Here is a 53586-nt window from a genome sequence, read left to right as displayed (position 1 = left end):
TCCGCGAGCGGGTGTGGGTCGTCGATCGGCCAGACGAGCGAAATCCCCGTGTCAGGCCCGCCAGCGAGGATGCGTGCGACGACGTCCTTGCGCGACTGCGCCCGCGCGACCGACTGCGGCATGACGGCGACGCCGACGTTCGCGGCGACGAGCGCGACGGCATCCTCGCCAGTGCCGTCGAGGAGGTCGACGGGGAGAACCGTCTCGTCCGCGAGATCCTCGAGCGTGGGCGCGGCCCGATCAGCGACGGGCGAGTCCTTGGGGGCGACGACGACCGCGGCCTCGCGGTACAGGGGGATGGCGTGCCAGTCGTCGGTCGCCGAGGTGTCGCGCAAGAGCGCCATGTGCGCGGTGCCGTCGCGGAGGGCGGTGAGAGCATCCGCCTGCGTCATGGGGGTGAGATCGATGCGACCGCGGGGGCGGCGCTCGCGCCAGATGCGCTCCCACTTGGTCGGCGTGACGCCGGGCACGAAGGCGACGCGCAGGGGCTCGGGGCGCGGTTCGGGCATGGGGTCAGGCTACCGGCGAGGCGGGCGGGCGCCGGGGTCGCCTACGCTCGGGGTATGACCGATGCGCCCCGCGAAGACCGCCGCCAGCAGCCGAAGCCCCCGAAGGAGCAGCTGCTCAGCCCGAAGACGGCCGCGAAGAAGCTCGGCGTGTTCCTGCCGGCGACGCCCGCGGAGTTCCAGGAGGCGCAGATCTCGCGCACCGCGCTGATGGAGCTGCAGGAGAACCCGCCCGAGTGGCTGACGTCGCTGCGCCGCGAGGGCCCGCACCCGCGGGATGAGGTCGCCCGCCGCCTGGGCGTGTCGAACTCGGCGCTCGCGCGCGGGGGAGTGAGCGACTCGATGACGACCGCCGAGATCAAGGCCCTGCTCGAGGAGATGCCCGAGTGGCTCGTCGTCGAGCGCGACAAGCACGCGCCGGGGACGGGCGTGAAGCCCGGCACGGCCGTCGGCGAGCGGCCCGCGTCGTCGACCTCGCGGTCGAACGATGACGTCGACGACGAGGACGACGAGCTGCTGTAGCGCCGACTTCGGGACCAACATCGCGCGGTGTGTCCTCCCGGCCCGCCCTTCTTCGTCGTCCTGGTGTAATCGACCTCGACTGCGACAGAAGGAGACGACCATGGAATACCTGCTGCTCATCATCAGCGATCCCGAAGCGCCCACGTACATCCCCGAGGAGGACAACATCGAGGAGTGGAGCGCCGACATCGAGCGCCGCGGCATCGCCCGCACCGGCAACCGCCTGCGCCCGCCGTCGGACGCCACCACGGTGACGGTCCGCGACGGCGCGACCATCCTCACCGACGGCCCCTTCGTCGAGACCAAGGAGTGGATCGCCGGCTTCGACCTCATCGACGTCGACAACCTCGACGAGGCCCTCGAGATCGCCGCCGCGCACCCGATGGCCCGCTTCGGCCGGGTCGAGGTCCGGCCCATCTGGCCGTTCGAGGGCTGAGCATCGAGACGACGGATGCCCGCATCTCGTGACGCGGCGACCGAGGCGAGCGCAGCCCTCGCCGAGGTCATCGCGTCCGAGCGCCTGCGCATCGTCGCAGCCCTGATCCGCCGCACCGGCGACTGGGATCTCGCCGAGGACTCCTTCCACGACGCCGTCACCCGAGCGCTGACGACGTGGCCCGAGCGCGGCATCCCCGACAGCCCCGGCGCCTGGCTCACGACGGTCGCGAGGAACGCGGCCACTGACGCGATCCGCAAGGAACAGACCGAGCGCCGAGCCACCGAGCGGCACGCCCGAGAGCTTGAGCCGCCGGCAGAGGAGGAGCCGACGATGCCGATCGACGACGACCGACTCCGCCTGATCTTCACGTGCTGCCACCCGGCGCTCGCGATGGAGGCCCGCGTCGCCCTCACGCTCCGCACCGTCCTGGGTCTCACGGTCGCCGAGACCGCGGGCGTCTTCCTCGTGAGCGAGCAGACGATGCAGAAGCGGCTGGTGCGCGCGCGGGCGAAGATCCGTGCCGCGAACATCCCCTACCGCGTCCCGCCGCTCCGGTTGCTGCCCGAGCGGACGGCGGGGGTTCTGGCGGTGCTGTACCTGCTCTTCTCCGAGGGCTACGCGTCCGGGAGCGGCGACGACATCGTGCGCCCGGCCCTCGCCGATGAGGCCATCCGGCTCACGCGCCTCGTGGCGTCGCTCATGCCGCAGCAGCCCGAGGTTCTCGCGCTGCTCGCCCTGCAGCTCTTCCAGCACTCGCGCACGTCGGCCCGGCTCGACGCGGATGGCGAGCTCGTGCTGCTCGACGAGCAGGACCGCACCCTCTGGGACGCGGCGGCCATCGCCGAGGCCGCCCGCATGCTCGCCGAAGCCGAGACGGCCCTCCAGGGGGTCGGCGCCGCCCCCGGCCCGTACCTGCTGCAGGCGCAGATCGCGGCCGAGCACGCGACGGCCCCGACGGCGCAGGCGACGAGGTTCGACCGCATCGCCGCCCTTTACGCGCGACTGAGCGAGGTCTCCCCGTCTCCCGTCATCGATCTGAACCGTGCGATCGCGGTGGCGCTCTCCGACGGCCCGGATGCTGGGCTCGCCCTGCTCGACACCCTCAACCTCGACGCCTTGCTCGCGGAGTACCACCTCCTCCACGCCACGCGCGCCGACCTCTGGCGCCGCCGGGGGGAGGACGCGGAGGCGCTGCCGCACTACCACCGCGCCCTGGCGCTCGCGCCGACCGCGGCCGAGCGCCGGTTCCTGCAGCGACGCATCGACGAGATCGAGGAGCGCGCAGCGCGGGCCTGAGCGGCGGTCGCTCAGTCGACCTCGGCGACCGCGACCTCGCCCTTCTCGAGCTCGGCGAACTTCGCCGCCATCGTCGGGTTGCCCCGCGTGAGCGACTTGATGGTGAGACCGTCGGCCTTGTCGTTCGCCAGCCGCAGGTTGTTCGCCGACTTCATGAGGGCATCCTTGACCCTCTCGAGGTCCTTGATCGCCTCGTCGATGCGCTTCACCGCCTCGCCGAACTGGTCCGATGCGAGCGAGTAGTTGCGGGCGAAGCCGGTCTTGAAGACCTTCAGGCGCTCCTCGAAGTTGGTGATGTCGACGTTCTGCTCGCGCACGCGGGCGAGCTCGCTCTTCACCTGCTCGGTGCTGAGGGCGGCGTTGCGCAGCAGCGTGATGATCGGCAGGAAGAACTGCGGGCGGACGACGTACATCTTCGGGTAGCGGTACGAGACGTCGACGATGCCCTCGTTGTAGAGCTCGCTGTCGGGCTCGAGCATCGAGACGAGGACGGCGTACTCGCAGCCCTTCGCCGTGCGGTCCTTGTCGAGCTTGTCGAAGAAGTCCTCGTTCTTCTTCTTCGACGCCGTCGCGTCGGCCTCGTTCTTCATCTCGAACATGATCGAGATGACCTCGACGCCCTCGTCGTTCGACTCGCGGAAGATGAAGTCGCCCTTCGTGCCGCCGCTCGCGTCGTTGTCCTTCTCGAAGTAGGCGCGCGGGAAGGCGCCGGAGCGGGCCCGGTTGAAGACGATCTCGCAGTGCTGCTCGAGCGTCTCGCCGAGCATCTTCGTCGACTGCTTGGCCTTGAAGTCCTTGTAGGTCTCGATCGTCTCCTGCAGCAGGGCGACTTCGGTGCTGTGCTGCTCCTTGAGGGAGGCCTCGAGCAGCTTCTGCTCGGTCGCCCGCAGCTCGAGGTCGCGCTTGAGGTCGTCGCGCTCCTTCTCGAGGGCGCTCGTTGCCTGGGCGAGGGCGAGCTGGCGGGCGACGTCGGCGGCCGACAGCTCGGCTTTGAGCTTCTCGACCTCGGCGTGGGTCTGCGCGACCTCCTTCTCGAGGGCGCTCTTGAGGGCATCGCGCTCGCGCTCGACGGCGGCGAGGGCCTCGCTCACGGCGAGCTTCTGCGTCGTCTCGGTCGACCGCAGCTCGGCCTTGAGGCGCTCGATCTCGGCCTGCCGCTCTGCGGCGGCGTGCTCGAGCTCGGTCTGCCTCTTGGCGGCGTCGCGCTCGAACTTCGCCGTGAGGGTCGCCTCGGCGAGGGCGATCTCGGTCTGCTTCTCTCGCGCGGCGAGCTCGAGCCGCTCGTGGAGCTCCTGCGCGAACTCGCGGTCGCGCACCTGCTTGAGGATGTCCGCGTAGCCGGCCTCGTCGACCGTGAAGGCCTTGCTGCAGTGCGGGCAGATGATCTCGTGCATCGGTGGATCCTCCGGGTCGGTCGAGCACACCCTACGTCGCTGCGGCGACGTTCATGAGGAGGGCGCGTGCTCGCCGAGCAGTCCGAAGCCGGCACGATCGACCGAGCGGGCGCACGCGGTGAGGATGGCGGCTCCGGTGCCCGAGGCGCGATCGACGCCGATCCAGCTCCGGAAGCCGCCCGTGCCGCCGTTGTGCCAGGTGAGGCTCCGCCCGTCGCGGCCGATCGTGATCCAGCCGGCGCCGATGCGTACCCCCGGCGCGTAGGCGGTGTCGGGGTCGAGCGCCGAGGTCCCGGGGGCGGAGCCGTCGAGGATGCCCTCCAGGAGCGCGCGCATGGTTCCGATGCCGGCGCGGATGCCCCCGGCCAGTGCGATCGCCTCTCCCGTCCACGCCTCCCGTGGCCGGCCGCGACGCGAGACCCCCCGAAGGCTCGAGGGTCGAAGCTCGTCTTCGGTTCGAGGCGCCCAGTCGCCCGGCCCGAACCGGCTCTGCAGCAGCTCGACGTAGCTCGTGCCCTCGGCCGCGGCGACCGCATGCCCGAGCAGCTGGAAGCCGAGATTCGAGTACCGGCCGCGCGCCGCGCCGAGCCGCACCCCGCGGCACTGCTCGAGCAGCTCGGCGAGCGAGTCGCCGTACGGGTTCTCGCCGCGCGTCCACAGGCGCCACGAGCGCCGCATCGGCTGCATGCCGGGAGGGAGGCGGGGGAGCCCCGAGCGGTGCGTCGCGAGCGCCTCGAGCGTCACGCGCTCGAGAGCGCCGTGCCCGTCGAGCGGGAGGAGCTCGGCGAGCACGGTGGTCGGGGTGACCCGGCCGCGGTCGATCGAGTCGCGGTAGAGCATCCCCGTCATCGCTTTCGAGATCGAGCCGATCTCGGAGTCGGCGCCTTCGGAGACGCCCCGCCACGCCGTCGCCGAGCCCTGCGGGGTCACGAGCGCGACGGCCGCGCGCGGGTGGCTGCTCCCGAGCAGTCGGTCGGCGGTCGCCAGGAGCGATGCGTCGCCCGACCAGCTCGTCATGGCCGCAAGGCTAGCGGGGGCGCCTAGCTCGCCGCCGCCTCGTCGCGCCGCGGCAGGGTCCAGCCCGGCCGCGGGTAGTGGCACGTGTAGCCGTTGGGGTGCTTGATCAGATAGTCCTGGTGCTCCTCCTCGGCCTGCCAGAACGGGCCGACCTTCTCGATCGTCGTGACGGCGGGGCCGGGCCAGCGGCGCGTGGCGTCGACGTCGGCGATGGTCTCGCGGGCGACGTGCTCCTGCTCGGGGGCGAGCGGGAAGATCGCCGAGCGGTAGCTCGAGCCGACGTCGTTGCCCTGGCGGTCCTTCGTCGACGGGTCGTGGATCTGGAAGAAGAACGCCAGGATGTCGCGGTAGGTCGTCGTGGTCGGGTCGAAGACGATCTCGACGGCCTCGGCGTGGCCGGGGTGGTTGCGGTAGGTGGCGTGGTCGTTGCGCCCGCCGGTGTAGCCGACGCGCGTGCTGATGACGCCCGGCTGCCTGCGGATCAGATCCTCCATGCCCCAGAAGCAGCCGCCGGCGAGAACGGCGGTCTCGGTGCCGGGGGTGCGGGTGATCTCGCCGATGCTGAGGTCGATGGACATGGCGTCTCCGTTCGAGGTGGTCGTGGTGCCGGCACCGCCGGTCGAGAAGTGGGCGACGAACTCGCCGTACCCCTCGGCCTCGAGCCGGTCGACGGGGATGAACCGCAGCGATGCCGAGTTCATGCAGTAGCGCAGGCCTCCGGCCTCGCGCGGGCCGTCATCGAAGACGTGCCCGAGATGGCTGTCGGCGCCCGAGGAGCGCACCTCGACGCGCTTCATCCAGAGCGTGCGATCGGTCTTCGTCGTCACGGCCTCGGCGCTGATCGGCTTCGTGAAGCTCGGCCAGCCGGTGCCGCTGTCGAACTTGTCGCGGCTCGAGAACAGCGGCTGCCCCGAGACGATGTCGACGTAGAGGCCGGCGGCCTTGCTGTCGTGGTACTCGTTGCGGAACGCCGGCTCGGTGCCGTCGTTCTGCGTGACCTTGCGCTGCATCGGGGTGAGGCGGGCGATCGCCTCGGGGGTGGCGCGGTACGGGTTGGTCATGGCGGGTCCTTCCGACGGGGCTGCGTTCGGCAGCCACTGGGGTCAACACTGCAGGGCCCGTCTGCGTTCCCGCCGCCGTGAGCCTGTGCGTGCGCCATGATGGCGGCACCGGTTCCCGACGAGAGGGGCGATCAGATGACGGATGCTGCGCCGATGCCGCCCGCGATCGAGCAGTTCCTCGGCTCTGTGCCGCAGCCCGAGGCCGCGCGGGCCCTCCGCACGCTGTGCGCGCTCATCCTCGCCGCGGAGCCGCGGCTCGGAGCCGCCATCAAGTGGAACGCCCCGAGCTTCACGCTCGACGGCCGCGATGTGGTGACCACCGGCGTGAACCGCGATGGGAGCATCCGCCTGGTTCTTCATCGGGGCGCCGCGAGAGCCGCACCCGGCACGCAGCGGCCGACGATGGACGACCCGGATGCCCTGCTCGAGTGGCGCGGTGTCGATCGTGCGATCGCGACGTTCGCCGACGACGGCGCGGTCCGGGGGAACGCGGATGCCGTGCGCGCCCTCGTCCGGCAGTGGGTCTCGACTGCGGAGCCGACGACGGCATGAGGCACGTCCTCCTCATCCGGAACGTCAATGTCGGCCAGCGCGGTCAGCCGAGCACGGCCGACCTGCTCGACGGCGTCGCCGCGGCGGGCGCGGTCGACGCGGTGAGCGTGCAGAGCAACGGCACGGTGGTGGTCGAGTCGGGCGACCCGTCGGCGCTCGCCGAGGCGGTGGAGGATGCGCTCGGGAGCGCGACGGGCATCCGCCGCGAGGTCTTCGCTCTGCCGATGGAGGTGATCGAGGCGATCGCCGACGACCACGGCGACCGGCCGGACGCCTCGCGCCGCGAGCTGACGGTGCACGCCGCGCCCGCCGTCGACCCCTCGACCGCGGCGGCGGAGTCCGCGCAGCGTCTCGGGGGCTGCTGCATCGTGGCGACGGGCGAGCATGCCGGGAGCGCCTGGGCGGTCGTGCTCAACGACGTCGAACGGCAGAGCAACGGCACCCCCGTGATCGAGAGGGTCGCAGTGACGCCGGCGACGTCCCGCAGCCTCGCGACTCTGCGGCGCGTCGTGGAGCGCTTCGGCGACGGCGGCTCCGTACTGTCACCGACATGACGAATGTTTATCTGCGGTGGCTCGGTGCCATCGCGATCGTGCTCCCGTCCATCGCGGCGTTCCTGTGGGTCGTGGGCATCGCGCGCGACGCCCAGGAGTTCGGCGCGGGGGCGCTCGACTTCGCGATCGCCGGCTCCCTGCTCCAGTGGGGTGTGCTGTCGCTTCTGCTCTGGCTGGTCGGCCGCGGCATCACTGCACATCTTCCGCCGTTGACCACCGGGGCCGGCGCGGAGGATATCCCCGACGTCGCATCGGCCCCGGAGCCGGCCTAGCGGACGATCGGCTCCGTCGGCGGCATCGCCTCGTCGAGCACCTCGTCGAGCGACGGATGCTCGGGCTGGGTCGCGGGGGAGGCCTCGGCATCAGCATCCATCGCCTGATCGCCGGTGCCGGCGGCCGCTCGCCCTCGAGGGTCGGGCCGCGTCACGAGCGCGCAGCCCGCGAGGATCGTGACGAAGCCCACGAGCGTCCAGATCGTGATCGCCTCGCCGAGGAAGAGCGCGCCCGCGAGCACCGCGACCGCCGGGTTCACGTAGGTGATCGCCGACATGCGAATGGGGCCGACCTCCGCGACGAGCGCGAACATCAGCAGGAAGGCGACGGCGCTGCACAGCACGGCGAGGACCACGACGGACACGATCGTCATCGTCGACGGCACTTCGGTCGGCCACCCGCCGGTGAGCGCCACGATCGGGAGGTAGGCGAGCGCGCTGAGTCCGAGCGCGACGGCGATGACGCCGACGCCGGGCAGGTCGTGCATCCAGCGGGCGAGGATGGCCGGGCCGATCGCGTAGCCGATGACGGCGACGGCGAGCTGGGCGACGGCTCCGAGGTCGGAGCCGCCCACGTCGAGGCCGACGATCGCGGCGACGCCGAGCATCCCGAGCGCGACCCCGACCCCGTTGACCGCCGTCAGCCGGTCGCGGCGGCCCATCACGAACGCGACGACGATCGCCACGAGGGGGATGCTCGCCAGCAGCAGCCCGACCGTCGAGCTCGGCAGCGTCTGCTCGGCGGCGTTGATGAAGTACCAGGCGAGAACGATCTCGAACAGGGTGAAGGCGAGGAGCGGCCTCCAGCGGCGCAGCACGGGGCGGATCGCGCGGTGGCGGGCCGCGATGGGCAGCAGCAGGGCGGCGGCGAGGGTCGTGCGGGCGAGGACGAGGAACTCGGGGCTCAGCTCGGCGATCGCGATCTTGATGAACAGGTACGGGATGCCCCAGATGACGCCGAGGGAGGCGAAGAGGATGAGGCCGCGGCGTGTCATGTGCTCATTCTGGCGCGCCGCGCGGAGCGGACGGATCCTCGTCTTCAGCCCGCTCCTCGGCCATACTGGCGCCATGCCCCCAGCACTCTCCAGCGAAGCCCTGTCCACCGCGATCGGCATCGGAGCCGTCGTCCTCCTGCTCGCGATCGTCACGATCGTCCTCCTGCGCGGCATCAAGGTCGCCAAGCCCGACGAGGCGATCATCGTCACGTCGCGCCAGAAGGCGACCACCGAGCGCCCGCAGAACAACGAGTTCGACAACGTCGGCCAGAAGGTCGTCTTCGGCTCGCGCGTGTTCGTGAAGCCCATCATCGAGGCGTACTTCAAGCTCAGCCTCCGCAGCCGCCAGCTCAACGTGCAGGCGACCGCGCAGACGAAGGACGCCATCACGATCAAGGTCAACGCCGTCGCCGTCGTCAAGGTCGGCGGCAGCGAGACCATGGTCCGCGCCGCCGCGCAGCGATTCCTCAACCAGCAGGACCAGATCGAGTCGTCGACCGAGGAGGTCCTGAGCGGCTCGGTGCGCTCGATCGTCGGCCAGCTCACCGTGACCGAGATCATCACCAACCGCTCGGCCCTGCAGGAGCAGGTGCTCGAGGCCGTGCGCGAGGCGCTCGACATCCAGGGACTGCAGATCGACACTCTGCAGATCAAGGAGATCGACGACGACAACAACTACATCCGCGACCTCGGTCGCGCCGAGGCGGCGCGCGTCAAGCAGGTCGCCGAGGTCGCCGAGGCGATCGCGCAGCAGGCGTCGGAGGAGGCCCGCATCGCCGCGGCCCAGGCGATCGCCGAGCAGCAGCGCAAGCTCGATCTGCGGAACGCCGAGATCCAGAAGGAGACCGACAAGGCCCGCGCCGAGGCCTCGGCCGCGAAGCCGCTCGCCGAAGCGATCGCCCAGCAGGAGGTCGTCGCGCAGCAGGAGGTCACGGCCGCCAAGCGCGTCGGCCTGCGCAAGCAGGAGCTCGACGCCGAGGTGCGCGCCGTCGCCGACGCGCAGGCGTACGCCCTCGAGAAGGAGGCGAGCGCAGCCGCCGCGGCGGCCGTCGCGAGCGCCGGCGCCGACAGGGATGCCCGTCGTGCGGCCGCCGAAGCCATCGAGTCGGAGGGCGTGGCCGAGCGCAATCGCCGCCGCAGCGCCGCGGAGGCCGTCGAAGCCGAGGGTATCGCGGAGAAGAACCGCCGCATCGCCGCCGCCGAGGCGCTCGCCGCGGAGGGCGAGGCCGAGGCCGGAGCCATCCGTCTCAAGGGAACGGCCGAGGCCGACTCGACGCGGGCCCAGGCCGAGGCGCTCGCCGAGCGCGCCGAGGCGCTGCTGCGTCAGCGCATCATCGACCAGCTGCCCGCGATCGTGCGCGCGGCCTCCGAGCCGCTCTCGGCGATCTCGTCGATGACGGTCATCTCAAGCGACGGCAAGGGCGCCGGGCAGATCGGCGACTCGGTCGCCGGACAGCTCGCGACCTCCACGAAGCTCATCAAGGAGCTCGTCGGCATCGACATCGCCGAGATCATCCAGGGACGCGCCTCCGGCGAGGCCGCGGGCGAGGCCATCGGCGCGGCGCTCGCGGGCAGCGGCGCGCGCGGCTCGGGCTCGCGCGGCAAGCGCGCGAGCGGCTCCTCCACCCCGGCCGAGTAGCGAGGGGCGGATGCTCGGCGCTGGTCGAGCATCCGCCCCTCGTGCCGACGGGCCGAGACGGTCAGCTCGCGGGCTCGACCGGTAGCCACAGCTCGCCGCGCGCGCGTCCGTGTTCGAGGGGTTCGACCGACAGCAGCTCGGGGCCGGGGCGGAGCCGGTAGGGGTTCGCGGGGAGCCACTCGGCATACGCGCGCGCCCACAGCTGCTGGATCGCTTCGGGCGCCTGCCCCTCGCCCTCGATGACGAGCCAGGAGCCCGCGGCAACTGCGACGACGTCGTCCTCCGGCGACGGCTCGGCCATCGTCGCGACGCCGACGGTGTAGCGCAGCATCGAGCCCTCGACGCGCTCGTCGGCGAACTCGTCGCAGACCGACAGGACGCCCGTCGGCTCGCGGTCGGAGAGCGCGGCGAGGCGCGCCCGCTCCGTCGCGCTGACCGATCGCTCAAAGGACTCGATCGCCGGGTTCGGGCCCGAGAAGACGATCGGCGCGCGCGTGCTGCGCCCGACGATGCGGAACTCCTCGGTCGTGACGATGCGGTACTCCATGTCGGTGCTCCCTTCGATCGTGAGGTGGAATGACAATCGCGGCTGCGAGCGCAGCACCGCGCCGGGTCGACGGGCCTGCTCGGGCCCGATTCCATGCACTGCGCTGAACGCGCGCGAGAACGAGTCGGCGGAGCCGTAGCCGAAGCGCACGGCGATGTCGCTGAGGCTCTCGCGCCCGTCGCGTACCGCAGCGGCGGCGACGGTGAGCCGCCGTCGGCGGATGTACTCCGACAGCGGCATACCGGCGAGCGTCGAGAACATGCGCCGGAAGTGGTACTCGCTCGTGAGCGCGACGCGCGCGAGCTCGGCGGCGTCGATGTCGCCGCCGAGGCGCTCATCGATCAGCTCGATCGCGCGATTCCAGCCCTCCATGCGCACTCCTCACCTCGGTCGTCGACCGCGCGGTGTCGCGTCGGTCGTGATCCACGCTAGGCGCGCAGCGCGGCCCGTGCCCGATGATCGGTGCCCGGGTCGGCCGGGCCGCGCCGCCGCAGCGCCTGCGCCGAGCATCCGCCCCTTGTCGGCGGAGCGCGCCGGGCGTAGCGTCGCGCTCCATGAGTGTCGTGCCGTGCCTGTGGTTCGAGTCGGAGGCGGCGGAGGCCGCCGAGTTCTACGTCGGGCTGCTGCCCGGCTCGCGCCTCACCGGGCGCATGGACGGGCCGCCGGGGCAGCCGCCGGTGAGCGTCGACTTCGAGCTCCAGGGGCAGCGGATGCTCGCGCTCAACGGGCGCTCCGCCGGGCAGCCGGGCTTCACCGATGCGCTCTCGCTGCAGATCGAGGCGGACTCGCAGGAGGAGATCGATCGGCTGTGGGATGCCCTCATCGCCAACGGGGGAGCGCCCGGCCGCTGCGGCTGGCTCCGCGATCGCTTCGGGGTGTCGTGGCAGGTCGTGCCCGCCCGCTGGGCGGAGCTGCTCCAGCAGCCGGATCCGCAGGCGGCGAAGCGGGTCATGGAGGCGATGATGCGGATGGACCGGCTCGTGATCGCCGAGCTCGAGGCGGCGGCCGCGGGCTGACCCGTCGGCGAGCGAGCTGCCGCTCAGGCGTCGAAGTCGAGCCGCATGACGCGGCGGCGCTTCGTCGGCCGCGAGACCTCGGTGAAGCCCGCCGCGAGGAACGGCCCCACGGGGCCGACGCTCAGCTCGTCCCACGTGACCTCGGCGCCGCCCGTCACCATCGGGTAGCCCTCGACGGCGCGCGCTCCCTGCGTGCGGGCGTGCTCGGCGGCGGCCGCGACGAGCGGGTAGGTGAGCCCCTGGTGGCGGAACCCGCGGCGCACGACGAGGCACGCGATCGCCCACACTCCGTCGTCGTCCTTGTCCTCGAGGCGCCCGGCCCACGGCACGGGGGAGTTGCGCAGGCGGCGGTAGGCGGGGCGGGCATCCACCGCGACCCAGCCGGCCGGGTCGTCGTCGACCCACGCGACGAGGCCGACCGTGCGCGTCGCCCGCGGGTCATCGCAGCCGGTCGCCTCGCGCAGGATCGCGGCGCGCTGCTCGACCGGCGCGGCGTACCAGTCGTGGTCGCCGAGCCGCTGGCGCGTGCACTGGCAGCGGCCGGCGGTGCCCGTGAGGATCAGCTGCAGCTCGACCCAGCTCGCCTCGTTCGCCGGGGCGATGCGCAGCGGTGCGGTCATGCGCCGAGCGTACTCAGCCCGCCCCGCCGCCGTCGGTCAGTCGCGCGTCGCGCGGCGCCGGAACCAGCCCCACACCGCGGTCGCGACGAGCAGGACGAGGCCGAGGAACGCGAGCCAGAGCAGCCCCTCGATCACGAAGCCGATGACCGCGAAGGCGGCCCAGATGACGAGCAGGACGACGATGAGCTTGAGCATCCGAGCGACGATAGCCGAGGGCTGCGGATGCCCGCCAGCGGGCTGCACGGGCGATGCCCAGCCGCGCCCGCGCATCCGTCGCCCGCTCGTGCCGCACGGCGGCACCGGGCCGGCCCGGCCGCCGATAGAATCGGGGATCGTGTCCAAGGTCCTGACTTCCCTGCCCGTCGGCGAGCGCGTCGGCATCGCCTTCTCCGGGGGCCTCGACACCTCCGTCGCCGTCGCGTGGATGCGCGACAAGGGCGCCATCCCCTGCACCTACACGGGCGACCTCGGCCAGCCCGACGAGCCCGACGTCGAGGCCGTGCCCGGCCGCGCGAAGGAGTACGGCGCCGAGATCAGCCGCCTCGTCGACGCGAAGGCCGCCCTCGTCGAGGAGGGCCTCGTCGCCCTCGCGTGCGGCGCCTTCCACATCCGCAGCGGCGGCAAGGCCTACTTCAACACCACGCCCCTCGGGCGCGCCGTGACCGGCACCCTGCTCGTGCGCGCCATGAAGGACGACGGCGTCGAGATCTGGGGCGACGGCAGCACCTACAAGGGCAACGACATCGAGCGCTTCTACCGCTACGGCCTGCTCGCCAACCCCCGCCTGCGCATCTACAAGCCGTGGCTCGACGCCGACTTCGTCACCGAGCTCGGCGGCCGCCAGGAGATGAGCGAGTGGCTCGTCGCGCACGGGTTCCCGTACCGCGACTCGGCCGAGAAGGCCTACTCGACCGACGCCAACATCTGGGGCGCCACGCACGAGGCGAAGACGCTCGAGCACCTGGACGTCTCGCTCGAGACGGTCGAGCCGATCATGGGCGTGCGCTTCTGGGATGAGTCGGTGCAGATCGACACCGAGGATGTCCGCATCGCGTTCGTCGAGGGCCGCCCGACCGCGATCAACGGCGTCGAGTTCGCCGACGCGGTCGAGCTCGTGCTCGAGGCGAACCGCATCGGCGGCCGCCACGGCCTCGGCATGAGCGACCAGATCGAGAACCGCATCATCGAGGCCAAGAGCCGCGGCATCTACGAGGCGCCGGGCATGGCGCTGCTGCACATCGCGTACGAGCGGCTGCTCAACGGCGTCCACAACGAGGACACGATCGCGAACTACCACGCCGAGGGTCGCCGCCTGGGCCGCCTCATGTACGAGGGCCGGTGGCTCGACCCGCAGTCGCTCATGCTGCGCGAGAGCATCCAGAAGTGGGTCGGATCGGCCGTGACCGGCGAGGTGTCGCTGCGACTGCGCCGCGGCGACGACTACACGATCCTCGACACGACCGGCCCCGGCCTGTCGTACTCGCCCGAGAAGCTCTCGATGGAGCGCGTCGGCGACGCCGCCTTCGGCCCCACCGACCGCATCGGCCAGCTCACGATGCGCAACCTCGACATCGCCGACTCGCGCGCCCGCCTCGAGCAGTACGCGGCGCAGGGCATCATCGGCGGCGCGACCGCCCAGCTCGTGGGCCGCATCACGGCCGGCCACGCGGACGAGGTCACCGAGTCGGCCGCCCCGTCGTCGTCGGCGGATGCGGCGCTCGCTCACGCGGTCGACGCGGCGAACGAGGCCTCGGCTTTCGACTCCGGCACCGACTAGCTCGCGGTGAGCGCCTGCGGCTCCCGTCGAGTCAGTCGACCGGGAGGCTGACGGTTCCAAGGATGCGGCGACGCGCGCCGTCGGGCGCCTCCGAACGCTCGATGAGGGGGAGCAGGGCATCCCGGATCGTCGCGGCGACCGCCCGCCACTCGTCGTCCGTGGCGACCACGGCGACCTGTCGGAAGCCGACGAGATCCTCCTCCAGGGTGGACCGAGGCGCGGCGAGGTAGTCGTCGAAGGCCGCGGCGAGCGACGCCAGGTAGGCGAGGAAGCCGGCGCGTGCGCGTTCGTCGTCCGCGAGCCCCTCGTCGTGGGGGTCGACGCTCGCCCTCGAGAGGTTGAGTCTCAGGGCGCGCTCGCTGGCTCCGCGCACGCGCGTTTCGGAGACGACCTCGATCACGCCGCCGTCGACGAGCGCGGCGACATGACGGTAGAGGGTCGCCGGGGCGACATCGCCGAGCCGCTCGGCCAGCTCACGCGTCGTGATCTGCTCGCGACCGAGCATCGCCTGCACGATGCGCAGGCGGACGGGGTGCAGGAGGAGCGTCGAGGTGGTCACAGGGTCCTTCCCGCAGTGCGGAGGTCGAGTGCGGCCCACTGTATCAATTTCAGGAATGTTATCAACGCTGATAACATTGTGATCGACGACTCCCGAGGAGGATGCATGCCGACCACCATCCACGCCGACCCCAGCGGATTGACACTGAGACTGGGGTGGCTCGACCGCGTGCTCGCGCTCCGCGGCGATGTCAGGATCCATGCTTCCGACATCGACGTGATCGCTGTCGTCCCCGATGGGCTGGCCTCGGTCGCCGGCATCCGTGCTCCCGGGCTGGGGATCCCGGGGGCGCGGAAGATCGGCACCTGGCGCCGGCGTCAGGGGGCGACCGTCGCTGTCGTTCGCGGGCGGGGGCCTGCTCTGTCGATCACAGCGACCGGCGGTCCCGTGCGCAGGATCGTGCTCTCGGCTCCCGATGCCGCGGAGCGCGCAGCAGCTCTGCAGGCTGCGCTCGCAGGGGAGCGCTCGTGACGACGTCGGCCGTCGAGCAGCCGTTCGAGCATCACGGCGCCGTCCGGCTGGTCGGGGTGCGGCGACGGGTCGAGACGCCGAGCGCCGTCGCCGTGCTGCTTCCCGGCAGCGGACCGACCGATCGCGACGGCGATGCGCGCGGCCTCGCACTGGGCATCCAGCGTCAGCTCGCCGAAGGGCTCGCCGAGCGCGGCCTCGAGAGCGTCCGATGGGACAAGCGGGGCGTCGGCGAGTCGGAGGGGGAGTTCCTCACGACGGGCTTCGACGACCTCCTCGACGATGCACTCGCCATCGTCGACGATGTGCTCGAGAGCGAGCTCCCCGTGATCGTCATCGGCCACAGCGAGGGGGCATTCGTCGCGGCTCGCATCGCCGCGCGTCGGCCCGTCATCGCCGGATTCGTCATGCTGAGCGGCTCCGCGCGCTCGGGTCTCGAGGTCCTGCGGTGGCAGTCGCGCGCCATCGCGGCCGACGTGCCCGGTCTCGTGCGCGGCCTGCTGCGACTGCTGCGCACCGACGTCGAGCAACAGACCGAGAAGAACCGGCAGCGCCTGCTGCGCACGACCGGCGATGTCGCGCGTATCGGCGGGGCTCGCGTGAACGCGCGCTGGTTCCGCGAGTTCATGGCCTACGACCCGCGCGCCGACCTCGACGCGGCGCCCTCGCCGCTGCTCGCGATCACCGGCACGTTCGATCTGCAGTCGCCGCCGGAGGATCTCGCCGTGATCGCGGCCCGCACGGGAGGCCCGACCCGCACGATCGCGCTTGAGGGCGTCAGCCACATCCTGCGCACGCAGTCTCGGCCGACGCTGCGCACCTATCGAGCGGATGCCCGGCGCCCGATCGACGAGCGCGTCGTAGCCATCATCGCCGCGTGGTGGAACGAGCTCAGTGAGGCCGCTTCGCGATAGAGCGTCTCGAGACTCGGCCTTCGACTCCGGCGCCGACTAGACGTCGGGAGCCGTCGCGCGCGCGGCGCCTGCGCGCGCTGCATCGCGCCGGGCGCGTTCGCGCCTGGTGACGAGTCGCAGCACCACCGCGCCGATGGCCAGCACCGCGACGACTCCCGCGATGAGCGGCAGCCACGCATTGAGGGGCGAGTTGAGGATCTCCACCGTGTCGTCGCAGTACACGGTCGGATCGACGCACGAGGCGAGCAGCTCGGTCCACCGGCTCATGCGGTCAGGCTACGCGCGCGAGCGCGGATCGGGAGTGACGATCGCGTCACGATATCAGCGGCGGGAGCGGCGCCGCAGAACCCGCTCGATGAGCAACGTGAGCACGACGACCACGGCCACGAGGGCGGCGCCGATGAGGATCAGGTCGAGCTGATTGCCGAAGAGGTCGGCTGTGTCATCGCAGCGCGGGTCGCCCATGGCGCAGGCCTCGAGTATCGCTCGCATCCTCGCACTCTACGGCTCGGAGTAGCCGGTTGGCCGCGGCGCGTGCACCAACTCAGGAATCCCGGCGCGCCCGCCGCGCTGGGCCCCGTCTCGTGCGGGGAGCGCAGCCGGATCTCCGGAGAACGTGCACGCCGGGCTCCTGCGCAGACGTGGGCTGGACGAGCGACTCGCTCGTGAGCGCATTCGTGACGGCGTGCGGGTCACGCCGCGCGTCTATCGGTCACTCGTTGCGCCGCCCACTGGGCCTCACCCCAACAACTGACCGATAGACGAGCTCGCGTACGTGACGGGCGCACGCCTTACCGGCACCGCCGCCCACGGCTCGCGCAGCGGCGCGGCTCAGTGGCGCGGCTTGCGCGCCGGGCGGTCGTCGCGGTCGCCGCCTCGGCCACCGCCGCGCTCGTCGCGCGAGGCGCCGCGGCGCGGGCCGCGATCAGGCTTGAGCTCGATGAGCCGGCCGCTGATGCGGGTGGACTCGAGCTTGCGCAGCGTCGCCGGGGGCAGCTCTGCGGGCAGCTCGACGACCGAGAAGTCGGGCATGATCCTGATCGCTCCGAAGTCGTCGCGCGACAGCCCGCCCTCGTTCGCGAGGGCGCCGACGATCTGGCGCGGCTCGACGCGGTGGCGCTTGCCGACCTCGATCCGGTAGGGGGCGAGGGCCGGGCCGCCCTCGCGGCGCGGGCGACGCTCGCCGCGATCGGAGCCGGCACCGCCGCCGGACGCGCCGCCGGCCGAACCGCGAGCGTCGGCATCCCGGCTGAACTTGGGCGGGCGGATGTCCTCCTCCGTCAGCAGGAGCGGCGAACCGCCCTGCGCGACGACCGCGAGCGCGGCCGCGACGTCGGCTTCGGGCACGTCATGGTGCTCGACGTAGTGGCCGATGATGTCGCGGAAGACCTCCATGAGGGAGGAGTTCGAGAGCGCCTCGCTGATGGCGTCGTCGAAGCGCGCGAGGCGCGTGGCGTTGACGTCGTCGACGCTCGGCAGCTGCATCTGCGTGAGCGGCTGGCGCGTCGCGCGCTCGATCGCGTCGAGCAGGCGGCGCTCGCGCGGGGTGATGAAGCTGATCGCGGCGCCCGAGCGCCCGGCGCGGCCGGTGCGGCCGATGCGGTGCACGTACGACTCGGTGTCGACGGGGATGTCGAAGTTGACGACGTGGCTGATGCGCTCGACGTCGAGTCCGCGCGCGGCGACGTCGGTCGCGACGAGGATGTCGAGCTTGCCGGACTTCAGCTGCTCGACCGTGCGCTCGCGCTGCACCTGGGCGACGTCGCCGTTGATCGCCTGCGCCGAGTACCCGCGGGCGCGCAGCTTCTCGGCGAGCGTCTCGGTCTCGTTCTTGGTGCGGACGAACACGATCATGCCCTCGAAGTTCTCGACCTCGAGGATGCGCGTGAGGGCGTCGACCTTCTGCTGGTACGACACGACGAGGTACCGCTGCGAGATCGTCGAGGAGGTCGTGGTCTTCGTCTTGACCGTGATCTCCTCCGGGTCGCGGAGGTACTGCTGCGAGATGCGGCGGATCGACGCGGGCATCGTCGCCGAGAACAGCGCCACCTGCTTGTCGGTCGGAGTGTCGGCGAGGATCGTCTCGACGTCCTCCGCGAAGCCCATCTTGAGCATCTCGTCGGCCTCGTCGAGCACGAGGTACTTGAGCTCGGTGAGGTCGAGCGTGCCCTTCTCGAGGTGGTCCATGATGCGGCCGGGGGTTCCGACGACGATGTGCACGCCGCGGCGCAGCGCCGACAGCTGCACGCCGTAGCCCTGCCCGCCGTAGACGGGGAGGACGTGGACGCCCTTGAGGTGGGCGGCGTACTTCTCGAACGCCTCGCACACCTGCAGGGCGAGCTCGCGCGTGGGGGCGAGGACGAGGGCCTGGGGCGACTTCTGCGACAGGTCGAGTCGCGACAGGATCGGCAGGGCGAACGCCGCGGTCTTGCCGGTGCCGGTCTGGGCGAGGCCGACGACGTCGCGACCCTGAAGCAGCGGCGGGATGGTCGCCGCCTGGATCGCCGACGGGGTCTCGTACCCGACGTCGTGGAGGGCCTTCATGACGGCGTCGCTGAGACCCAGAGACGAGAAGGGGATGCTCGGGGGCGCGCTGTCGGCCTCGGTCGCGGTGGTCGAATCAGCAGAGGTCATGGCTTAACGGTATGCCCCGAACGCTTCGCACGCTCACCCGGGCCTTGACGGGGCGGGGGAGCGAGCGTAACGTGCAACCAAATGGTTGTAGATACGCTCTCTCCTGACGAGGTCGATCGCCTGTTCCAGGCGCTCGCCGACGGCACGCGCCGCGACATCCTCACGCGCGCGCTCACCGGCGAGCACTCGGTCACCGCGCTCGCCGCGCGCTACGAGATGAGCTTCGCGGCCGTGCAGAAGCACGTCGCGGTGCTCGAGCGGGCATCCCTCATCGCCAAGGCGCGGCACGGGCGCGAGCAGCTCGTGCGGGCGAACCCCGCCGCGATCGAGCGCGCCCGAGCCCTGCTGCAGTCGTACGAGGCGCTGTGGCGGCACCGCTCCGCCACGATGGACGCCATCCTCGCCGCCGATCGTCCCTGACCCGTCCGGAGGACAGACCCATGCCCGTGATCAGTGCTCGCACCGACCTCGACGCTCTCAGCATGACGTTCGTCACGGAGCACGACGCTCCCGTGGACCGCGTCTGGCAGCTGTGGGCGGACCCTCGGCAGCTCGAGCGCTGGTGGGGCCCGCCCGAGTGGCCCGCGACCTTCACCCGCCACGACTTCGTGCCAGGGGGATGGTCGACGTACGTCATGACGGGGCCGAGCGGCGAGAGGGCACCGGGGTGGTGGATCGCGACGCGCGTCTCCGCGCCGCACCGGTTCGAGTTCGACGACGGCTTCGAGGGGCAGGACGGCGAGCCCGACCCCGCGATGCCCGCGATCTCCTGCACCGTCGAGCTCGACGACGTCGGCGGCGGTCGGACGCGCATGACCTTCACCTCCCGATTCCCGACTCCGGGGGATCAGGCGATGCTGAACGGCATGGGCATCGAGGAGGGCACGCGAGCCGCGCTCGGCCAGATCGACGAGCTGCTCGCCTAGACCCCCGTACCCTGGAGGGCATGGCAGGCATCCGCAACAACGGCACGACACGACCGGTGGCGGATGCCCGGCCGCAGGTCCGCCCCGCGACCGAGGGCTGGCAGCAGAAGCTCGACGGGGAGGGCCGCCCGCTCCTGCAGTTCGCGTCGCCCAAGCGCGGCAAGCCCCCGGTGCACTGGGCGGACCTCGACCTCGAAGGCCGCGTCGCCGCGGTGCGCGAGCGCGGGCTGCCCGCCTTCCGCGCCAAGCAGATCTCGACGCACTACTTCACGCACTACACCTCCGACCCCGCGGCGATGACCGACCTACCCGCGGCGGGGCGCGACGAGCTCATCGCCGGGCTTCTGCCGCCGCTGCTGACGGAGGTGCGCCGGCTCACGACCGACAACGGCGACACCATCAAGTTCCTCTGGAAGCTCCACGACGGCGCCCTCGTCGAGAGCGTGCTCATGCGCTACCCCGGCCGCATCACGCTGTGCGTGAGCTCGCAGGCCGGCTGCGGCATGAACTGCCCGTTCTGCGCGACGGGTCAGGCGGGGCTCACGCGCAACATGTCGGCCGCCGAGATCGTCGACCAGGTCGTCGCCGCCAACCGCGTGCTCGCCGAGGGCGGACTCGGCGGGCGCAGGAAGGGCGATGAGACCCCCGACCGCGTCGGCAACATCGTCTTCATGGGGATGGGCGAGCCGCTCGCGAACTATGCCCGGCTCATGAGCGCGGTGCGCACGATGGTCGCGCCGCAGCCCGACGGGCTCGGGATGAGCGCGCGCAACATCACCGTCTCCACCGTGGGCCTCGTGCCGGCGATCCGGAAGCTCGCCGACGAGCAGATCCCCGTGACGTTCGCCCTGAGCCTCCATGCGCCGGATGACACGCTGCGCGACGAGCTGATCCCGGTCAACTCGCGCTGGAAGGTCGACGAGGCGCTCGACGCCGCGCGCGAGTACTTCGACAAGACCGGTCGTCGTGTCTCGATCGAGTACGCCCTCATCAAGGACATGAACGACCACGCCTGGCGCGCCGACCTGCTGGCCGACAAGCTCCTGCAGCGCGGGCGCGGTTGGGTGCACGTCAACCCCATCCCGCTCAATCCGACGCCCGGGTCGATCTGGACGGCGTCCGACCGCGACGTGCAGAACGAGTTCGTGCGCCGCCTCAACGCGGCGGGCATCCCCACGACGCTGCGCGACACGCGCGGCAAGGAGATCGACGGCGCCTGCGGGCAGCTCGCGGCGGCCGACGCGTAGTCGGCGCGCGGGGAACCGCGGCCGGCGGGCGGCCCGTGCCGGGCATCCGTCGCCTACTGCTCGCGCTGCGCCCTCTTCTCGGAGAGCTCCGCCGCCCAGCCCTCCTCCTTCCGGATGTACTCGTTGTCGGCGAAGTCGGCGAAGTCGCTCTCGTCGGTGATGCGCCGCACCTCGATCGCGTTGCCGGGGCCCAGCGGGCACTTCTTCGCCCACTCGACGGCCTCCTCGAGCGAGGCCGTCTCGATCGCCCAGTAGCCGTTGAAGAGCGCGGCGGTCTCGCCGTAGGCGCCGTGCGCGACCTCGCTCGCGGCGCCGCTCTCGCCGAAGCGCACGACGGCGCCCTGCGCGGCATCGGCCAGGCCCGCGCCGCCGGTCATGACGCCCGCCTCCATCATCGACTCGTTGTACCTCCCCATGGCCGTGATGACCTCCTCGAAGTCGACCTCCTTCGAGGCCGCGAGCGCCTCGTCGGTCGAGCGCATGATGAGCATGAACTGGGGCATGGCGTCTCCTTCGTCGCTGCGGGGGATGCGCGGGTCGAGCCGGGCTCGCATCGCGCGCTCCCACTATGGCCCGATGCGGGCGCGGGAGGAACCGGGCATCCCCCGCTCGCAGGCCGGAGGAGTACCGTGAGGCCCCGACCGCAGAGGGGGAGCCATGACCGACCCGCACGACGAGCGCTGGGAGGTCGACCCCACGCTCGTGCGCAACCAGGGCTCGCTCACGACCTCCGAGGGCACCGTCTGGATCGCCGCCGCCTCCGTCGCGGCCGTGCTCGTCGGCGCCATGCTGCTCGCGCTGTGGTGGCGGCTCGACGCGCCCCTCGCCCTCGCCGGAGCCCTCGTCACCGCCGTCCTGCTGCTGACGATGATCATCGTGCGCTACGCCGTGCGCGCTCGCCGATCGCGCCTGGTCGCCCTCGCCGCGCTCTTCTGGCTCATGGTCCTCACCGACCTCGCCATCGTTCTCGCGGTCGCGATCGGCTCGTAGCCGGCCTCCGGGCTTTCGCGCGCGGCAAGAACGGCCATTCTTGCGGCGGATGCCCGCCCCGATCCTCGCGGGCGGGCATCCGTCGATCGCTACGATCGCCTCGACCCCCTGAACGAGCCGCGAGCGGCGCGATGACCCGCGCCCGCCGCAAGGAGTGAACGTCATGATCGACGCCGTCGCCGCCCACCGTGAGGCCTGGAAGGCCCGAGAGACCCTCGCCGAGCACCTGATCCCCCTGATCGGGCGGCTGTATCGGGAGCACGGGGTGGTGACGAGCATCCACGGCCGCCGCCTCATCAACCAGTCGGCGATCGGCGTGCTCAAGGCGCACAAGTACGCCGAGCACGTCACGGGCGAGCCGCTCGCGCTCGACGACACCGAGCGCGTGCTCGGCGCGCTTCTCGAGATCGGGCCGCGGCCCGCGTCGCTCGACATCGCGCGCCTCATCACCGGCTACGCCGAGGCGGGGGCAGGCCGCTCGCTCGTCGAGTACGTGCGCGACGAGCTCGATCTCGTGTGCGCCGACGCTGCCGCGGACGGCGAGCCCGCGGGCACCGACGTCGTGCTGTATGGCTTCGGGCGCATCGGGCGACTGCTCGCGCGCATCCTCATCGCCCACGCCGGCAACGGGGGAGGGCTGCGCCTGCGCGCGATCGTCGTGCGCCGCGGCAGCGACAACGACATCGTCAAGCGCGCGAGCCTGCTGCGCCGCGACTCGGTGCACGGGCCGTTCGAGGGCTCGATCTCGGTCGACGAGGAGGCGGGGACGATCCTCGCCAACGGCACGCTCATCAAGGTCATCTACTCGGACTCGCCGACGAGCGTCGACTACACGGCGTACGGCATCCACGACGCGATCGTCGTCGACAACACCGGCCGCTGGCGCGACGAGGAGGGGCTCGCGCAGCACCTGCAGTGCCCGGGTGTGGCGAAGGTGCTGCTCACCGCACCCGGCAAGGGCGCGCTGAAGAACATCGTGCACGGCATCAACCACGAGACGATCCGGCCCGACGACCGGATCGTGACGGCCGCGTCGTGCACCACGAACGCCGTCACGCCCGTGCTGAAGGTGATCGACGACGCCTGGGGCATCCGCCACGGGCACGTCGAGACCGTGCACTCGTACACGAACGACCAGAACCTGATCGACAACTTCCACAAGGGCGACCGCCGCGGCCGCTCCGCCGCGCTCAACATGGTCATCACCGAGACCGGCGCCGCGAAGGCCGTCGCGAAGGCGCTGCCCGAGCTCGCCGGCAGGCTCACCGGCAACGCCATCCGCGTGCCGACGCCCGACGTGTCGATGGCGATCCTCAACCTCCAGCTCGAGCGGCCGACGACGCGCGAGGAGGTCAACGAGCACATCAGGCAGATGTCGCTGCACAGCGACCTCCGCCAGCAGATCGACTACATCGAGAGCCCCGAGGTCGTCTCCAGCGACTTCATCGGCTCGCACCGCGCCGGCATCGTCGACGGGCTCGCCACCATCTGCACGGGCGACTCGGTCATCGTCTACGTCTGGTACGACAACGAGTTCGGCTACAGCTCGCAGGTGATCCGCGTGCTCGAGACGATGGCGGGGTCGCACCCGCGGGTGGTGCCGGCGCGCGTTCGGGCGTAGCGCGGCGCGAGCGCAGCATCCGCCGCCCGGCCGCGGCGTGCCCCGGGTCCGCCCCGGACGGCTGTGCGCCCGACGATGAGCGGGTTGGCGCACGAAGAGTCGGTTCGAACCCGCTCTTCCTCCGCAATCGGGCGCAGCGTCGCGGCCTCGAGCAGCGGCTCCCCGGGCCCGCAGCCCTCGTGCGCCCCGTGGGGCAGCGGCCGGGCACTCCGGGCGGCCGATGCGCGGTGCGGTGTCACGAGGCGCCGAGCCCGGGCGCCCTACCGGAACGCGGGGATGCCCGTGATCGCGCTGCCGAGGATGAGCGTGTGCACCTCGTCGGTGCCCTCGTAGGTGCGCACCGACTCGAGGTTGTTCGCATGCCGCAGCGGCGAGTGCTCGAGCGTCACACCGTTCCCGCCGAGCATCGCGCGGGCCTCGCGCGCGATGTCGATCGCGACGCGCGCGTTGTTGAGCTTGCCGACCGAGATCTGGTGCGGCTGCAGCAGCCCGGCGTCCTTGAGGCGCCCGAGCTGCAGGGCGAGCAGGAACCCCTTGTCGATCTCGAGAGCCATGTCGACGAGCTTCTGCTGCGTGAGCTGGTAGGCCGCGACGGGCTTGCCGAAGACCTCGCGCTGCTGCACGTAGTCGAGCGCCGCGCGGTAGCTGTCGAGCGCCGCCCCCATGACGCCCCACACGATGCCGTAGCGCGCCTGGTTGAGGCACGTGAACGGGCCGCGCAGGCCCTCGGCGCCGGGCAGCCGGGCGCTCGCGGGGACGCGCACGTCATCGAGCGCGATGTCGCATTGCACGGATGCCCGCATCGACAGCTTCTGCCCGATCGGCGTCGCGACGAAGCCGGGCTCGTCCGTGGGCACGATGAAACCGCGGATGCCCGCATCGGTCTGCGCCCAGATGATCGCGATGTCGGCGATCGACGCGAGACCGATCCAGCGCTTCGACCCCGAGATGACCCAGTCGTCGCCCTCGCGGCGCGCGAAGGTCTGCATCGAGGCCGGGTCGCTTCCGGCGTTCGGTTCGGTGAGTCCGAAGCAACCCACGGCCTCACCAGCGGCCATGCGCGGCAACCACTCCTGCTTCTGCTCCTCCGAGCCGAAGCTGTGGATCGCGGTCATCGCGAGCGAGCCCTGCACCGAGACGAAGGTTCGCAGCCCGGAGTCGCCGGCCTCGAGCTCGGCGGCGGCGAGGCCGTACTCGACGGCCGAGCGCCCGCCGCAGCCGTAGCCCTGCAGGTGCATGCCGAGCAGCCCGAGCTCACCCATCGGGCGCACGATCTCGGTCGGGAAGACCCCGGCGTCGTACCATCCGGCGATGTGCGGCCGCAGCTCGGCGTCGACGTAGGCGCGCACACGATCGCGCGTCGCGCGCTCCTCGTCGCTCAGCAGGGTGTCGAAGCCGATGAGATCGAGGGGCGAGTCGGTCATGACGGTCCTTCCGGTCATCCTCATGCTGGCCCGTGACGCGCGATTTGTCCACCTGTACAGTTGCGGCATGATCCGCCCCCTCGACGGGATGCTCGTGGCCGACTTCAGCCGCGTGCTCGCCGGCCCGACCTCCGCCGTGCTGCTCGCCGACCTCGGCGCGCGCGTGATCAAGGTCGAGCGTCCGGGCGCGGGAGACGAGACCCGGGCGTGGGGTCCGCCGTGGGCCGGCTCCTCGAGCGCCTACTTCGAGGCCGCCAACCGGTCGAAGGAGTCGGTGGCCCTCGACTTCTCCGACCCGAGCGACCTCGCGCTCGCCCGCACGCTCGCCGATCGGGCCGACGTCGTGCTCGAGAACTACCGCACCGGCGCTCTCGAGCGCTTCGGCCTCGACGCCGCGAGCGTGCTCGAGCGCAACCCGCGCGCCGTCTACTGCTCGATCACCGGCTTCGGATCGACCGGTGAGGGCGCGACGATGCCGGGCTACGACTTCCTCGTCCAGGCGGTCGGCGGACTCATGAGCATCACGGGCGACGCCGGAGGCGAGCCGCGCAAGGTCGGCGTCGCGATGGTCGACCTGCTCGCCGCGAACCACGCCGCGATGGGCGTGCTCGCCGCGCTGCTTCACCGCGAGCGGACCGGGGTCGGGCAGCACGTCGAGGTCGCGCTCCTCTCCAGCCTCATCGCCTCGCTCGCCAACCAGGCCGCCTCGTACCTCGCGACCGGAGCCGCCCCGCGCGCACTCGGGAACCGCCACCCCTCGATCGCGCCGTACGAGACGCTGCGGTGCCGCGATGCGCTCCTCGCCGTCGCGGTGGGCAACGACGCGCAGTTCGCGGCGCTCTGCGGCGTGCTGGGGCATCCCGCGCTCGCGCGCGACCCGCGCTTCGCGACCAACCCCGCGCGGGTCGAGCACCGGGACGCCCTCCAGGCCGCGCTCGAAGGACTGCTGGCGGTCGACGACGCGGGCTCCTGGGCGACGCGGATGCTCGGGGCCGGGGTGCCCGCGGGCACCGTGAACGGCATCGACGAGGCGCTCGCCCTCGCGCGGCGGCTCGGGCTCGAGCCGACCGTCGACGTGGGGCCGGAGCATCCGCCCCAGCTCGCGCACCCCCTTCGGTACTCGGGCTTCACGCCCGCCGCGCCGACGCCGCCTCCCGCTCTCGACGAGCACGGCGACGCCGTGCGCGCGTGGCTCGCCTCGGCCGCCGACTGACGCGCGCCCCGAGCCGCCGCTGTACACACCGGCGAGACGGCTCCGAGAATCCGCCGAGGGGGAGTGCCGCGCGCAGCCTGCCGACTCATAGGGTGGGGGGAGGTGTGCAACGCTGCCGACCTCACCCGGGCGGATGCGTGCACCGCGATTCCCAAGGAGCCTCATGAGCAAGTACGCAGTGATCAACCCGGCCACGGGTGAGACGGTCAAGGAGTACGCGACCGCGACCGACGCCGAGATCTCCGCCGCCATCGACGCCGCCCACGCCGCCGCGCGGGGCTGGGCGCGGACGACCACCCGCGAGGAGCGCGCCGCCCTCGTCACGCGCGTGGCCGAGCTGCACCGCGAGCGCCGCCAGGAGCTCGCCGAGATCATCGTGCGCGAGATGGGCAAGCCCATCGGCGACGCCCTCGGCGAGGTCGACTTCTCGGCCGACATCTACCAGTACTACGCCGACAACGGCCCCGCCCTGCTCGCTGACGAGCCGGTCGACCTGGCCGAGGGCAGCGAGGGCTCGGCGTTCATCCGCAAGAGCGCCCTCGGCGTGCTGCTCGGCATCATGCCGTGGAACTTCCCGTACTACCAGGTCGCCCGCTTCGCCGGCCCGAACATGATCCTCGGCAACACGATCATCCTCAAGCACGCCGCGCAGTGCCCCGCGTCCGCCGAGGCGATCCAGAGGATCTTCCTCGACGCCGGGTTCCCCGAGGGCGCCTACGTCAACGTCTACGCGACCAACGACCAGATCGGCACGATCATCGCCGACCCCCGCGTCGCGGGCGTCTCGCTCACCGGCTCGGAGCGCGCCGGCGCGGCCGTCGCCGAGCAGGCCGGCCGCCACCTCAAGAAGGTCGTGCTCGAGCTCGGCGGCAGCGACCCCTTCATCCTGCTCTCGACCGACGACCTGGATGCGACGGTCGAGATGGCCGTCAACGCGCGCGTCGACAACAGCGGCCAGTCGTGCAACGGCGCCAAGCGCTTCATCGTCGTCGAGGACCTCTACGACGCGTTCCTCGAGAGGTTCGTCGCGAAGATGGACGAGGTCGGCCCCGGCGACCCCATGGCGGGCGAGGCCGCATACGGCCCGCTGTCGTCGGCCGCCGCCGCCGAGAACCTCGAGGGTCAGGTGACGAAGGCCGTCGAGGGCGGCGCGCAGGTGCTCACCGGCGGCACGCGCGAAGGCACGTTCTTCTCCGCGACCGTGCTCGCGAACGTGAAGCCCGGCAACCCGGCCTTCTACGAGGAGTTCTTCGGCCCCGTCGCGCAGGTGTTCAAGGTCGCGAACGAGGAGGAGGCGATCCAGCTCGCCAACGACACGCCGTTCGGCCTCGGCTCGTACCTGTTCACGACCGACACCGAGCAGGCAGCGCGCGTCGCCGACCAGATCGACGCGGGCATGGTCTACGTCAACTGCGTGCTCGCCGACAGCCCCGAGCTGCCCTTCGGCGGCATCAAGAACTCGGGCTCCGGCCGCGAGCTCGGCACGCTCGGCATCGACGAGTTCGTCAACAAGAAGATGATCCGCATCGCCTAGTCGGCTGCGGGGGAACGGCCGGGCGCGGCATCCTGCGCCCGGCCGTTCCGCGTCTCCAGCGCTCCGTCCCGCGTCCCGGCTCGCTCCATCAGCTCCCGCGCGAGCAGCGTCGAGCCCACGACCGCCGCGGGCATGACGATGATCGCGCCGCCCGGGATCAGGAACGTCAGCTGCGTCATGACCCCGAACCCGAGCTCGCGGGCGCGCGACCCGCGCAGGAGCTCGCGCCGGGCATCCCGCCCCATGCCTCTGGCCTGGAACGGACGCTGCGTGAGCTCGCGCGCGATCAGATGCCCGCCGAGGAGAGCGCCCACGACGGGGCCGGCGACCGCGCCGACGACCGGGATGAGGCCGACCGCGAGGGTCGTGAGCCCGTACCCGATCGCGCGCAGCACGAGCAGGATCGCGTCGCCGACCGACCGCCAGAAGCCGAACGGGGCGGGGGAGTGCGCGCCGAGGTCGGCCTCCGCGCGGCGCCAGATGCGCTCGTAGAACGGATCGCCGACGAGCAGGGTCAGGGTCGTGAACGTGGAGAGCGCCAGCACCAGCAGCCCCACGACGACGAGCGTGCCGGCGGCGCCGCGCACGAGCTCGCGCTCGTTCTCGCCCCACGACTCCGCGAACGGGGTGAGCCAGGCGCCGATGCCGGCGACGTTCGCGGTGAGGGCGATGACGAGGGCGATGACGACGGCGGCCACGATCGCGGCAGGCACCATGCCGAGAGCCATGACTCCCGGGCGGCGCCGCCACATCCCGAAGCCGCGCCACAGCAGGCCGGCCCCCGCGAGCAGCTCGCCCGCGATGCCGAGGCGCGCGGGGCGGGACGAGCCGGGCCTCCGGGGCGCGGCATCACGGCGGCGGATCACGCGACCACCCTAGTGAGCGGCCCTCGCACCCGGGACTTTCGCCCCTGACCCGCGCGCCCCGCCCCGCGTACGCTCGGCGCCATGACGGTGCTCGTGGTCTTCGAATCGCACTGGGGCAACACCGAGCAGATCGCCCGCTCGATCGCGGCGGGCATCGAGGACGAGGGCCCGGCCGTGCGCGTCGCGAGCGTGATGGATGCTCCCACGACGCTCGACGGCGTCGAGCTCCTCGTCGCGGGCGGTCCCACCCACGCCTTCTCGATGTCGCGCGAGTCGAGCCGGCTCAGCGCCGTGAGGCAGGGATCGACGACGGGGTCCGCGGCGATCGGCCTGCGCGAGTACCTCCAGGCCCTCGTCGATCACCACCAGCACTCGCGCATCGCGACCTTCGACACGCGGGTCCTGGCCGCGCGGCGCTTCCCGGGGTCGGCGGCCCGTGCCGCGGTGCGGCTCGTCCGCCGCGAGGGCTTCGCGGTCGACCACGACCCCGAGAGCTTCTGGGTGCGCGACTCCTCCGGTCCGCTGGAGGAGGGCGAGCTCGATCGCGCCCGCCGGTGGGGGCATGACCTCGCCGCCGGCCTGCGCCGCCTAGGCTGAGGCCCCGGAGCGCGGTCTGTCCCGCGCTCGCGACGGGAGACGGGCGTGCAGAACTTCGAGGAGCTCGCTTTCGAGCAGACGCCCATGGGCGAGCTCACGCTGCGCCGCCGGTTCGAGCCGGCCGCCGACGCGGAGGTGTTCGAGGTGAAGCTCGGCGACGAGTACCTCATGTCGAGCCTGTTCACCGTTGCAGAGGAGGCCCTCGCCGACCTCGGCCTCGCGGCGATCGACGCCCCCCTCGCCGGCGACGAGTGGGACGTCCTGGTCGGCGGGCTCGGTCTCGGCTACACCGCCGTCGCCGCCCTGCGCGATCGGCGGGTGCGGTCGCTGAGCGTCGTGGATGCACTGCCCGAGGTCATCCACTGGCACAGCCGTCAGCTGCTCCCCGTCTCGGCCGAGCTCGTCGACGACACCCGCACGCGCCTCGCCCACGTCGACTTCTTCGCCCTCATGCGCGGCGAGCCGGGCGCGGTGCCCGACCTGCCCGCGGTCTTCCACGCGATCCTGCTCGATGTCGACCACACGCCGAGCTTCCCGCTCGCCGAGTCGCACCGCGACCTGTACACGGTCGACGGGCTGCGCCGCATGGTGCGGCATCTCGCGCCCGGAGGCGTCTTCGCGCTGTGGAGCGACGAGGTGCCCGAGGCGGGCTTCCTCGGCACGCTCGCCGAGGTCTTCGTCGAGGTGCAGGGGCACATCGTGCCGTTCGCGAACCCCGTCACGGGCGGCACCTCGCAGAACGGCGTGTACGTCGCGCGGACGCCGCGCTGAGGGCCTGAAGAGCCCCTAGAAGACCTTCCCGGGGTTCATGATCCCGAGCGGGTCGAAGACGGCCTTGATGCGCCGCTGCAGGTCGAGCTGCGGCGCGCCGAGCTCCTCCTCGAGCCACTGCCGCTTGAGGGTTCCGACGCCGTGCTCGCCCGTGAGGGTGCCGCCGAGGCTCATGGCCGTGCGGAACAGCTCGCCCGCCGCCTCCCACACCCGCGGCGGCACCTCGTCGCCCGCGAAGAGGAAGTTGGGGTGCAGGTTGCCGTCGCCCGCGTGCGCGACGGTCGGGATCTCCAGGTCGTGCCGCGCCCCGATCTCGCGGATCGCCGCGAGCATCTCGGGCAGCGCGCTGCGCGGCACGGCGACGTCCTCGATGAGCACGTTCGCGGAGGCCGCCATGGCCGGGTGGAACGCGCGGCGCACCGCGAGCATCCGCTCGCCCTCGTCGGGGTCGGCGGTGAGGGCCGCGGCGCCGTCGTGGGCCCGGATGATCGCGAGCGCCTCCTCGGCCTCGGCGATGGCCGCGGATCCGTCGGTCTGCACGAGCAGGTAGGCGCTGCCGGGGGCGCGCTCCGGCAGGCCCAGGTGGGCGAGGATCCGCGCGAGCGCGACCTCGTCGATGAGCTCCATGACCGCGGGGCGCAGGTGGGCGGCCGTGATGGCGGCGGATGCGGCGGCCGCGTCGACGACGGACGGGAAGTACGCACCGATGGTCGCCGGCGATCCCGCCGGGAGCGGCATGAGCCGCACGGTCGCCTCGACGACCACTCCGAGCGTGCCCTCCGAGCCGATGACGAGCGCTGTCAGGTCGAGCCCCGTGACACCCTTGACCGTGCGGTGGCCGAGCTCGAGGAGGGTGCCGTCGGCGAGGACGACCTTCAGGCCCAGCACCGCCTCCCGGGTCACCCCGTACTTCGCGCACAGCAGCCCGCCGGCGTTCGTCGCGATGTTCCCGCCGATCGTCGAGATCGCGCGGCTCGCGGGGTCGGGGGCGAAGAAGAGGCCGGTCGGCTCGAGCGCGGCGTTGAGCTCCGCGTTGATGACGCCGGGCTCGACGACGGCGAGCTGGTCGGCCGGCGACACCTCGATGACGCGCGTCATGCGCGCGGTCGACAGTACGAGCTCTCCCTCGCCGCCCATCGCGCCGCCGGTCAGGCCGGTGCCGGCGCCGCGCGGCACGACAGGAAGTCGATGCTCGGTCGCGATGCGCAGCGCCGCCTGCACGTCGGCGATCGTCCGCGCATGCACGACCGCGAGCGGGGTGCCGTTCCGCCGCAGCCCCGAGTAGTCGCCGCGCGCGGCCTCGAGCGCCGCCGGCTCGGTCGAGAGCGCGTCCCCGAGTGCGTCGCGCAGCGCCGTCAGCGCCGGATGCCCGCTCACCGGTTGCGCGTGCGGTCGGTCAGCCAGAACAGCCCGGCGATCATCGCGAACGTGGCAGCGATCAGCAGCGCGGTCGTGGGCGAGGCGGTCGAGGCCTCCGGCACCGCGCCGGGCAGCACCTCGGGCCCGACGAGCACGAGCCGCAGCGTGCCGAGCGCGAGACCGACCGCGGCGACGCCGAATCCGAGCGCCATGCCGACGACCGTGATACCGCGGTCGGTTCCCGCCGCCAGCCGCTTCACCCGGGTCCGGGTCCACTGGAGGGCCGCCGCGATCCAGACGACGAACGCGGCCGTGAACGGATCGAGCAGCGTGCCGGGCACGCCCTCGCCGGTGATGAGGAGGCGCGCCGCGATCGACAGGGCGGCGGCAGCGACGGCGGCCACGAGCAGCCAGCGGAAACGCTGATCGATCGCGCGCCACCGAAGCGCGTGCATGATGATCGGGGCCGCTGCGAACCACAGCACCGGCGCGACGTCGATGAACAGCAGGACGACCTGGCCGGGCCGGTCGAACGAGGTGTCGCCGAGCCCGAGCTGGAAGGCGAGGCCGCCGATGATCGTCCCGATGAGCGCGGAGAGCAGGAGCGACTGCATGACCGAGAACGGCCGAGGCGGCCGGGTCGGGACCGGGCGACTGGTCGCCTGCGCGGTGTCGGGCCGGGCATCCGCCCGCGATGCGTCGTCGCTCACGACGCGATGCTACGCCGCCTGCCCGGTAGTCGCCCGCTGCACGAAACCGGAGCGCTGCTGGACGCCCCACTCGGACGGTGTCGAGCGGATCGCCCGGATGAGCCCGATCATCCGCCACAGCGCGTGCGGGAGGTAGAAGAGGATCGGCTCCAGGAACGCGGTCAGGATCAGTCGCCGCATCGAGCGGCCCGTCCGGTAGTCGGGCGTCGCTCCCAGTTCGATCGCGATCGCGAGGAGCGAGGTCGCGACGGCCACGAAGTAGGAGACGACGAGCGCGAGGCCGATGGCGATCCACGGGATGAGCCCGAGAGCCCCCGAGAGCGCTGCGAGCACCATCGCGACGATGACGAGCGGGGCGCCCCACTGCTCGAACAGCCAGAAGTACGGCAGGGTCACCATGCCGAGCGCCCCGTACCGCGGCCGCAGCATCATGTCGCGCGCGCCCCGCAGGAGCTCGCCGAGCCCCTGCGACCAGCGCTTCCGCTGCCGTGACACCGCCGACCACGTCGCGGGCACCTCCGTCCAGCACACCGGGTCGGCGACGAACACGATGCGGTACGGCTCGCGCTCGGTGCGGTGGTGGCGGTGCGCGGCGACGACGAGCTCGGCGTCCTCCGCGAGGCTCTCGGCGTCGAGCCCGCCGAGCTGCACGAGGGTGTCGCGGCGGAAGACGCCGAACGCCCCGGAGATGATGAGCAGCCCCTTGATCGCCGACCAGCCGGCCCGCCCGACGAGGAAGGCGCGCAGGTACTCGAGCACCTGGATGCGCTCGATGAGCCGCGACGGAACCTCGACGCGATCGACCTCCGCCTCGATGAGGACGGCGCCGTTCGCGGGCCGCACGATACCGCCCGAGGCGACGACGGTCGGGTCGTCGATGAACGGCTGCACGACGCGCAGCAGAGCGGTCGGCGACAGGATCGAGTCGCCGTCGATCATGCACACGAGCTCGTGCCGCGCGAACTGCAGCGCCGCGTTGACGGCATCGGCGCGACGCCCGACGGACGACTTCCTGATCAGCAGCGCGTCATGGTGATCGAAGCGGTGGATGCTCTCGATGACGCCGCCCACGGGCACCGGGCTGATCGGCTCCTCGTCGGTGGGCGTCATCGGGAAGGCCGCGCGCAGCACCTCCGACGTACCGTCCGTCGATCCGTCGTCGACGACGATGATCTGCACCTGCGGGTACTGCAGCCGCAGCAGCGATTCGACGCACGCGACCGAGCCGGCGCTCTCGTTGTGCGCTGGGACGAGCACGCTCACGCCCGGGGTCAGAGGGCTCGCGAAGGTTCCGGAGAGCAGCTCGTCCGATGCCCAGCGCCGCTCGTCGGCGATCGCCCCGATCGCGCGGATGACGATCGTCACGTAGAGCAGCTGGTACAGCGCGAAGTAGATCCCGAAGGCGATCGTGACGACGACGAGCGACGCCGCGAGCCACGCCGCGAGCTCGGCGGGGATCACGCGCCGCCTCCGAGCGCGAGTATCGCCTCGTCGACGTGGCGGCGGGCGATGGGATTGGCCTCGAGCGTCAGACGCTCGCGGAGCGGCTCGAGCGATCGGCGGGTGCCGACCCGGCGCAGCGCGTCAGCGGCGGCGATGCGCACGAGGGGGTCGTCATGGGTCAGCGCAGTGATCGCGTGCGACTGCACTCCCGCGAGCCCGGCGGCGCTCCCGGTGCTGAGAGCCACGCGGAGTCCGTCCGGGTCGCGCGTGCTCCACGCCGCGTGGAGCGATTCCACATCGAGGAGCCGGCAGCGCATGATGGCGATCGAGGCGACGAGGGGGGGCAGGCGGCGCTCGGCGCGGCACGCCGCCGCGAGCACGGGCGCGATCGCCTCCGTGCTCCCCGTGGAGCCCCACTCGAGAGCCGCGACGCCCCGCACGCGCGGATCGGGATCGTCGAGCATCCGCACCATGAGGATCGACGAGGGCTCAGTGGTCGTCCGCACGTAGAGCCGGATCGCTCGAGCCCGCTCGATCGCCCGACGGTCTCGCATTCCCTGCTTCGCGAGCGCGGTCGCGCCGTTCGCGTCAAGCCAGCGCTGCAGGGACTCCCGGTCCTCCCCGTGCACGCGCGTCACGACCGAGGCGACCGCGTGCAGCGTCGAGGGCGATCGCGGAGCGGGCGCGATGCCCTCGTCGACGAGGAGCGTGCGCAGGATCGTGGAGACCTCGGAGCGCCGATGGCGGGTTCGTGAATCCAGGCGCGCGATGCGGGCGCGCACGATGAGCACCGTCGCGAGCAGCGCGAGGCACAGGAGTGCCGCCGCCGCGGTCGCGACGAGCAGTGCGGTCATAGCGGCCGGGAGAGGAGCGTCGCGACGCGCAGGACGAGCTCGCGCGGGCTGAACGGCTTCGTGATGTACTCCTCGGCGCCGGCCGCGAAGGCGCGCTCGACGTCGACCTCCTGGGCGCGCGCCGTCAGCATGAGGATGCGCGTGCGCGCGAGCCCCGGATCCGATCGCACCTCGCGGCACACCTCGAGGCCGTTGCGGCGCGGCAGCATCCAGTCGAGCACGATGAGGTCGGGCTTGTCGGAGATCGCGCGCGAGAGCGCGTTCTCACCGTCGACGACGCTCACGACCTCGTGGCCGGCGGCCTCGAGCTTCATCGTCACCAGGTCGTTGAGATCCTGATCGTCGTCGGCGACCAGAATGCGTGCCACGTCGTCCTCGATTCCCCCCGGGCGGCGATCGCCTCGCCGTGTCACGCCCTTCGCGTGCCTGAACACGACGATAATGCAGAAGAACTGAGGAGGGCCGCCGTGGTCGGAGCGAGTCTCGCGTCGACGGCGCGCCGGTGGAGCAGGCCGCGGCGACTCGCGATGCTCGCGGTCGTGCTCCTCGCGATCCTCGGCCTCTCGATCACCGGGGGAAACGCGACCGACGTGTCGATCTCGCGCGCAACCCTCGCGCCGGCGAGCGGCGTCATCGCCGTCCTGACGCTCATCGCGCGCAGCGGCTGGCGGATCCCGGTCACGACGGCGGGCGTCGCGGCCGTCGCGATCGGCAACGTCATCACGGGGCTGCCGCTCGACTATGTCCTCCAGACCGGTTTCCTGCGAGTGCTCGAGATCCTGCTGTTCTGCGCGATCGTCGAGCGATCGGGTCGTCTCCCGCGCCTCGACTCGGTCGCCCACAGCGTCCGGCTCGTCCTCGGCGCGACGATCTCCTCGGCCTTCTTCGCGGCCGGCGTCACGGTCGTCCGGATCCTCGCGGGGATCGACCTGGGCGACGCCTTCGCGAACGACGCGTTCGTGGCGAACCTCGTCTCCTTCGTCGTCGCGACGCCGCTCGCGTTCGCGCGCGTGCGCCAGGGGGCCATCGCGTCGCGGACCGAGGTGACCGCCCAGTGGCTGCTCATGGCCACCGCGCTGGTCGTGACCTTCACGCTCTCGATCAACATCTCCGTGTCCTTCCTCCCGCTCCCGCTGTTCGCCTGGGCGGCTCTGCGCCTCTCGGCGATCGGCGTGACGCTGCAGCTCCTCCTCGTGACGTTCGGCACGACGATCGCGACGATCCTCGGCTGGGGGCCGTTCGCGATGGCCGCCGACGGAACGCGCGACGCGATCGTCGTGCTGCAGGGCGGGCTGTTCATCTTCCTCAGCTCGACGCTCGTGCTGTGGTCCAAGCGCGTGGAGGGCGAGCTCGAGGTGGAGCGCGCGCTCGCGAAGGACAGGGTGCTGCGCCGGGCCGTCGAGCAGGCCCAGACCGCCTTCCTCCTCGTCGAGCCGATCGGCGACGCCTTCATCGTCGTGCAGGCCAACGACCACGGTCTGCGGGCGCTCGGGATGGACCCCAGCAACGCCTTCTTCTCCGCCTCTTCCGAGATCAACATCGCGCTGCCCGACGACCATCCGCTCATCGAGGGCCTCTCGGTCGTCGCGGACGGCGAGCCGCGGTGGCGCGGCGAGCTCGTTCTGGAGGCGTTCGCGGGCCGGGCCGACGCGGAGGTCGCGATCGAGCGCGCCGCCGGGGACAAGTCCGGCGTCATGTCCGTCGAGCTGACCGACGTCACCGAGAAGCGCCGGGAGGATCGCCGCCTGCGCGCGCTCGTCGAACGCGAGCGCGCGCTCTCCGCCCAGTACCAGGAGCTCTCGCGGCAGAAGGACGACTTCGTCGCGAGCATCAGCCACGAGCTGCGCACCCCGCTCGCGAGCATCGTCGGCTACGCCGAGACGCTCGACGAGACCGAGCTCGACCCGATGCAGCGCCGCTTCGTGGACACGATCGTCCGCAATGCCGGCCGCCTGCAGGAGCGCGTGGAGGAGCTTCTGTCGGCCGCGAAGCGCGCGGCCGACTCGGTCGACGACCCGCACCCTCTCGCTCTCGACCGCATCATCGGCGAGGTCGCGGACGACCTGCGCGCCGTCGCCGCATCGCGGCGCGTCGAGATCGTCGTCGAGACCTCGGCGACCGCCCTGCCGGAGGCCATCGGCACGGAGGACTCCGTGTCACGGGTGCTGACCAACATCATGAGCAACGCCGTCAAGTTCTCTCCCGACGACTCGAGCGTGGTGGTGAGCGCCCTCGTGGACGATGAGGCGATCGAGCTGTTCGTCCGCGACGCCGGGCCGGGCATCCCGCTCGCCGATCAGGAGCGCGTCTTCGATCGGTTCTACCGCACGGAGGACGCGACGGCGAAGGCGACCCCCGGAACGGGACTGGGCCTCTCGATCGTGCGCACGCTCCTCGACGGGATCGGCGGATCCGTCCTCGTCGAGTCGGACGGCGAGCGCGGCAGCACGTTCATCATCCGTTTCGCGCGGGCCCACGACCTCGACGCCGCCCCCTGAGGCGACACGCCCGGGCTTCCGCAGAGTCTCCGCAGGGCCTCGTGTGAGGAGCCTGGCAAACACGACCGCGCGGTTGAGTTGCCGCCGCATTCTCGGCATCGTGGCTGGCTCGACGACCGCGAGAGAGGAAGGGGCACCCCCATGCTCACACTGACGCCGACCGCCAGCACCGTGATCGAGAACCTCGTCGCCCGCGAGGCCGACCCCCAGAGCGCCGGGCTCCGCATCGACGGAGCCGCGCAGCAGAACGAGTTCGCCGTGACCGTCGAGCCGGCGCCCCTCCCCGGCGACCACGTCGTCGAGGCCGGCTCCGCCCGCGTCTTCCTCGAGCAGCACGCCTCGGTGGCGCTCGACGACAAGATCCTCGACGCCCAGGTGAGCGACGAGGGCGCTGTTCGCTTCGCGATCGGCGAGCAGCAGGGGCTCTAGCCCTTCGTATCCGCGACGGCCGCACCCCCGGTTCGGGGTGCGGCCGTCGCCATGCGCGGCGACTCTGCCAGTCTTGAGGCATGCCCGTGATCGAGAACTCCCGCCTGGCCGTCATCGGTGCCGGCGCCGTCGGAACCTCCCTCGCCTACGCCGCCCTCATCCGCGGCTCCGCGCGCGAGGTCGCCCTCTACGACATCGACGCCCGCCGCGCCGAGGCCGAGGTGCTCGATCTCGCGCACGGCACCCCGTTCACGGGCTCGAGCCGCGTCGTCGGCGGCGGCGATCTCGATGTCGTCGAAGGCGCGAACATCGTCGTCGTGACCGCGGGCGCGAAGCAGCACCCGGGCCAGAGCCGCCTCGACCTCGCCGCCACGAACGTCGCGATCCTCCGCGAGCTCATGCCCGAGCTCGTCGCCCGCGCACCCGAGGCCGTGATCATGCTCGTGACGAACCCGTGCGACGTGCTGGCCGTCGCCGCTCAGCGCTTCAGCGGCCTCGACCCGGCGCGCGTGTTCTCCAGCGGCACCGTCCTCGACTCCTCGCGCCTGCGCTGGCGGCTCGCCGAGCGGGTGGGCGTCGCCGCCTCGAGCGTGCACGCGATGATCGTGGGCGAGCACGGCGACAGCGAGTTCCCGCTCTGGTCGCAGTCGCGCATCGGTCCCATCCCCGTCCGCGACTGGGTGGGCGACGACGGCGAGCGACTCGCCGTCGAGGAGCTCGACGCGATCGCCGAGGAGGTCAAGAACGCCGCGTACACGGTGATCGCGGGGAAGGGCGCGACCAACTACGCGATCGGGCTCTCGGGCGCGCGCATCGTCGAGGCGGTGCTGCGCGACGAGAAGGCGGTCCTTCCCGTCAGCAGCGTGCTCGACGACTACCACGGGGTCAGCGGCGTCGCGCTCTCCGTGCCGAGCGTCGTCGACGCGGGCGGCGTGTCGCGCGTCATCGACACGCCGTTCTCCGCGGAGGAGGAGCGTGCGCTCCACGCGAGCGCGGCCGCGGTCCGCCGCTCGCTCGACGCGCTCGAGCTCGGCTGACGCGAGCTCTCAGAACGGGGGGATGCCCTCCTCGCGTCCCCGCAGACGCTCGATCAGTCGTCGGTCGCGCTTGGTGGGCCTGCCCGCGCCGCGCTCGCGGAGCACGTCGAGCGGCCGCTCGGCCCGGGGCGGGGGCGGGGGAGTGCGGTCCTCGTAGTTCTGCTGCGCGAGCGGCGCGCTCGTCCGCTTGGTGATGAGCCCCGTGACGGCGACGATCCGCTCGCCGCCGGGGGTGTAGGCGCGCACCAGGTCGCCGACCCTCACGGTCTGCGAGGGCTTCGCCGTCGCTCCGTTGACCTTGACGTGCCCGGCCTTGCAGGCCGCGGTCGCCGCCGAGCGCGTCGCGTACAGCCGGATCGCCCACACCCACGCATCGACCCGCGCGCTCGTCGGAACGGGGGCGGGGCTCATCCCCTCAGGGTAGGCCGCACCGCGGTGCGCGTCAGCCCAGCAGCTCGGCCAGCGCCGCGTCGCTCACGCGTCCCCGGCTGAGCGCGGCGGTCGTGCCGCGGCGGTAGCGCTCGAGCACGAGCGGGTCGATGTACGAGCTGCGAGCGACGGCGGGAGTGTTCCGCAGCCCCTCGGCCACGACGGCGACCGCCTCGCGGATCGCCCGCTCCTGCTCCTTCCTCGTCGCGGACGGACCGCACCGGGCGAGGTGCTCCGCGGCGAGCCGCGAGCCGCGCAGAGTCCGCAGGTCCTTCGGCGTGATCGCGCACCCGGTCGCCGTGCGCAGGTAGTCGCTGAGCGCCGCCGAGTGCACGCGATGCAGCCCCGAGTCATCGATCCACTCGGTGACCCGCTCGGCGCTCTCGCCGCGGGGCCCGCGCGCGCTCCGGGTGAGCACGAGCGCCGCGGCGAGGTCGTCGTCCTCGTGCTCCGCCTCCCAGCGCACGCCCGACTTCGCCGGGAAGTCGAACGCGATCGTCGAGCCCGAGACCTCCACGTGCTCCCACGCGAGCGTGAGCGCGCCGATCGTGCCGCGCTCGAGGGCGTAGCGCTCCTCGCCGACCCGCACGCCCAGGGCGTCGATGATGCGTGCGGCGATCGCGAGCGCCCGGGCCTGCGGGTCATCGCCGCGCAGGTCGCGCGTCACGCGCGCGCGCATCGCCCCGGTCGCAGCGGCGAGCTCGCGCACGCGCGCGAACTTCTTCACCCCGGCCCGCCGCGTCCACTCCTCGTGGTAGCGGTACTGGCGTCGGCCGTCGGCGTCGAGTCCCATCGCCTGCACGTGACCCCGCTCGTCGGGGCAGATCCACACGTCGCTCCACGCGGGAGGGATCGCGAGCGCGGCGATGCGCGCGCGCACGTCCGCGTCCGCGACCGACCGGCCCCGGGCATCCAGATACCGGAAGCCGCGGCCGTGCCGCACGCGGCGGATCCCTGGCGCGTCGGGGGAGGATCGCTTCAATCGCATCGGGTCAGGATGCCCGACTCGGCATCGCGGGCGACACCCGCTTGCGCGCGGTCGCGATCGCATCCGCCGCCCGCACGAGCGCGAGGTGCGAGAGCGCCTGCGGCGTGTTGCCCATGTGCCGATCGTTCTCGACGTCGTACTCCTCGGCGAGCAGTCCGACCTCGTTCGTGAGGCCGACCAGGCGGTCCATGAGCGCGACCGCGTCGTCGAGCCGGCCTCCATAGGCGAAGTTCTCCACGAGCCAGAACGCGCAGGCCAGGAACGGGTGCTCGTCGCCGGGCAGACCGTCGACCCCCGATTCGGTGCGGTAGCGCAGGGGGAGCCCGCCCCGCAGCAGCGTCTCCTCGATGCGGGTGACGGTCGCGAGCATCCGCGGGTCGTCGTGGGGGACGAAGCCGATGTGCGCCAGCTGCAGGAGAGAGGCGTCGACCTCGTCGGTGTCGTAGTGCTGCACGAACCAGCCGCCCTCGCTCACGCCGTTCGCGAGGATCTCCGCGCGCAGCCCGTCGCGCAGCGCCGCCCAGTGGTCGGCGTCGCCGTCGAGCCCGTGCTCGCGGACCGCGTGGACGCCGCGATCGAAGGCGGCCCAGAGCATCGCGCGCGAGTGGGTGAACGTGCGGTGCTCGCCCCGGATCTCCCAGATCCCGTTGTCCCGCCGGTCCAGCTGCTTCTCGGCGTGCGCGAGGAGCGCCTTCTGCAGCGACCAGGACGACTCGTCCTCCTCGACGCCGAGGTCGCGGGCCCGATCGAGGGCGATGAGCACCTCGCCGAAGATGTCGCCCTGGAACTGCGTGAAGGCCCCGTTGCCGACCCGCACGGGCGCCGAGCCGCGGTAGCCGGGCAGCGAGTCGAGCTCGTACTCCGCGAGGCGACGCTCGCCCGAGAGCCCGTACATGATCTGGAGGTCCTGCGGGTCGCCCGCGATCGCGCGCAGCAGCCACGCCCGCCACTCGGCGGCTCCCGTCTGGTGACCGTGGAGCATGAGGGCCTCCAGCGTGAGCGCGGCGTCCCGCAGCCAGACGTAGCGGTAGTCCCAGTTGCGGCTCCCGCCGAGGTCCTCGGGCAGGCTCGTCGTGGGGGCCGCGACGATGCCTCCGGTGTCCTCGTGGGTGAGGGCGCGCAGCACGAGCAGCGAGAGCCGCACGTGCTCGTCGTAGGCGCCGGGCGCCGCGCAGGTGAGCGCCCACTCCCGCCACCACGCGCGCGTGCGGTCGAGCTGAGCGTCGACGTCGAGCGGGCCCGGCGCGGGGCGGTGGGCGGGGAACCAGGTGAGCACGGTGTCGACGGTCTCGCCCGCGCGCACGAGGGTCTCGGCGCGGTGCGCGTGGTCGATGGCGCGGAAGCGAGGCCCCCGGACGACGACCGCGTCCGGGCCGGCGATGGCGACGAGAGCGGGATGCTCGTCCGTGCCCATCTGCCGGACCCACGGCATCGCGCTCGCATAGTCGAATCTGATCCTCAGCACCTGCTCGACGGCGACCTCGCCGCTCACGCCCCGCACGCGGCGCACGACGTCGGCGCGACGATCGCCGTGCGGCATCGCGTCGATGACCTCGATCTCGCCGGTGGCGGTGCGCCAGCGGGTGACGAGCACGAGCGTGTCGGGCTCGTAGCGCCGGCCGAGCATCTCGGCCTCGCCGACGGGGCGCAGCACCCACTGCCCGTGCTCCTCGGTGCCGAGCAGCGCGCCGAGCATCGAGGCCGAGTCGAAGCGGGGGAGGCACAGCCAGTCGATCGCCCCCTCTCGATCGATGAGGGCGGCGGTGTGGCAGTCGCCGATGATGGCGTAGTCCTCGATCGGGGCGGGCATCCTCCCAGCCAATCGGAGCTTCCTCCGAACTCGGTGCACGCGGGGCCGCGGCGCGCCCGGTCGCGCCTAGCGTGGAGGGATGCCTTCCTCCCGCGACCGCTCTCTGATCATCCTCGGCGCGACGGGCGACCTCGCCGAACGGCTCCTCCTCCCGGGCCTGGCGAGCCTCCTCGACGCGGGGCGCGCGCGGGGAATCGAGCTCATCGGCGCGAGCAGCAGCGACTGGAGCGACGATCGCTGGCGCGACCTCCTGCGCTCGACGCTCGGGGACTCCGCGGGCGACGCGCTGCCGGGCATCCTCGACCGGGCCCGGTACGTGCGCACCGACGCGACCGACGCGGATGCCCTGCGCGCGCTGCTCGCCGCGGCGACCCGCCCGCCGCTGCTGTACCTGGCCGTCCCGCCCTCGATCGCGCTGGCGACGGTCGAGGCGCTCGCGGAGGTCGAGCTGCCGGCCGGCGCGGTCCTCGTCCTCGAGAAGCCCTTCGGGGTCGACAGCGAGAGCGCCGCGCACCTCAACGCCCGGCTCGCCGAGCTCCTCCCGGAGGACCGCGTCTTCCGCGTCGACCACTTCCTCGGCAAGTCCACGGTCGCGAACCTCATCGGCCTGCGGGCCGCCAATCGCGTCATCGAGGCGGTGTGGAGCCGCGAGGGCATCGCCCGGCTCGAGATCGTCTACGACGAGTCGCTCGCGCTCGAGGGCAGGGCCGGCTACTACGACACGGCCGGGGCGCTCGTCGACATGATCCAGAGCCACCTGCTCCTCGTGCTCGCGCTCGCCGCGATGGAGCTGCCCTCGAGCCTCGAGGCCGACGACCTGCACGGCGCGATGATGCAGGTTCTGCGCGCGACGAGCGTCCGGGGCGGCGACGCCGTCGCCTCCAGCCGCCGCGCTCGGTACACCGCGGGCGCGGTCGAGGGCGACGCCGTTCCCGATTACACGGCGGAGGAGGGCGTCGACCCGGCGCGCGCGACCGAGACGCTCGCGGAGGTCGTGCTCGACATCGCCACGCCGCGCTGGGCGGGCGTGCCGGTCGTGCTGCGCAGCGGCAAGGCGCTGGGCCACCCCTCGACGCACGTGCGGGCGAGCATGCGATCCGCGCCTCACCTCCCCCGAGGGCTCGAGCCCGCGGCGGGAGCCCCGGCGATCATCGTCGCGCTGAGTCCCGAGCGGCTCTCGATCGAGCTCGACATCAACGGCGCCGGCGACCCCTCCGATCTCGACCGCGTGAGCCTCGATGCGGAGTTCGCGGCCGGCGAGCTCACGGCGTACGGCGAGGTGCTCGGTGACGTGCTCGAGGGCGACTCGGCCTTCACCGTCCGCGGGGACATCGCCGAGGAGTGCTGGCGCATCGTCGAGCCCGTGCTCGAGGCGTGGCGCGCCGACCGCGTGCCGCTCGAGGAGTACCCCGCCGGCTCGAACGGACCGTCCGGCTGGGCGCCGCTACCGTAGCTCTATGACGACGGCTCTCATCACGGGCGCGACGGCCGGCATCGGCGCCGAGTTCGCCCGCCAGCTCGCCGCCCGCGGAACCGACCTGGTGCTCGTCGCCCGGACGGCCTCCCGCCTCGAGCAGGTCGCCGCCGAGCTGCGCTCGCGCCACGGCGTCGGCGTCGAGACGATCGCGGCCGATCTGTTCGACGAGGCCGGGGTCGGCGCGGTGGAGCGCCGCGTCCGCGACGACGCGCATCCCGTCGACCTGCTGGTCAACAACGCCGGGCACGGGCTCGTCACCGACTTCGCCTCCTCGCCGCTCGACGACGAGGTGCGCCACCTCGACCTCCACGTGGGTGTGCCGCTGCGCCTCACGCACGCGGCGATGCAGGGGATGCTCTCCCGCGGCCACGGCCGCATCGTCCTGATCTCGAGCGTCGCGGCCTTCACCCCCCGCGGCAGCTACGGCGCCGCGAAGGCCTGGGGCGTCTCGTTCGCGCGCTGGGCGAACCTGCGGTACCGCGGCCGAGGCGTGAGCGTCACGGCGGTCGCGCCGGGCTTCACGCGCACCGAGTTCCACGAGCGCATGGGCGTCGCCACGACGGGGGTCCCCGGGGCGCTCTGGCTCGACGTGCGCGACCTCGTGCGGCTCGCGCTGCGCGACATCGACCGCGGCCGAGCGGTGTCGATCCCGACCCTGCGGTACAAGATCATCGCGGGGCTCGCGCGCGTGCTGCCAGCGCGTGTCGCGGCGGCGGGCAGCCTCGCGCCGAACGACTAGACGGAGACGGGCTGCGCGGGCTCGTCGGCGAGCTGCGCCTTCCACGCGACGAGGCCGCGGACGGTGGCGCTCGCGTCCTCCGCGAGGCGCTCCATGGCGTCGGCGGGCACGAAGTAGTTGATGGCGACCCACGCGCGGACGGTCTCGTCGGGGTCGGAGGCGAGCTCGCGGAGGATGTCGCACGGGGTGTGCTCGTTCTTCGCCACGCACGCCCGCACGCTCGCGACCGGGTCCTTCGCGAGGGCGGCGTAGACCTCATCAGGGGCGTGGTACGACAGCGCGGCGCTCTCGCGGATCCGCGGGTTCGCGTCGCTCGCGAGCCGGCGGATGCGGGCGATCTTCGATGCGGTCACGGTGGGGGAGAGGAACTGCGCGACCGGGTCGGGCGAGGTCGCGCGCGCGGGGGCGCTCGCGGCGAGCTGTCGGCGCTGGGCTGGGGTGTTGAAGCGGATGCACGACATGCGCGGCAGAATAACCCGCGGCCGCGGCATCCGCGCTGTCGGGCACGCCGTGCCTCACTACACTGACAGCGTGAGCGAAGCCGACGCAGTGCCCCCGGCGAGCCGCCCGCCCGTCAGCACGCGCATCCTCACCATCCCTAACCTGCTGAGCGCCATCCGCCTCGCGCTCGTGCCCGTCTTCCTCCTGCTGGTCCTGACGGGCCAGGACGTCGCCGCTCTGCTCGTGATCGTGTTCTCGAGCGTCTCCGACTACGTCGACGGCATCATCGCCCGTCGCTTCAGCCAGATCACGCGCCTCGGGCAGCTGCTCGACCCGGCCGCGGATCGCCTGTTCATCTTCGCCGCGGTCGTCGCCCTCGCCGTGCGCGAGGTCGTGCCGTGGTGGCTCGTCGTCGTCATCGTCGGCCGCGACGTCATGCTCGTGGTCCTCGGCGTCGTCCTCGCGCAGCATCGCTACGGTCCGCTTCCCGTGCATCACCTGGGCAAGCTCGCGACCTTCGCGCTGTTCTACGCGCTGCCCATCCTCGTGCTCGGGCAGGCGTTCCCCGACGCCCGCGTCGTATCCGACCCGATCGGCTGGGCGTTCGCCCTCTGGGGTGCCTTCCTCTACTGGTGGGCGGGCGCTCTCTACCTGCGTCAGACCCTCGAGCTCGTGGGGAATCGACCCGGAGCCCCCGTGCCGGCATCGGATACGCTGAGTGATCTGAGGAGGTCCACTGATGGCTGAGAACGTGTCTGCCCGCCCCGCGGGGGACGAGCAGAGCAGCGCCGCGCCGGCGTACAACTCGTCCGAGACGACGGTCCACTACGGTCCGGACTTCGTCGCGCAGCTCGCCGCCATGGAGGCCGGGGTCACCGTCGAGGAGCAGGAGGCGATCGCGGCCCTGCCGTCCGGCTCCGCTCTGCTCATCGTGCGTCGCGGCCCGAACACCGGAGCCCGCTTCCTCCTCGACGCCGACGTGACGGTCGCGGGTCGGCACCCCGACGCCGACATCTTCCTGGACGACGTGACCGTCTCGCGCAAGCACGCGGAGTTCCACCGCGACGGCACGTCATTCACGGTGCGCGACCTCGGCTCGCTCAACGGCCTCTTCTTCAACGGCGAGCGCATCGACGGCACCGCCGCGCTCGTCGACGGCTCGGAGGTGCAGGTCGGCAAGTTCCGCCTCACCTTCTACGCCTCGCGCGCCGACCGCCGCCCGGTCGCCTAGTGGCGGAGCGGTCCGCCGCCGCAGCCCGTCGCCCCGCGACGCCTGCGGCATCCCTGCTGAGCATCGGGCAGGTGCTCGCCAAGCTCAGCCCGGAGTTCCCCGACCTGACGCCCTCGAAGCTGCGCTTCCTGGAGGAGCGCCAGCTCATCTCCCCGTCGCGCACCGAGTCGGGCTACCGCAAGTTCTCTCCCTCCGATGTCGACCGTCTGCGCTTCGTCCTGACGATGCAGCGCGATCACTACCTCCCGCTCAAGGTGATCCGCGGCTATCTCGACGAGCTCGACGCCGGGCGCACGCCCAGCCTCCCGCTCGGCGGCGCCGTCCCCGCCCCGTCGATGCTCGCCACCGAGCGCCGGTACAGCCGCGACGAGCTCGTGCGGGAGGCCGGTGCGACTACGGCACTCCTCGGCGACGCGGTCAGCGCATCACTCATCGCCCCCGGCGAGACGTACGGCGAGGAGGCCCTGCAGGTGCTGCGCTCGCTCGTGGAGCTGCAGCGCTCGGGCATCGAGCCGCGCCATCTCCGCGGGTTCCGGGCGGCCGCCGAGCGCGAGCTCGGGCTCATCGAGAGCGCCCTCATCCCGGTGTCCCGACGGAACGATCCGTCCTCCCGCGCGCGGGCGGCCGAGCTGGCCCTCGAGATCGCCGGGCAGCTCGAGATCGTGCGCTCGAGCCTGATCAGATCGGCGCTCGGCAGGCTACAGTCGTAGTCGGGCCCGACACGCCGCGCCGACGGTGCGAATGTCTGCGGCGGGGGTCGGGTGGCTCGCTAGTCTGGATGACGTGATGCGAAGTATCACGTTAACGATGAAGGTTAGGTAGAGGCCATGAGCGACGTCAGCCGCCGCGACGAACGGTACGACCTCGGCCTGCTCTTCACCGACGGCCTCCCCGAGCTCGACGACCAGGCCGGCTACCGCGGCGCCGTCGCCGCCCGCGCCGCCGGGATCTCCTACCGGCAGCTCGACTACTGGGCGCGCACGCAGCTCGTCGAGCCCACGGTGCGCGGCGCCGCCGGCTCCGGCACGCAGCGGCTCTACGGCTTCCGCGACATCCTCGTGCTCAAGCTCGTCAAGCGGCTGCTCGACACCGGCATCTCGCTCCAGCAGATCCGCACCGCGGTCAACCAGCTCCGTGAGGCCGGCGTCAACGACCTCGCCCAGACCACTCTCATGAGCGACGGCGCGAGCGTCTACCTCTGCACCTCCGACGACGAGGTCATCGACCTCGTCAGCCGCGGGCAGGGCGTCTTCGGCATCGCCGTCGGCAAGGTCCTCCGCGAGGTCGAGAGCTCGCTCGTCGACCTCGACTCGACAGCCGCCGCCGACCCCGCCGACGAGCTCGCCCAGCGCCGCGCCACGCGCGCGAGCTGACCCGCGGGCCCGGCCCCGGGCATCCCGTCTCGCACGCGCGGCGCCTCACGGCGCGACCTCGACGGCGGGACGTCCGTCCGGACGGTCGTCCCGCCGGGGAAGTGCGGATCTAGCGCTGTGCGTACTCGCCCATGCGCGCGGTGCGCATGACGCGCTCGAGCAGCTGGTCGAAGTTCCGGGCCATCTCCTGGGCGCTCTCGCCCGGCCAGATGTGCAGCGGCTTCGCCGCGCCCTGCGCCTGCTGGAGCGAGGTGCGCTCCGGCAGCTGGGGGGCGAGCACGAGCGGGCCGAACATGTCGCGGAGCTCCTTGATGCGGAACTGGTGCTCGAGCGACTGCACGCGCGCACGGTTGACGATGATGCCGAGCGGCTGCAGGCGGGGCGAGAGGCCGCGGCGGATCTCCTCGATGGCGCGCAGCGCTCGGTCGGCGGCTGCGACCGAGAACAGGCCGGGCTCGGTGACCACGACGACGCGGTCGCTCGCTGCCCAGGCGGTACGGGTGAGCGCGTTGAGTGACGGGGCGCAGTCGATGAGCACGAGGTCGTAGTCGTTCTCGACGTGCGCGAGGGCCTCCTCGAGCTTCCAGATCTCGCGGATGCTCGGGTGCGGCCCGTCGAAATTGATCGCGCTGGGGCTGCCGATGAGCACGTCGACCGTGCCGGTGCGCCCCTTCGTCCAGCCGGAGGGGGCGATCGCCTGACGGACGGTCTTCTCCTTCGGGGAGGCCAGGACGTCGGCGACGTTGAGCCGCCCGGCGACGGAGATGTCCATTCCGGTGGAGGCGTCGGACTGCGGGTCCAGGTCGACGACGAGCGTTCGCAAACCGCGCGAGAAGGCCGCGGATGCCAGCCCGAGCGTCACCGTGGTCTTCCCCACGCCTCCCTTGAGGGAGCTGATGCTCAGTACGTGCACGATCAACGACCCTACCTTCACTAGTCTTGAAGTGCGCGCCCACGCGCCGACCTCGGTATGCCACCACGATCCATCGCGGGCCTCCTCATCGCCCGTTCGGGTCACCCTGAGAGGAATCGATGTTCCGGAAGATCCTTGTTGCCAATCGCGGGGAGATCGCGATCCGCGCCTTCCGAGCCGCGTACGAACTGGGGGCGCGCACCGTCGCGGTCTTCCCGTACGAGGATCGCAATTCGATGCACCGCCTCAAGGCGGACGAGGCCTACCAGATCGGCGAGCCCGGGCACCCCGTGCGCGCCTACCTGGACGTCGCCGAGATCATCCGCGTCGCCAAGGAGAGCGGGGCCGACGCGATCTACCCCGGCTACGGCTTCCTCAGCGAGAACCCCGATCTGGCCCAGGCCGCCGCCGACGCGGGAATCGCCTTCATCGGCCCGCCGCGCGCCGTCCTCGAGATGGCCGGCAACAAGGTCACAGCGAAGGAGCACGCGATCGCCGCGGGAGTGCCCGTCCTGAAGTCGAGCCCCGCGACGACCGACATCGAGGTGCTCGTCGCCGCGGCCGACGAGATCGGCTTCCCCGTCTTCGCCAAGGCCGTCGCCGGCGGCGGCGGGCGGGGGATGCGCCGGGTGGAGAAGCGGGAGGACCTGCGCGCGGCCCTCGAGGCCGCCATGCGCGAGGCGGACAGCGCGTTCGGCGACGCGACGATGTTCGTCGAGCAGGCCGTCGTGCGCCCGCGCCACATCGAGGTGCAGATCCTCGCCGACTCGCACGGCGAGACCGTGCACCTGTTCGAGCGCGACTGCTCGGTGCAGCGCCGACACCAGAAGGTCGTCGAGATCGCCCCGGCTCCGAACCTCGACGAGGATGTCCGCCAGGCGATGTACCGCGACGCCGTCGCCTTCGCGAGGTCCATCGGCTACGTCAACGCCGGCACGGTCGAGTTCCTCCTCGACACGGCGGGGGAGCGCACGGGCCAGCACGTCTTCATCGAGATGAACCCGCGCATCCAGGTGGAGCACACCGTGACCGAGGAGGTCACCGACGTCGACCTCGTGCAGTCCCAGATGCGGATCGCCTACGGCCAGTCGCTCGCCGAGCTGGGCCTGACGCAGGAGCACATCCACCTGCGCGGCGCGGCGCTGCAGTGCCGCATCACGACGGAGGACCCGGCGAGCGGCTTCCGCCCCGACACCGGCAAGATCACGACCTACCGCTCGCCCGGCGGCGCCGGAGTGCGCCTCGACGGCGGCACGATCGCCTCGGGCGCTCAGATCTCGCCCCACTTCGACTCGATGCTCGCGAAGATGACCTGCCGCGGTCGCGACTTCGGCGCCGCGGTCGCGCGCGCCCGTCGCGGTCTCGCCGAGTTCCGCATCCGCGGCGTGACCACGAACATCCCGTTCCTCCAGGCCGTCCTCGACGACCCGCAGTTCCAGGCGGGCGATCTGAGCACGTCGTTCATCGACGAGCGTCCGGAGCTCGTGCGCGCCAACATCTCCAAGGACCGCGGCACGAAGGTCCTGAACTGGCTCGCCGATATCACGGTCAACCAGCCCAACGGCGCCGGCGCGACGGCGATCGATCCCGCGACGAAGCTGCCGGAGATCGACCTCGACGCCTCCGCACCGGCGGGCTCGCGCCAGCGCCTGCTCGAGCTCGGCCCGGTGGGCTTCGCCCGCGCCCTGCGCGGGCAGACCGCGCTCGCGGTGACCGACACGACGTTCCGCGACGCGCACCAGTCGCTGCTCGCGACGCGCGTCCGCACGAAGGACCTCGTCGAGGTCATGCCGCACGTGGCCCGGATGACGCCCGGGCTCCTGAGCGTCGAGGCCTGGGGCGGGGCGACCTACGACGTCGCGCTGCGCTTCCTCGGCGAGGACCCGTGGCAGCGCCTCGCGGCGATGCGGGAGGCCCTGCCGAACATCGCCATCCAGATGCTGCTGCGCGGCCGTAACACGGTCGGCTACACCCCGTACCCCACGGAGGTGACCGAGGCGTTCGTGCGGGAGGCGGCCGAGACGGGGATCGACGTGTTCCGGATCTTCGACGCGCTCAACGACGTCGACCAGATGCGGCCCGCGATCGAGGCCGTGCTCGCGACGGGCTCGACCGTCGCCGAGGTCGCGCTCTGCTACTCCGGCGACCTGCTCGATCCGGCGGAGGACCTCTACACGCTCGACTACTACCTGCGTCTCGCGGAGCAGGTCGTCGACGCCGGCGCTCACATCATCGCGATCAAGGACATGGCGGGCCTGCTGCGCGCGGGCGCCGCCGAGAAGCTCGTCGCCGCAATGCGCGAGCGCTTCGACCAGCCGGTGCACCTCCACACGCACGACACGGCGGGCGGTCAGCTCGCGACGCTCCTGGCCGCGTCGCGCGCGGGCGTCGACGCGGTCGACGTGGCGAGCGCGCCCATGGCCGGCACGACCTCGCAGCCTCCGTTCTCCGCGCTCGTCGCCGCCCTCGCCCACACCGAGCGCGACACCGGGCTGAGCCTGCAGGCGGTGAGCGACCTCGAGCCGTACTGGGAGGCCGTGCGGCGGGTCTACGCGCCGTTCGAGTCGGGTCTCTCCGGCCCGACGGGGCGCGTGTACCACCACGAGATCCCGGGCGGGCAGCTCTCGAACCTCCGCCAGCAGGCGATCGCGCTCGGGCTCGGCGACCGCTTCGAGCTCATCGAGGACTGGTACGCCGCGGCCAACCGCATCCTCGGCCGCCCCACGAAGGTCACGCCGTCCTCCAAGGTCGTGGGCGACCTCGCCCTGCAGATGGCCGCGGCCGGCGCCGACCCGGCCGACTTCGAGGCGAACCCCGAGAAGTACGACATCCCCGACTCGGTCATCGGGTTCATGGCGGGCGAGCTGGGCGACCTGCCCGGCGGCTGGCCCGAGCCCTTCCGCTCGAAGGTGCTCGCCGGTCGAACGGTCAAGATCGGCACGACGCCGCTCACCGAGGACCAGCAGGCCAAGCTCGACGGCTCGACCGATGAGCGTCGTCTCATGCTCAATCAGCTCCTCTTCCCGCAGCCCACCCAGCAGTTCCTGCAGGTGCGCGAGCAGTTCGGCGACCTCTCCGTGCTGAGCACGCCCGACTACCTCTACGGCCTCAAGCCCGGCGTCGAGCACATCATCGAGATCGAGCGCGGCGTGAGCCTGTTCGTGAGCCTCGAGGCGATCGGCGAGCCCGACGAGAAGGGCATGCGCAGCGTCATGGCGACCCTCAACGGGCAGATGCGCCCGGTCACGATCCGCGATCGGGGCATCGCGGTGGACACCGTGCAGGCGGAGAAGGCCGATCCCGCGCATCCCGGTCAGATCGCCGCGCCCTTCATGGGAGTCGTCACGCTCAAGATCGCGGAGGGCGACGCGGTGGAGGCGGGGGCCCCCGTCGCGACGATCGAGGCCATGAAGATGGAGGCGGCGATCACGAGCCCGGTCTCGGGCACGGTGCGCCGGCTCGCGATCCCCGCCACGCAGCAGGTGGAGGCGGGCGACCTTCTCGTCGTCATCGACTGAGCACGATTCACTCCTTCGCGGGACCCGGGCAGCTCGGGCGATAGACTGGGCCGTCCACGAGAACGACGAAGGGTTCGTGAATGGTGACCGACCGCGCCTCCGGCGATGAGAGCGAGATCGTGCACGGGCGCGCCCGCTCCGTGGCCGAGGGCCTCGAGCCGGCCGGCGGGGACGACCTCGCGACCGCGCTCCCCGAGAGCCTGACGATCGAGGTCGCGCTTCCCGCCCCGGTGCACGAGGCGCCGGAGGAGGAGACCGCCGTCGCCCTCGTCGGCACCGGAATCGACCCCTCCGTCATCGAGGTTCTCGAGAGCGGGACGACGTCGATCTCGCTCTCCGAGCCCGCCATCGTCGCCGTGACGACGCCGGCGAGCCCGGCGGACACGGGCTCGGTCGCGATCGCCGACTACTCCCGCCGCGAGCGCATGGCGGGGGCGGATGTCGGCCCCGAGTCCGCCGCGATGCTCACCGCCGATCGCCTCATCGACCCGCGGCGCGGGCCCCGTTCGGCCCCGGAGGGCGCGTGGCAGCGCTTCGTCTACCGCGCCACCCTCACGCGCGTGAATCTCGGCGACTCCGCCCGCGTCCGCGCCCGCAAGGAGCTCGATGCGCGCATCGACGCCGTGCTCGAGGGCGGAGCCCGCTTCGTCCCCGTGCTCACCCGCAAGGGCGGCGTCGGCAAGACGACCATCACGACCCTGCTCGGGATGGCGCTCGCCACGGTCCGAGAGGACCGCATCATCGCGATCGACGCCAATCCCGACCGCGGAACCCTCGCCGAGCGGGTGACCAAGCAGACGCGCGCGACCGTGCGCGACGTCGTCAACCGGGCCGCGAGCATCCAGGGCTTCACCGACTTCACGAAGCTCGTCTCGCGCGATACGACCCGCTTGGACATCCTCGCCTCCGACACCGACCCGATGCTCTCGGAGGCGTTCGATGAGAACGACTACAACGTGGTCGCCGACCTCGCCGCGCGCTACTACTCGATCGTGCTCACCGACTGCGGCACGGGCATCGTGCACTCCGTCATGCGCGCGACCCTGCAGCGCGCCGACTCGATCGTCATCGTGTCGGGCGGCAGCGTCGATGAGGCGCGACTGGCCTCCGAGACGCTCACCTGGCTCGAGGCGAACGGGTACGGCGAGCTGGTCCGCAACGCCGTCGTCGCGATCAACACCGCCACGCAGGGCACGAACCTCGTGAAGCTCGAGGAGATCGAGGCCCACTTCGCCTCCCGCGTGCGGCAGATCGTCCGCATCCCCTACGATGAGCAGCTCGCGGCGGGGTCGGTCATCCACTGGAACGACCTGCGGCCGCTCACCCGCCAGTCGGCCCGAGAGCTCGCCGCGATCGTCATCGACGGCATGCCCGACCGGGAGTCGTGAGCGCCGTCCGATGACCGTCCGTCCCATCCGACTCTTCGGAGATCCGGTGCTCCGATCGCGCGCCGACGAGGTCGTCCGGTTCGACGCCTCTCTCCGATTGCTCGTCGACGACCTCCTCGACACCGTGCGGGTTCCCGGCCGCGCGGGCGTCGCGGCGAATCAGATCGGCGTCGGCCTGCGGGTGTTCAGCCTCAACATCGACGGCGAGGTGAGCTACATCGTCAACCCCGTCCTCGCCGAGGTGCGCGGTGAGCCGGAGCCCGTCGAGGAGGGCTGCCTCTCGGTGCCCGGGTTCGGCTTCCCGCGTCTCCGCCACCCGTGGGCGCGGGTTACCGGCCTCGACGGCGACGGCGCTCCGATCGAGCTCGCGGGGGAGGGGCTGCTCGCCCAGGCCCTGCAGCACGAGACCGATCATCTCGACGGGCGGCTCTACGTCGAGGGCCTGGCTCCGGAGATCAAGCGCGAGGCCATGCGAGCGATCCGCCAGGCGGAGTGGTTCGGCCGCTCGTAGAACGCGGACGGGGCGCCGGACCGCGTCCGACGCCCCGCGAGTCGCGCGGCTGCTACTGCTGCAGCGAGATTCCCTGCGTCGCCGGAGCGCCGGAGTACATCGCCTCGATCGTGCTCGCGAAGTCGGCGACGATGACGTTGCGCTTGATGCTCATCTTGGGCGTCAGATGGCCGCTGGTCTCCGTGAACTCGACGGGGAGGACCGTGAACTTCCGGATCGACTCCGCGCGCGACACGCGGCTGTTGGCCGCGTCGATCGAGCGCTGGACCTCCGCGAGCACCTTGGGGTGCTTGACCGCGTCGGTGAGGGGCATCGTGGCGTCCTCGCCGTTGTTGTTGAGCCACACCGGGAGCATCTCCGGGTCGAGCGTCACGAGCGCGGAGACGAACGGCTTCTGGTCGCCGACGACGACGACCTGGCCGACGATCGGGTTGGCGCGGATCGGGTCCTCGAGCGCGGCGGGGGCC

Annotated in this window: 58 protein-coding genes (2 of these 58 cut by a window edge); 32 read left to right on the top strand and 26 right to left on the bottom strand. The window is 72.1% G+C overall.

Features of this window, described 5'->3' with window-relative positions; all coding sequences use genetic code 11:
* A protein-coding gene (locus ASC54_RS12235; protein ID WP_055861777.1) for a LysR family substrate-binding domain-containing protein crosses the window boundary here: on the bottom strand, positions 1 to 509 show its 5' portion. It extends 49 nt beyond the left edge of the window; the window shows 509 of its 558 coding nt (coding positions 1-509); it begins with the start codon at positions 507 to 509; its stop codon lies off the left edge, out of view.
* Between the two features lie 54 nt (positions 510 to 563).
* Between ASC54_RS12235 and ASC54_RS12230 the strand changes: the two genes are divergently transcribed.
* The 3 genes from ASC54_RS12230 (at position 564) to ASC54_RS12220 (ending at position 2763) form a co-directional block, all read left to right on the top strand.
* Entirely contained in the window at positions 564 to 1028 is a 465-nt protein-coding gene (locus tag ASC54_RS12230; RefSeq protein WP_055861774.1) for a DUF5997 family protein, read from the top strand.
* Positions 1029 to 1128: 100 nt separating this feature from the next.
* Positions 1129 to 1464, top strand: coding sequence for a YciI family protein (locus ASC54_RS12225; protein WP_055861770.1), 336 nt, complete (start codon positions 1129 to 1131; stop codon positions 1462 to 1464).
* A gap of 15 nt (positions 1465 to 1479) precedes the next feature.
* A complete protein-coding gene (locus ASC54_RS12220; protein WP_055861767.1) occupies positions 1480 to 2763 on the top strand; it encodes an RNA polymerase sigma factor in 1284 nt (427 codons plus the stop codon).
* 11 nt (positions 2764 to 2774) lie between these two features.
* Here the strand turns inward: ASC54_RS12220 and ASC54_RS12215 are convergent, their stop codons facing one another.
* Genes ASC54_RS12215 through ASC54_RS12685 form a run of 3 tightly spaced genes read right to left on the bottom strand, consistent with a single transcriptional unit; the run spans position 2775 to position 6184 of the window.
* Positions 2775 to 4157, bottom strand: coding sequence for a DUF2130 domain-containing protein (locus ASC54_RS12215; RefSeq protein WP_055861764.1), 1383 nt, complete (start codon positions 4155 to 4157; stop codon positions 2775 to 2777).
* A 51-nt stretch (positions 4158 to 4208) separates the two neighbouring features.
* Positions 4209 to 5174: a serine hydrolase gene (locus tag ASC54_RS12210; RefSeq protein WP_055861761.1), complete on the bottom strand. Its 966-nt coding sequence runs from the start codon at positions 5172 to 5174 to the stop codon at positions 4209 to 4211.
* 23 nt (positions 5175 to 5197) lie between these two features.
* Entirely contained in the window at positions 5198 to 6184 is a 987-nt protein-coding gene (locus tag ASC54_RS12685) for a bifunctional methionine sulfoxide reductase B/A protein (RefSeq protein ID WP_369813332.1), read from the bottom strand.
* Positions 6185 to 6370: 186 nt separating this feature from the next.
* On the opposite strand from ASC54_RS12685, the gene ASC54_RS12200 reads away from it, so the two are divergent.
* The 3 genes from ASC54_RS12200 to ASC54_RS12190 are packed head-to-tail and all read left to right on the top strand — an operon-like array spanning position 6371 to position 7613.
* Positions 6371 to 6787, top strand: a complete 417-nt coding sequence (locus ASC54_RS12200) for a DUF1801 domain-containing protein (RefSeq protein ID WP_162242512.1) — start codon at positions 6371 to 6373, stop codon at positions 6785 to 6787.
* Entirely contained in the window at positions 6784 to 7341 is a 558-nt protein-coding gene (locus tag ASC54_RS12195) for a DUF1697 domain-containing protein (protein WP_156376830.1), read from the top strand. The genes ASC54_RS12200 and ASC54_RS12195 overlap by 4 nt, the downstream gene beginning before the upstream one ends.
* Positions 7338 to 7613, top strand: a complete 276-nt coding sequence (locus ASC54_RS12190; RefSeq protein WP_055861753.1) for a hypothetical protein — start codon at positions 7338 to 7340, stop codon at positions 7611 to 7613. Before ASC54_RS12195 ends, ASC54_RS12190 begins: the two co-directional genes overlap by 4 nt.
* On the opposite strand, the gene ASC54_RS12185 is transcribed toward ASC54_RS12190, so the two are convergent.
* Positions 7610 to 8608, bottom strand: coding sequence for a DMT family transporter (locus ASC54_RS12185; RefSeq protein WP_055899286.1), 999 nt, complete (start codon positions 8606 to 8608; stop codon positions 7610 to 7612). The two genes, ASC54_RS12190 and ASC54_RS12185, sit on opposite strands and share 4 nt — an antisense overlap.
* A gap of 73 nt (positions 8609 to 8681) precedes the next feature.
* On the opposite strand from ASC54_RS12185, the gene ASC54_RS12180 reads away from it, so the two are divergent.
* Positions 8682 to 10247: a flotillin family protein gene (locus tag ASC54_RS12180; RefSeq protein ID WP_055899284.1), complete on the top strand. Its 1566-nt coding sequence runs from the start codon at positions 8682 to 8684 to the stop codon at positions 10245 to 10247.
* A 61-nt stretch (positions 10248 to 10308) separates the two neighbouring features.
* Here ASC54_RS12180 and ASC54_RS12175 read toward each other — a convergent pair whose 3' ends face one another.
* Positions 10309 to 11166, bottom strand: a complete 858-nt coding sequence (locus ASC54_RS12175; RefSeq protein ID WP_055861745.1) for an AraC family transcriptional regulator — start codon at positions 11164 to 11166, stop codon at positions 10309 to 10311.
* A 182-nt stretch (positions 11167 to 11348) separates the two neighbouring features.
* Here ASC54_RS12175 and ASC54_RS12170 point away from each other — a divergent pair, with 182 nt between their 5' ends.
* Positions 11349 to 11810 carry a VOC family protein gene (locus ASC54_RS12170; protein WP_055861742.1) on the top strand — a complete coding sequence of 154 codons (462 nt, stop codon included), beginning with the start codon at positions 11349 to 11351 and terminating at the stop codon, positions 11808 to 11810.
* Between the two features lie 23 nt (positions 11811 to 11833).
* Here ASC54_RS12170 and ASC54_RS12165 read toward each other — a convergent pair whose 3' ends face one another.
* The gene (locus tag ASC54_RS12165) at positions 11834 to 12430 is read right to left on the bottom strand and encodes a GNAT family N-acetyltransferase (protein ID WP_055899282.1); all 597 of its coding nucleotides are present in this window, start codon (positions 12428 to 12430) and stop codon (positions 11834 to 11836) included.
* A gap of 36 nt (positions 12431 to 12466) precedes the next feature.
* On the bottom strand, positions 12467 to 12625 hold the full coding sequence (locus ASC54_RS12900; RefSeq protein WP_156376828.1) for an LPXTG cell wall anchor domain-containing protein: 159 nt from the start codon (positions 12623 to 12625) through the stop codon (positions 12467 to 12469).
* Between the two features lie 139 nt (positions 12626 to 12764).
* Between ASC54_RS12900 and argG the strand changes: the two genes are divergently transcribed.
* Positions 12765 to 14207, top strand: coding sequence for an argininosuccinate synthase (gene argG / locus ASC54_RS12160; RefSeq protein WP_055899279.1), 1443 nt, complete (start codon positions 12765 to 12767; stop codon positions 14205 to 14207).
* Between the two features lie 31 nt (positions 14208 to 14238).
* Here argG and ASC54_RS12155 read toward each other — a convergent pair whose 3' ends face one another.
* Positions 14239 to 14766, bottom strand: a complete 528-nt coding sequence (locus tag ASC54_RS12155) for a helix-turn-helix domain-containing protein (protein WP_162242511.1) — start codon at positions 14764 to 14766, stop codon at positions 14239 to 14241.
* 105 nt (positions 14767 to 14871) lie between these two features.
* On the opposite strand from ASC54_RS12155, the gene ASC54_RS13005 reads away from it, so the two are divergent.
* Together ASC54_RS13005 and ASC54_RS12145 are read left to right on the top strand one after the other, a co-directional pair.
* On the top strand, positions 14872 to 15237 hold the full coding sequence (locus ASC54_RS13005; protein WP_055861731.1) for a hypothetical protein: 366 nt from the start codon (positions 14872 to 14874) through the stop codon (positions 15235 to 15237).
* Positions 15234 to 16148 carry an alpha/beta hydrolase gene (locus ASC54_RS12145; RefSeq protein WP_055861728.1) on the top strand — a complete coding sequence of 305 codons (915 nt, stop codon included), beginning with the start codon at positions 15234 to 15236 and terminating at the stop codon, positions 16146 to 16148. The genes ASC54_RS13005 and ASC54_RS12145 overlap by 4 nt, the downstream gene beginning before the upstream one ends.
* Positions 16149 to 16184: 36 nt before the next feature.
* On the opposite strand, the gene ASC54_RS12140 is transcribed toward ASC54_RS12145, so the two are convergent.
* The 3 genes from ASC54_RS12140 to ASC54_RS12135 form a co-directional block, all read right to left on the bottom strand.
* On the bottom strand, positions 16185 to 16415 hold the full coding sequence (locus tag ASC54_RS12140; RefSeq protein WP_055861725.1) for a hypothetical protein: 231 nt from the start codon (positions 16413 to 16415) through the stop codon (positions 16185 to 16187).
* Between the two features lie 54 nt (positions 16416 to 16469).
* Positions 16470 to 16640 (bottom strand): hypothetical protein, encoded by a 171-nt coding sequence (locus tag ASC54_RS12895; RefSeq protein WP_156376826.1) that lies wholly within the window; start codon positions 16638 to 16640, stop codon positions 16470 to 16472.
* Positions 16641 to 16979: 339 nt separating this feature from the next.
* Positions 16980 to 18782, bottom strand: a complete 1803-nt coding sequence (locus tag ASC54_RS12135; protein ID WP_055861722.1) for a DEAD/DEAH box helicase — start codon at positions 18780 to 18782, stop codon at positions 16980 to 16982.
* An 81-nt stretch (positions 18783 to 18863) separates the two neighbouring features.
* Here ASC54_RS12135 and ASC54_RS12130 point away from each other — a divergent pair, with 81 nt between their 5' ends.
* Genes ASC54_RS12130 through rlmN form a run of 3 tightly spaced genes read left to right on the top strand, consistent with a single transcriptional unit; the run spans position 18864 to position 20955 of the window.
* On the top strand, positions 18864 to 19202 hold the full coding sequence (locus ASC54_RS12130) for a helix-turn-helix transcriptional regulator (protein ID WP_055861720.1): 339 nt from the start codon (positions 18864 to 18866) through the stop codon (positions 19200 to 19202).
* A gap of 20 nt (positions 19203 to 19222) precedes the next feature.
* A complete protein-coding gene (locus tag ASC54_RS12125; protein WP_055861717.1) occupies positions 19223 to 19708 on the top strand; it encodes an SRPBCC domain-containing protein in 486 nt (161 codons plus the stop codon).
* Positions 19709 to 19728: 20 nt separating this feature from the next.
* Positions 19729 to 20955, top strand: a complete 1227-nt coding sequence (rlmN, locus tag ASC54_RS12120; RefSeq protein WP_055861715.1) for a 23S rRNA (adenine(2503)-C(2))-methyltransferase RlmN — start codon at positions 19729 to 19731, stop codon at positions 20953 to 20955.
* Between the two features lie 53 nt (positions 20956 to 21008).
* On the opposite strand, the gene ASC54_RS12115 is transcribed toward rlmN, so the two are convergent.
* Complete coding sequence (locus tag ASC54_RS12115) at positions 21009 to 21509, bottom strand: YciI family protein (protein ID WP_235451470.1); 501 nt, start codon at positions 21507 to 21509, stop codon at positions 21009 to 21011.
* Between the two features lie 103 nt (positions 21510 to 21612).
* On the opposite strand from ASC54_RS12115, the gene ASC54_RS12110 reads away from it, so the two are divergent.
* Complete coding sequence (locus ASC54_RS12110) at positions 21613 to 21945, top strand: hypothetical protein (protein WP_055861709.1); 333 nt, start codon at positions 21613 to 21615, stop codon at positions 21943 to 21945.
* Positions 21946 to 22108: 163 nt separating this feature from the next.
* Positions 22109 to 23566: a glyceraldehyde-3-phosphate dehydrogenase gene (locus ASC54_RS12105; protein ID WP_055861706.1), complete on the top strand. Its 1458-nt coding sequence runs from the start codon at positions 22109 to 22111 to the stop codon at positions 23564 to 23566.
* A 260-nt stretch (positions 23567 to 23826) separates the two neighbouring features.
* On the opposite strand, the gene ASC54_RS12100 is transcribed toward ASC54_RS12105, so the two are convergent.
* Positions 23827 to 24990 (bottom strand): acyl-CoA dehydrogenase family protein, encoded by a 1164-nt coding sequence (locus ASC54_RS12100; protein WP_082515077.1) that lies wholly within the window; start codon positions 24988 to 24990, stop codon positions 23827 to 23829.
* Positions 24991 to 25057: 67 nt separating this feature from the next.
* Here ASC54_RS12100 and ASC54_RS12095 point away from each other — a divergent pair, with 67 nt between their 5' ends.
* A complete protein-coding gene (locus ASC54_RS12095) occupies positions 25058 to 26203 on the top strand; it encodes a CaiB/BaiF CoA-transferase family protein (protein WP_055899272.1) in 1146 nt (381 codons plus the stop codon).
* Between the two features lie 163 nt (positions 26204 to 26366).
* Positions 26367 to 27737: an NAD-dependent succinate-semialdehyde dehydrogenase gene (locus tag ASC54_RS12090; protein WP_055899270.1), complete on the top strand. Its 1371-nt coding sequence runs from the start codon at positions 26367 to 26369 to the stop codon at positions 27735 to 27737.
* Here the strand turns inward: ASC54_RS12090 and ASC54_RS12085 are convergent.
* Entirely contained in the window at positions 27734 to 28603 is an 870-nt protein-coding gene (locus ASC54_RS12085) for an EI24 domain-containing protein (RefSeq protein WP_235451469.1), read from the bottom strand. The genes ASC54_RS12090 and ASC54_RS12085 overlap by 4 nt on opposite strands.
* Before the next feature lie 81 nt (positions 28604 to 28684).
* On the opposite strand from ASC54_RS12085, the gene ASC54_RS12080 reads away from it, so the two are divergent.
* Both ASC54_RS12080 and ASC54_RS12075 read left to right on the top strand, forming a co-directional pair.
* Positions 28685 to 29200: a flavodoxin domain-containing protein gene (locus ASC54_RS12080; protein WP_055899267.1), complete on the top strand. Its 516-nt coding sequence runs from the start codon at positions 28685 to 28687 to the stop codon at positions 29198 to 29200.
* 45 nt (positions 29201 to 29245) lie between these two features.
* Positions 29246 to 29971, top strand: coding sequence for a spermidine synthase (locus tag ASC54_RS12075; RefSeq protein ID WP_235451468.1), 726 nt, complete (start codon positions 29246 to 29248; stop codon positions 29969 to 29971).
* Positions 29972 to 29986: 15 nt separating this feature from the next.
* Here the strand turns inward: ASC54_RS12075 and ASC54_RS12070 are convergent, their stop codons facing one another.
* Genes ASC54_RS12070 through ASC54_RS13200 form a run of 5 tightly spaced genes read right to left on the bottom strand, consistent with a single transcriptional unit; the run spans position 29987 to position 34705 of the window.
* Entirely contained in the window at positions 29987 to 31348 is a 1362-nt protein-coding gene (locus ASC54_RS12070; protein WP_055899264.1) for an FAD-binding oxidoreductase, read from the bottom strand.
* The gene (locus ASC54_RS12065) at positions 31345 to 32040 is read right to left on the bottom strand and encodes a hypothetical protein (protein WP_055899259.1); all 696 of its coding nucleotides are present in this window, start codon (positions 32038 to 32040) and stop codon (positions 31345 to 31347) included. Before ASC54_RS12065 ends, ASC54_RS12070 begins: the two co-directional genes overlap by 4 nt.
* Positions 32041 to 32049: 9 nt before the next feature.
* The gene (locus tag ASC54_RS12060; RefSeq protein WP_055899256.1) at positions 32050 to 33501 is read right to left on the bottom strand and encodes a glycosyltransferase family 2 protein; all 1452 of its coding nucleotides are present in this window, start codon (positions 33499 to 33501) and stop codon (positions 32050 to 32052) included.
* Positions 33498 to 34337 carry a HEAT repeat domain-containing protein gene (locus tag ASC54_RS12055; RefSeq protein ID WP_055861669.1) on the bottom strand — a complete coding sequence of 280 codons (840 nt, stop codon included), beginning with the start codon at positions 34335 to 34337 and terminating at the stop codon, positions 33498 to 33500. Before ASC54_RS12055 ends, ASC54_RS12060 begins: the two co-directional genes overlap by 4 nt.
* A complete protein-coding gene (locus ASC54_RS13200; protein WP_055861666.1) occupies positions 34334 to 34705 on the bottom strand; it encodes a response regulator transcription factor in 372 nt (123 codons plus the stop codon). The genes ASC54_RS12055 and ASC54_RS13200 overlap by 4 nt, the downstream gene beginning before the upstream one ends.
* 99 nt (positions 34706 to 34804) lie before the next feature.
* On the opposite strand from ASC54_RS13200, the gene ASC54_RS13195 reads away from it, so the two are divergent.
* The 3 genes from ASC54_RS13195 (at position 34805) to ASC54_RS12035 (ending at position 38301) form a co-directional block, all read left to right on the top strand.
* Entirely contained in the window at positions 34805 to 36835 is a 2031-nt protein-coding gene (locus ASC54_RS13195) for an ATP-binding protein (protein ID WP_055861663.1), read from the top strand.
* Between the two features lie 141 nt (positions 36836 to 36976).
* Positions 36977 to 37264: a hypothetical protein gene (locus ASC54_RS12040; RefSeq protein WP_055861660.1), complete on the top strand. Its 288-nt coding sequence runs from the start codon at positions 36977 to 36979 to the stop codon at positions 37262 to 37264.
* 80 nt (positions 37265 to 37344) lie between these two features.
* The gene (locus ASC54_RS12035) at positions 37345 to 38301 is read left to right on the top strand and encodes an L-lactate dehydrogenase (RefSeq protein WP_055899253.1); all 957 of its coding nucleotides are present in this window, start codon (positions 37345 to 37347) and stop codon (positions 38299 to 38301) included.
* Between the two features lie 9 nt (positions 38302 to 38310).
* On the opposite strand, the gene ASC54_RS12030 is transcribed toward ASC54_RS12035, so the two are convergent.
* Genes ASC54_RS12030 through ASC54_RS12020 form a run of 3 tightly spaced genes read right to left on the bottom strand, consistent with a single transcriptional unit; the run spans position 38311 to position 41567 of the window.
* Positions 38311 to 38712 (bottom strand): RNA-binding S4 domain-containing protein, encoded by a 402-nt coding sequence (locus ASC54_RS12030; RefSeq protein ID WP_055861655.1) that lies wholly within the window; start codon positions 38710 to 38712, stop codon positions 38311 to 38313.
* A 31-nt stretch (positions 38713 to 38743) separates the two neighbouring features.
* The gene (locus ASC54_RS12025) at positions 38744 to 39718 is read right to left on the bottom strand and encodes a DNA topoisomerase IB (protein WP_055899249.1); all 975 of its coding nucleotides are present in this window, start codon (positions 39716 to 39718) and stop codon (positions 38744 to 38746) included.
* 4 nt (positions 39719 to 39722) lie between these two features.
* A complete protein-coding gene (locus tag ASC54_RS12020; protein ID WP_255357383.1) occupies positions 39723 to 41567 on the bottom strand; it encodes a glycoside hydrolase family 15 protein in 1845 nt (614 codons plus the stop codon).
* 40 nt (positions 41568 to 41607) lie between these two features.
* Here ASC54_RS12020 and ASC54_RS12015 point away from each other — a divergent pair, with 40 nt between their 5' ends.
* Positions 41608 to 42981 carry a glucose-6-phosphate dehydrogenase gene (locus tag ASC54_RS12015; protein ID WP_055861646.1) on the top strand — a complete coding sequence of 458 codons (1374 nt, stop codon included), beginning with the start codon at positions 41608 to 41610 and terminating at the stop codon, positions 42979 to 42981.
* 4 nt (positions 42982 to 42985) lie between these two features.
* Positions 42986 to 43744 carry an SDR family oxidoreductase gene (locus tag ASC54_RS12010; RefSeq protein ID WP_055899244.1) on the top strand — a complete coding sequence of 253 codons (759 nt, stop codon included), beginning with the start codon at positions 42986 to 42988 and terminating at the stop codon, positions 43742 to 43744.
* Here ASC54_RS12010 and ASC54_RS12005 read toward each other — a convergent pair.
* A complete protein-coding gene (locus ASC54_RS12005; RefSeq protein ID WP_055861640.1) occupies positions 43741 to 44205 on the bottom strand; it encodes a hypothetical protein in 465 nt (154 codons plus the stop codon). The genes ASC54_RS12010 and ASC54_RS12005 overlap by 4 nt on opposite strands.
* A gap of 70 nt (positions 44206 to 44275) precedes the next feature.
* On the opposite strand from ASC54_RS12005, the gene ASC54_RS12000 reads away from it, so the two are divergent.
* The 4 genes from ASC54_RS12000 (at position 44276) to ASC54_RS11985 (ending at position 46789) form a co-directional block, all read left to right on the top strand.
* Positions 44276 to 44932 (top strand): CDP-alcohol phosphatidyltransferase family protein, encoded by a 657-nt coding sequence (locus ASC54_RS12000; protein ID WP_235451467.1) that lies wholly within the window; start codon positions 44276 to 44278, stop codon positions 44930 to 44932.
* On the top strand, positions 44925 to 45416 hold the full coding sequence (locus ASC54_RS11995) for an FHA domain-containing protein (protein ID WP_055861636.1): 492 nt from the start codon (positions 44925 to 44927) through the stop codon (positions 45414 to 45416). Before ASC54_RS12000 ends, ASC54_RS11995 begins: the two co-directional genes overlap by 8 nt.
* Entirely contained in the window at positions 45416 to 46126 is a 711-nt protein-coding gene (locus ASC54_RS11990; protein WP_055861634.1) for a MerR family transcriptional regulator, read from the top strand. The genes ASC54_RS11995 and ASC54_RS11990 overlap by 1 nt, the downstream gene beginning before the upstream one ends.
* Before the next feature lie 117 nt (positions 46127 to 46243).
* Entirely contained in the window at positions 46244 to 46789 is a 546-nt protein-coding gene (locus ASC54_RS11985) for a MerR family transcriptional regulator (protein ID WP_055861631.1), read from the top strand.
* A gap of 109 nt (positions 46790 to 46898) precedes the next feature.
* Here ASC54_RS11985 and ASC54_RS11980 read toward each other — a convergent pair whose 3' ends face one another.
* Positions 46899 to 47702, bottom strand: a complete 804-nt coding sequence (locus tag ASC54_RS11980) for a ParA family protein (protein WP_055899241.1) — start codon at positions 47700 to 47702, stop codon at positions 46899 to 46901.
* Between the two features lie 119 nt (positions 47703 to 47821).
* On the opposite strand from ASC54_RS11980, the gene ASC54_RS11975 reads away from it, so the two are divergent.
* The 3 genes from ASC54_RS11975 (at position 47822) to ASC54_RS11965 (ending at position 53119) form a co-directional block, all read left to right on the top strand.
* Entirely contained in the window at positions 47822 to 51220 is a 3399-nt protein-coding gene (locus tag ASC54_RS11975) for a pyruvate carboxylase (RefSeq protein WP_055899238.1), read from the top strand.
* Between the two features lie 80 nt (positions 51221 to 51300).
* Positions 51301 to 52608: a MinD/ParA family protein gene (locus tag ASC54_RS11970; protein ID WP_082515073.1), complete on the top strand. Its 1308-nt coding sequence runs from the start codon at positions 51301 to 51303 to the stop codon at positions 52606 to 52608.
* A 10-nt stretch (positions 52609 to 52618) separates the two neighbouring features.
* Positions 52619 to 53119, top strand: coding sequence for a peptide deformylase (locus ASC54_RS11965; protein ID WP_055861621.1), 501 nt, complete (start codon positions 52619 to 52621; stop codon positions 53117 to 53119).
* A gap of 52 nt (positions 53120 to 53171) precedes the next feature.
* Here the strand turns inward: ASC54_RS11965 and ASC54_RS11960 are convergent, their stop codons facing one another.
* Positions 53172 to 53586: the 3' end of a long-chain fatty acid--CoA ligase gene (locus ASC54_RS11960; protein ID WP_055899235.1), read on the bottom strand. The gene runs 1412 nt beyond the window's last position; 415 of the gene's 1827 nt are visible here — the last part of the coding sequence; its start codon lies off the right edge, out of view — the gene reads right to left on this strand; its stop codon occupies positions 53172 to 53174.

The sequence above is a fragment of the Yonghaparkia sp. Root332 genome, assembly GCF_001425665.1.
In the GTDB taxonomy this organism is placed as follows: domain Bacteria; phylum Actinomycetota; class Actinomycetes; order Actinomycetales; family Microbacteriaceae; genus Microcella.
This window is presented reverse-complemented; position numbering and strand designations above follow the sequence as displayed.

What these genes read in the sequence shown, in the direction of transcription:
- ASC54_RS11985 (WP_055861631.1), top strand. Translation starts at nt 46,244, where the DNA reads ATGAGCGACGTCAGCCGCCGCGACGAACGGTACGACCTCGGCCTGCTC.
- ASC54_RS12130 (WP_055861720.1), top strand. Translation starts at nt 18,864, where the DNA reads ATGGTTGTAGATACGCTCTCTCCTGACGAGGTCGATCGCCTGTTCCAG.
- ASC54_RS12190 (WP_055861753.1), top strand. Translation starts at nt 7,338, where the DNA reads ATGACGAATGTTTATCTGCGGTGGCTCGGTGCCATCGCGATCGTGCTC.
- ASC54_RS12010 (WP_055899244.1), top strand. Translation starts at nt 42,986, where the DNA reads ATGACGACGGCTCTCATCACGGGCGCGACGGCCGGCATCGGCGCCGAG.
- ASC54_RS12900 (WP_156376828.1), bottom strand. Translation starts at nt 12,625, where the DNA reads ATGCTCAAGCTCATCGTCGTCCTGCTCGTCATCTGGGCCGCCTTCGCG.
- ASC54_RS12215 (WP_055861764.1), bottom strand. Translation starts at nt 4,157, where the DNA reads ATGCACGAGATCATCTGCCCGCACTGCAGCAAGGCCTTCACGGTCGAC.
- ASC54_RS12895 (WP_156376826.1), bottom strand. Translation starts at nt 16,640, where the DNA reads ATGCGAGCGATACTCGAGGCCTGCGCCATGGGCGACCCGCGCTGCGAT.
- ASC54_RS12015 (WP_055861646.1), top strand. Translation starts at nt 41,608, where the DNA reads ATGCCTTCCTCCCGCGACCGCTCTCTGATCATCCTCGGCGCGACGGGC.
- ASC54_RS12210 (WP_055861761.1), bottom strand. Translation starts at nt 5,174, where the DNA reads ATGACGAGCTGGTCGGGCGACGCATCGCTCCTGGCGACCGCCGACCGA.
- ASC54_RS12110 (WP_055861709.1), top strand. Translation starts at nt 21,613, where the DNA reads ATGACCGACCCGCACGACGAGCGCTGGGAGGTCGACCCCACGCTCGTG.
- ASC54_RS13005 (WP_055861731.1), top strand. Translation starts at nt 14,872, where the DNA reads ATGCCGACCACCATCCACGCCGACCCCAGCGGATTGACACTGAGACTG.
- ASC54_RS12040 (WP_055861660.1), top strand. Translation starts at nt 36,977, where the DNA reads ATGCTCACACTGACGCCGACCGCCAGCACCGTGATCGAGAACCTCGTC.
- ASC54_RS12225 (WP_055861770.1), top strand. Translation starts at nt 1,129, where the DNA reads ATGGAATACCTGCTGCTCATCATCAGCGATCCCGAAGCGCCCACGTAC.
- ASC54_RS12195 (WP_156376830.1), top strand. Translation starts at nt 6,784, where the DNA reads ATGAGGCACGTCCTCCTCATCCGGAACGTCAATGTCGGCCAGCGCGGT.
- ASC54_RS11965 (WP_055861621.1), top strand. Translation starts at nt 52,619, where the DNA reads ATGACCGTCCGTCCCATCCGACTCTTCGGAGATCCGGTGCTCCGATCG.
- ASC54_RS12230 (WP_055861774.1), top strand. Translation starts at nt 564, where the DNA reads ATGACCGATGCGCCCCGCGAAGACCGCCGCCAGCAGCCGAAGCCCCCG.
- ASC54_RS12025 (WP_055899249.1), bottom strand. Translation starts at nt 39,718, where the DNA reads ATGCGATTGAAGCGATCCTCCCCCGACGCGCCAGGGATCCGCCGCGTG.
- ASC54_RS12030 (WP_055861655.1), bottom strand. Translation starts at nt 38,712, where the DNA reads ATGAGCCCCGCCCCCGTTCCGACGAGCGCGCGGGTCGATGCGTGGGTG.
- ASC54_RS12115 (WP_235451470.1), bottom strand. Translation starts at nt 21,509, where the DNA reads ATGCGAGCCCGGCTCGACCCGCGCATCCCCCGCAGCGACGAAGGAGAC.
- ASC54_RS11995 (WP_055861636.1), top strand. Translation starts at nt 44,925, where the DNA reads ATGGCTGAGAACGTGTCTGCCCGCCCCGCGGGGGACGAGCAGAGCAGC.
- ASC54_RS12180 (WP_055899284.1), top strand. Translation starts at nt 8,682, where the DNA reads ATGCCCCCAGCACTCTCCAGCGAAGCCCTGTCCACCGCGATCGGCATC.
- ASC54_RS11970 (WP_082515073.1), top strand. Translation starts at nt 51,301, where the DNA reads ATGGTGACCGACCGCGCCTCCGGCGATGAGAGCGAGATCGTGCACGGG.
- ASC54_RS12055 (WP_055861669.1), bottom strand. Translation starts at nt 34,337, where the DNA reads ATGACCGCACTGCTCGTCGCGACCGCGGCGGCGGCACTCCTGTGCCTC.
- ASC54_RS11975 (WP_055899238.1), top strand. Translation starts at nt 47,822, where the DNA reads ATGTTCCGGAAGATCCTTGTTGCCAATCGCGGGGAGATCGCGATCCGC.
- ASC54_RS12095 (WP_055899272.1), top strand. Translation starts at nt 25,058, where the DNA reads ATGATCCGCCCCCTCGACGGGATGCTCGTGGCCGACTTCAGCCGCGTG.
- ASC54_RS12170 (WP_055861742.1), top strand. Translation starts at nt 11,349, where the DNA reads ATGAGTGTCGTGCCGTGCCTGTGGTTCGAGTCGGAGGCGGCGGAGGCC.
- rlmN (WP_055861715.1), top strand. Translation starts at nt 19,729, where the DNA reads ATGGCAGGCATCCGCAACAACGGCACGACACGACCGGTGGCGGATGCC.
- ASC54_RS12105 (WP_055861706.1), top strand. Translation starts at nt 22,109, where the DNA reads ATGATCGACGCCGTCGCCGCCCACCGTGAGGCCTGGAAGGCCCGAGAG.
- ASC54_RS12685 (WP_369813332.1), bottom strand. Translation starts at nt 6,184, where the DNA reads ATGCAGCGCAAGGTCACGCAGAACGACGGCACCGAGCCGGCGTTCCGC.
- ASC54_RS12200 (WP_162242512.1), top strand. Translation starts at nt 6,371, where the DNA reads ATGACGGATGCTGCGCCGATGCCGCCCGCGATCGAGCAGTTCCTCGGC.
- ASC54_RS12135 (WP_055861722.1), bottom strand. Translation starts at nt 18,782, where the DNA reads ATGACCTCTGCTGATTCGACCACCGCGACCGAGGCCGACAGCGCGCCC.
- ASC54_RS12090 (WP_055899270.1), top strand. Translation starts at nt 26,367, where the DNA reads ATGAGCAAGTACGCAGTGATCAACCCGGCCACGGGTGAGACGGTCAAG.
- ASC54_RS12140 (WP_055861725.1), bottom strand. Translation starts at nt 16,415, where the DNA reads ATGAGCCGGTGGACCGAGCTGCTCGCCTCGTGCGTCGATCCGACCGTG.
- ASC54_RS12185 (WP_055899286.1), bottom strand. Translation starts at nt 8,608, where the DNA reads ATGACACGCCGCGGCCTCATCCTCTTCGCCTCCCTCGGCGTCATCTGG.
- ASC54_RS12035 (WP_055899253.1), top strand. Translation starts at nt 37,345, where the DNA reads ATGCCCGTGATCGAGAACTCCCGCCTGGCCGTCATCGGTGCCGGCGCC.
- ASC54_RS12100 (WP_082515077.1), bottom strand. Translation starts at nt 24,990, where the DNA reads ATGACCGACTCGCCCCTCGATCTCATCGGCTTCGACACCCTGCTGAGC.
- ASC54_RS12005 (WP_055861640.1), bottom strand. Translation starts at nt 44,205, where the DNA reads ATGTCGTGCATCCGCTTCAACACCCCAGCCCAGCGCCGACAGCTCGCC.
- ASC54_RS12080 (WP_055899267.1), top strand. Translation starts at nt 28,685, where the DNA reads ATGACGGTGCTCGTGGTCTTCGAATCGCACTGGGGCAACACCGAGCAG.
- ASC54_RS12175 (WP_055861745.1), bottom strand. Translation starts at nt 11,166, where the DNA reads ATGGAGGGCTGGAATCGCGCGATCGAGCTGATCGATGAGCGCCTCGGC.
- ASC54_RS12125 (WP_055861717.1), top strand. Translation starts at nt 19,223, where the DNA reads ATGCCCGTGATCAGTGCTCGCACCGACCTCGACGCTCTCAGCATGACG.
- ASC54_RS12165 (WP_055899282.1), bottom strand. Translation starts at nt 12,430, where the DNA reads ATGACCGCACCGCTGCGCATCGCCCCGGCGAACGAGGCGAGCTGGGTC.
- ASC54_RS12220 (WP_055861767.1), top strand. Translation starts at nt 1,480, where the DNA reads ATGCCCGCATCTCGTGACGCGGCGACCGAGGCGAGCGCAGCCCTCGCC.